The sequence below is a fragment of the Nocardia brasiliensis NBRC 14402 genome (assembly GCF_000308475.2).
Classification (GTDB): Bacteria; Actinomycetota; Actinomycetes; order Mycobacteriales; family Mycobacteriaceae; genus Nocardia; species Nocardia brasiliensis.
Window position 1 is genome coordinate 1 of sequence record NZ_BAFT02000027.1, and the last position, 57,671, is coordinate 57,671.

A 57,671-nucleotide genomic window follows, 5' to 3' on the forward strand; every position below is an offset into this window, starting at 1 on the left:
TCCCTCACTCTCCTGCTTCCGACATTCTGGCAACAGACGCCGCAGTGTGCTGTGTAACAACCGTGGGCGTCAGCCTGCCATGAAGCCCGGGGGTCGTGGCCCCCGACTCCACTCTAGTTGCCGGGGGGTACTGCCGCCGCCAGTCCACCCTATTGGCGACCGGCGTCAGCACGGTCATTCACTCATAACGTGAGCGTTGCATGATTCGTTTCCGACAAGGTTTTGCCCTCAGCGAACAGATGAAAACATGGCAACCCGAGCGGCCGTGCACAGATCTCGGCCCACCACGGTCACCGCACCGCTGCTCGCCCTCGCTTGGCGGCTCGTGGCGGCACGACTGTTCGGCGCGGGGTCGACCTGGCGGATCGGCGAGCGGATGGGTCACCGGCGGGTCTGGCGCTCCCTTCCACCCTACGGGAACCGACCCGTCGACGGTGGGGCGCAGGCGTCCGGCAGCGCGCGGTCGCCGGCCCGCCGCGCGCGGTCCCGGCCGCGGGCAGGCCGTGACCGTCAGCGCTTGCCCACCACGTCGAGCGGTGCGGCCGCCGTGTCGTGCCTGCCCTCGCGCCATGGCAAACCGAACGCGACCAGCAGCGCACCGGCTCCGGTCGCGATCGCCGCCGTCATCGACGTCCAGAAGATCGCGCCGGAGAACGCCTCGCGCACCGCGTCGTATGCCTGCTCCCGCAGCGCGGGGATCGGGATCCGCCGGGCCACCTCCAAGCCACCGACCACCGAGGACACCGCGGCCTCGGCCGCTTCCTGCGGCAGGCCGGAGCCCTCCACCCGCGGCCGGATCGCCGACGAATAGTTCGAGGCCAGCACCGACCCGATGACCGCGACGCCGAGCGCGCCGCCGATCTCGCGGGTCGTGTCGTTGATCGCGGCGCCGACGCCCATGTCCGCCTCGGCGAGGTTGGACATCAGCAATTCGGTGGCAGGGCCCTGCACCAGGCCGAGTCCCGCGCCCATCACCAGCGTCACCGGCAGGATCACGCCGACGTAAGAGGTGTACTCGTCCGAGTAGGCGGCCACGATGAACCCGCCGCAGAAAATGGCCAGACCGAGCACCACCGGGGCGGCGGTGCCGAAGCGGCGGCCTGCCCACATGCCCACCGGTGCGGTCAGTGCGACGCCGAGCGCGTACGGCAGCGCCCGCACACCGGTCTCCAGCGTCGAATATCCGCGTATCGCTTGGAAATACAGTGTGAAGAAGAACACGAAACCGAACAGCGCGAAGAACGCCACCGAGATCGCCGCGGCCGGGATGGCGAAGCGGCGGTGGGTGAACAGGCGCACGTCGAGCAGCGGATACGGCACCCGCAGCTGCCACCAGACGAAGGCGGCCAGCGCGAGCACCGCGCCCGCGCCACCGGCCAGCGTCACCGGAGCGGCCCAGCCGTGCCGCGGCGCCTCGATGATCGACCAGACGAGCAAACTCACGCCGAGCACCGAAAGCCCGAGTCCGAGCACATCGAGCCGAGACGGGTTGTCCGCCTTGGCTTCCGGAACCCACAGGACGGTGCCGGCGAAGGCCAGCACGGCCACCGGCACGTTGATCCAGAACACCGAATGCCAGCTGAAATGCGCCAGCAGCCAGCCGCTGACCAGCGGCCCGCACGCGATCGCGATGCCCGCCACCCCGGCCCACAGCCCCACCGCGATCGAACGTTCCCGCTTCTCCGTGAACAAGACGGTGACCAGCGCGAGCGTCGCAGGGAACACCGCCGCGGCGAAGACACCGAGCACCGCTCTGGCCGCGATGAGCGCCCCGAGCGAGTCCACCGAGGCCGCGATCGCCGAAACGACCCCGAAGCCGGCCATGCCGATGAACAGCACCAGCCTGCGTCCGTATCGATCTCCCAAATTTCCTGCGGCCAGCAGGAATCCGGCGAAGGTCAGGGTGTAGGCGTCGACCGACCATTGCAGCCCGCTCACGCCGGCGCCCAACTCCCGGCTCAGCGTCGGCAAGGCGATGTTGATGATCGTGTTGTCGATCACCACGAGCACCTCGGCCAGGCAGAGCACCGCCAGGCCGAGGTAGCGGGTCCTCACCTAGCGGCTGCCTTGACGAGCACCGTGTCGAGCACGCTGTCCGGCAGCAGGCGCGAGGCGAAAGTCGCTGCCCACGAGTCGATGCCGACCCGGTAGCGCACCTTGGGACGCTGCGCGGTCATCGCGTGCGCCACCGCGGCGGCGAACTGGTCCGGCTTGGTGCGGCTGGCTTTCGCGCGGCGCTCGTTCATCGCGACGAACGCGGTGAACGGCTTCCGGTAGACGGCCGCGATCTCGGGCGCGGACTCGCCCAGGATGCGTTCGGCGGTGTCGGAGACCTTGTCCCAGATCGGCGTGAGAATGGCGCCCGGCTCGATCACCGACACACTCACCGACTGCGCGGTGAGCTCCCGGCGCAGCGAATCGGACAGGCCCTCTTTGGCGAATTGCGAGGTGGCGTAGACGCCCAGGAACGGCGAGGCAACCCGCCCGACACCGGAGCTGACATTGACGATCCGGCCCACCGGGCCGCCCGCCGACCGGCCCGCGCGCAGCAGCGGCAAGAAAGCCTGCGCCATCGCCATCGCGCCCACCACGTTCACCTCGAGCTGATAGCGCAGATCGTCCGCGGAAACGCATTCCAGCGGGGCCGAGACGCACACGCCCGCATTGTTCACCAAGCCCAGCAGCCCTTGTTCACCACACGTTTCGGCGACTTTTTCCCGGGCCGCCGAAATCGCCGCCGCCGAGGTGACATCCAGTTCGAGCGGGATCAGGTGTTCGGATTCGTTTGCCAAATCTTTCGCAGCTTCTTTCGATCGCACACCGGCGAAAACTGTGAAACCGCTGCGTGCGAGATGAATTGCGGCGGCCCGCCCCAAACCGGACGACGCCCCGGTCAGTACGACGGCACCACGCGCTGTTCGATCACTGGGTTGCATATCCACCTCATCTACGTCAAACCATCTGCCGCCCAACGTGAAACAAGTCACGATCCCGAGTCTCGGGGCTTGCTACGCACGGGCACCACCCGCCAAGGTATGCATAACGGTGGGGTGCCGCAAACTGGGCAGCAAATGTGCGCAATGGGGCGTGGGGCGGGGACGGCGCTGCCCGAATTTCTCGTGGCAACACCGGCTTTCGTGCAGATGGGACGCATTTTCGCGGCCGGTTTGTGCAGTGCGCCAAATGCTAGAGAGGCTTCGATGATCGACCGTTCCCATTCGTCCCTCCCCCCGACGAAAAGCTGGCCGCTGACCGCTTATCAGCGCGACATCATGGCCATCGCCTCGCGGCACCCGGATCTCCCGATTGTCCAGGCGGCAGGCTACAGCCATATCGAGCAGCCGGTCGATATCGCGCGGATCACTCGCTGCATCGAACTCGCATATCTCCGCAACGACGCACTGCGACTGCGTATCACGACCGTCGACGGCGAACTCCGGCAACATCTCAGCGACGACCCGCCCGAGGTGGAGGTGCTGGACTTCAGCACCGCGCCCGATCCCGAGCAGGCCTGCCAGGAGTGGATGCTGGCCGCCAATCGCCGTGTCGTGTCGGCCGACAGCCAGATGCTCCGCTTCGCCGTCCTGGTCGACGGCCCCGACTCGTTCTACCTCTTCGGCCGGATGCATCACGCCGGCGGCGACGGCTGGGCGCTGAATATCGTTACCGGACAGATCATTACCGAGTACGAGAGCGAGGCACCGACCGATACGCTGCCGCTCTACCAGATGCCGTCGTACCTCACCTACGCCGAGCGGACGGCCGAGTATCAGGCCGCGCCGGGCTGGGCCGCCGATCGCGACTGGTACGTCGACTATCTGGCCGATGTACGGCCCGCACTGTTCCCCAGGACCGCGACACTGGACACCGTCGAGCGGGGCATGCACTCGCTGCGGCTCGACCGCGAACTGGTGAACGGGCTACGCGCAACGGGTATTTCGCTGTTCTCGGTGACCTCCGCGGCGATCGCCGCCTATCTGGCCATGACGCACCGGACCGACGAGGTGGTGCTGGGCGTGCCGATGCTGAACCGGAACACACCTGAGGAGATGCTCACTGTCGGCGATTTCACCAATGTGGCGCCGCTGCGGGTGCGGCTGACGGACGCGCCGACGCTGCTGCAGGTGGCCGCGCAGATCGCCGCCGATGTCCGAGAACTGAAGAAGCGCCAGGGTTTTCCGTACGGTGACATCGTGCGCGCGCTCGCCGAGCGGCACGCCATGGTGCCGACGCTGTTCGACGTGACGTACTCCTACAACCGGATGCCCTCCGCCGACCATATCGAGCGGCTGATGGAACGCTCCAAGTTCTTCTCTGCGGGTACCGTCGCCGAGGCGGTGAATATCGTTGCGGTGGAACACGAACGGGACGGCACCGTGGATCTGCACGTCTTCGACTCCTGGGACGTGTTCGACGAGAACTTCCCGATCACGGCCGCCATCCGGCAGGTCGGCGGGCTGCTCCGCGCGGCGCTGGCTGCGCCGGACGCGCCGATCGCCGAGTTGGACTGGCTGCCACGACCCGATCTCGCCGCGCTGGAAGCCTTCGAGCACGGGCCCGACGCCGAGTTTCCCGACACCACGCTGGATCAGCTGTTCGCCGCGCAGGCGGCACGTACCCCCGATGCCACCGCGGTGCTCTCCGACACCGGCACACTGACTTTCGGGCAATTGCGCGACAAGGCGGACCGGCTGGCCGCCGAACTGCTCCGACGCGGGGTACAGCGTGACGAGCGTATTCCGATCGTGCTGCCCCGCTCCCCCGAACTGCTGATCGCGATCCAGGGCGTGCTGCGCGCGGGCGCCGCCTACGTGCCGATCGATCCCGGCTACCCGGCCGACCGGATCGCCATGGTCATCGCGGAGAGCGGCGCGCGGTTCGTCATCACCACACCCGACCTGGACGAGACGGCGACACCGGAGCCGGTCCGCCGGATCCCGGTGGACCAGCAGCCCGCGGCTCTCACCGAATCGACCACCGCCCCAGCAGATCTCGCGTACGTGATCTTCACCTCCGGGTCCACCGGCAAGCCCAAGGGCGTCATGGTCGAGCACCGCTCGGTGGTGAACCGGCTGACCTGGATGCAGCGGCGGTATCCGCTGGACGCGACCGATGTGATCCTGCAGAAGACCCCGGCCACCTTCGACGTTTCGGTGTGGGAACTGCTGTGGTGGTCGATGACCGGCGCCAAGGTGGCGCTGCTCGGCCCGGACGGCGAACGCGATCCCCGCCGGATCATCGACGCCATCGCGGCACACGGCGTCACGGTGCTGCACTTCGTACCGTCCATGCTCGGTCCGTTCCTGGCCGAGCTGAGTGCCGATCCCGCTGCGCTCCAGCGTGTTTCGACCCTGCGCCGGGTGTTCTGCAGCGGTGAGGCGCTGCCGGCCGAGCTGGTGTCGCGCTTCGCGCAGGTGTTCGCCGGGACCACGCGGGCACCTCAGCTGGTCAATCTCTACGGCCCGACCGAAGCGACCATCGACGTCTCGTACTTCGATTGCCCGGCCGACCCGGCGGCGCTGACGGTCGTGCCGATCGGCCGCCCGATCGAGAACATCTCGCTTTCGATCCGCGACACCGCGGGCAACCGCGTCCCGGCGGGCGTGCCGGGCGAGCTGAACATCGCGGGTGTCGGGGTCGCCCGCGGGTACCTCGACCAACCGGAACTCACCGCGGCGGCGTTCGTCCCGGACCAGGCGGCGCCGGGCGGGCGGCGGTACCGGACCGGCGATATCGCCCGCTGGCGCGCCGACGGCACCATCGAATACCTGGGCCGCACCGATGATCAGGTGAAGATCCGCGGCAACCGGGTGACCCTCGGCGAGGTCGAGAACCAGCTGCTCGGCGCACCCGGTGTGCGAGCCGCCGCCGTGCTCGACCGCCCCTCGGACACGCACGGCGCGTACCTGGTCGGCTATTTCGTCGCGGCGCAGCCGGGTAGCGCGAGCGCGGACACCGTGGCCGCGCATCTGGCCGCCCGTCTGCCCGGTTACCTGGTGCCGAGCCGTTTCATCGAACTCGACGCCATTCCGCTCACCGCGAACGGTAAGGCGGATCGCCGCGCGCTGGTCGCTGCCGAGGCCGCCGCGCGCGGTGCGGGTGCCGGGCAGCCGCGCAACGCCACCGAGGCGGCGCTCGTCGAGATCTGCGCGCAGGTGCTCGGCACCCCGATCGGGGTGCACGACAACTTCTTCACCCACGGTGGTGACTCGATTCTGGCGCTCGCGCTGCGCACGGCCGCCGAACAGCGTGGCCTCTATCTGGACGTGGACCTGCTGTTCGCCACGCCGACCATCGCCGAACTCGCCGCGCAGGTGACCGCGGCGCCGCCGGCCGAAGCCGATCAGGTGACCGAGCCGTTCGCGCTGCTGCCCCTGGTCGATCGGGCGGCGCTGCACGCCGCGGCGGACGCGTTCCCGGCGACCTCGCTGCAGCTCGGCATGCTCTTCCACGCCGCGGAGCGCGCCGATTCCACGCTCTACAAGGATGTCTTCCGATACCGGCTCGTAATGCCGTGGCAGGAGGACCGGTTCCGCGCCGCCTTCGATCGGCTGGTCCACCGCCAGCCCGCGCTCCGCTCCGCGTTCGACCTGACCGGATACTCGGTCCCGCTGCAGATCGTGCGCCACCGCGTCGAGGACGCCCTGTCGGTGGCGTCGGCCGACGATGCGGCGCAGATCGACGAATACGTCGAGCAGCGCAGGCATTTCGCTTACGACATCCGCAGCGCGCCGCTGTTCCACCTGCGCGTCTACCACGCGGGCGAGCGGGTGGAGCTGGTGCTCAGCTTCCACCACGCCATCCTGGACGGCTGGAGCGTGGCCGGCCTGATGCGCAGCCTGCTGCAGGATTATCTGAGCCACATAGGTTTTGCGTTGCCGGACGTCGCGGCGGATCCGTTGCCGACCACGGTGCTCGCCGAGTACGCGCAGATCGAACAGCAGGCAGCCGACGATCCGGCACACCGGGCCTACTGGCACGAGTTCCTGGACCACGCGAACCCGACCGCGCTGCCGTCGCTGTGGCAGCACCTGCCGGACGACGGCCCCGCCGTCCGTCCGCAGACCACCCTGCTGTTGCCGCGCGGATTGCAAGCCGCCGCACAACGTTTCAGTACCGAGCACCAGGTCCCGCTGAAATCGCTGTTCCTGGCCGCGCACTGCCTCGCCCTGCGGGCGCTGACCGGGCAGGACGACGTCACCACCGGCGTGATCGGGCACGGCAGGCCCGGCCGGGCGGACGCGGAATCCATTGCGGGGCTGTTCCTCAACACGCTGCCGATGCGACTCGACGACACCGCGGCGACGTGGTTCGACGCCGTGGATCAGGTGGCGCGGCGCGAGCGCGAGAGCTACCCCCATCGGCGCTATCCGCTGCGGTCGATCCTCGCCGATCGCGGGGCCCCGGTGTTCGAGACGGCGTTCAACTTCGTCAACTACCACGTCTTCAGCGCGGTCACGGCGGTCGACGGCCTGGAGTTCCTCGGCTTCGACGCACGCGAGGAGACCAATTTCCCGGTGCTGCTCACCGTGGCCACCGATCCGCGCGACGGCCGGATGCTGGTCCGGGTGGACGGCGACACCTCGCTCACCGAGCAGCAGTGCACGGCGCTCGCTACCGCGTGCCTGCGGCTGCTCAGTTGCATTGTGGCCGAACCACATGCGGCGATCGATGTCGGCGCCGACCGTGCCAATGCCCGAGATCTGGCCCAGCTGATCGCGGATCAGGCTGCCCGGCAGCCGGATTCGATCGCCATCCGGGCACAGTCGCAGGCCTGGACCTACGACGAGCTCGCGTTCCGCGTCGAGGTGATCGCCGGCAAGCTGGCCGCGCTCGGCCTACCGCCGCAGGCTCGGATCGGCGTGCTGATGCAGCGCAGACCGGAACTGATCGCCACCGTGCTCGCGATCGCCAAGGTGGGCGCGGTCTGTGTGCCGCTGGACGTGAACTATCCGCAACAGCGGTTGCGCTCGATGATCGAGCGCAGCACGCCGGCCCGGATCGTCGCCGACGCCGAATACGTCGACCTGGTCCCGGATCCGGGATTGCTGCTCGCCGCCGCCACGCTCACCGACGGCACCGGCGAGCCCGCGGGCCCGCTCCCGGTGGTGGCGCCGGACGCCCCCGCCTACGTGCTGTTCACCTCCGGCTCCACCGGCGAGCCGAAGGGGGTGGTGATGCCGCACCGCGCGCTGGCCAACCTGGTCGAGTGGCAGAACAGCGCGGAGTCCGGCACCCGGGCGATGAGCACCATGCAGTACGCGCCGCTGAGCTTCGACGTCTCGTTCCAGGAGATCTTCGCGACGCTCACCGCGGGCGGTCTACTGCGCCTCGCCGACGCCGCGCATCGCTCCGATCTGACGGCGCTGCTCGACACCGTGATCACCGAGCGGGTGCAACGGCTGTTCCTGCCGTTCGTGGCGTTGCAGGCGTTCGCGGAGGCCGCGATCGCGACCGGCCGCTACCCGACCGACCTGGCGGTGATCGTCTCCTCCGGTGAGCAGTTGCGGATCACCCCCGAGATCCAGAAGTTGCTGGCCGCGATCCCCGGAGTGCTGCTGGAGAATCAGTACGGCCCCACCGAAACCCACGTCGCACTCAGCTATTCGATGCAGGGCGCACCGGACCGGTTCCCCGCGTTGCCGCCGATCGGACGTCCCATCGCCGGGGCCGAGGCCCACCTGCTCGATCATCGGCTGCGGCCGGTGCCGACCGGTATCGAGGGCGAGATCTATCTGGGCGGTGCGGCCCTCGCCTCCGGGTACGAGCGGCGTGGCGATCTGACCGCGCTGCGCTTCGTGCCCGCCGGGCCGAACGGCGAGATCCTCTACCGCACCGGCGATCTCGGGGTACGCCTGGCCTCCGGCGATGTGGTGTGCCGGGGCCGGGCGGACAGCCAGGTGAAGATTCGTGGTTTCCGGGTGGAACCGGCCGAGGTGGAGTTGCAGATCGCCGCGCTGGCGGCGGAATTCCCGGGCATCGCCGAAACCGCGGTGGTGGCACGGGAGTTCGGCGGTATCGACGCGGTCCTGACCGCCTTCCTCGTCGGAGACGAACTCGGCACGGAAGTCGCGGCGCTGACCGACCGGCTGCGTACCGTGCTCCCGGCGCATCTGGTGCCGGCCCAATTCGCCTGGCTCGACGAACTGCCGAAGACGCCGAGCGGCAAACGCGACGACAGGGCGTTGCGGGAAATGCGGCTCGACTTCGCCGCGGACACCCCCGAGTACCTCGCACCGCGCGACGAGGTGGAGGCCGCCGTCGCGGCGATCATGGCCGAATTCGCCGGTATCCCCGCCATCGGCGCCGATCAGAACTTCTTCGCCGCGGGCGGCACCTCGGTCGGCGCCATGCGCGTGGTACTGAGCCTGAATCGGCGGTGGGACACCGAGATTCCGCTGGACACGTTCGTGAGCACGCCGACCGCGGCGGCGCTCGCCGCGATCGTGCGCAATGACGGACGCCGGGCCTTCGATCCGTTGGTCACCCTGCGGGCCGACGGCGCGGGCGCACCGCTTTTCCTGGTGCACCCGATCGGCGGAAACGTCCTGTGCTACTTGGCTTTGACGAAGCACCTCCCCGCGGATCGCCCGGTGTACGCGTTGCAGGCGGCGGGTGCGGACATCGGTAGCGAGCCGATCCGGTCGATGGAGGAGATGGCCGCCTCGTATCTCGCGGCGATCCGGCGCGTCCGTCCCGACGGGCCGTATCACGTCGCCGGATGGTCGTTCGGCGGCTATGTCGCGCTCGAAATCGCCAGGCAGCTACCGAAATCCGAGGTCGCCAGCGTCACGCTGCTCGACACCATCGCGTTGCGGCCGGGTGAGCGCGCGCCGATCAAGAAGCAGGCGCAGATGAAGTGGTTCTTCCTGGAACTGCTCTGGTACGCCCGCGGGGCGGCGGCCGCGGAGTTCGAGTTCGACGAGGACATCGAGGACACCGACGAGCTGTTCGATCGAATGCTGACCGAGGCGATCGCCGTCGGCATCCTGCCGCCGGGCAGCTCCGCCCGCTCGATCCGCCGACTCTACGACGTCTTCGAGGCCAATTCCGCTGCGGCGCGGGACTACCGGCTCGAACCGCTCGACCGGGACGTCACGCTCCTGCGCGCGGAACAGGGCTTGCCGCCCGGTGTGGACATCGCGCACCAGATCGTCGGCACCATGTTCGACAGCGATTCCAACGGCTGGGCGGACTACATCGAGGGCGCGCTCGAGGTCGTATCGATCCCCGGCGATCACCTGAACATGATGATCGACCCGCATGTGCGGACGCTGGCCGAGAAGCTCTCGGCCAGCCTCGACACGGCGGAATCTGCTACGAGTACGGCAAGGCGGTAGGACGAATGGGAACAACGAAAGCGATTGTGCTCGGGGCGGGTATCGGCGGACTGACCGCCGCTGTCGCGCTACGCCGGGTCGGCGTCGAGGTCGAGCTCTACGAGGCGGCGACCGAGCAGCGCAAGACCGGCACCGGGCTCGGGCTCGCACCGAACGCGACGGCCGTGCTCGCCGCGCTCGACCTCGACATCACCACCGTCGGGCAACCCCTGCGGACCTTCGAACTGCGGACCGCGGCCGGAAAACCGCTGCGCGAGTTGCCGATCGCGGCGATCACCGCCGAACTCGGCCATCCGGTGGTCAGCATCCACCGCAACGAGCTGATCGAGACGCTGCAGGCCGCGGGTGGGCCGCATCCGATCACTTACGGCGCCAAGGCAACCGGGTACACGGTGCGTGCGGACGGCGGTGTCGAGGTGGCGTTCGCCGACGGGCGGGTGGCCACCGGTGACCTGCTGATCGGCGCGGACGGCATCCGGTCGACTGTGCGGGCCCAGTTGCAGGGCGAGCAGCCGGTGAGCGAGTACGGCTACCTGTGCTGGCTGGCGATCATCCCGTTCCGGCATCCGCGGATGACCGAGGGGTACGCGGGCCACTACTGGGGACCGGGCCAGCGCTTCGGGCTCATCGACATCGGCGGTGGCCGCGCGTACTGGTGGGGCACCAAGAACATGCCCGCCGCACAAGCTCGCGAGTGGCAGGGCGGCAAGGACGAGATCGTGGCCGCGTTCGCGGGCTGGGCGCCGGAGGTGCGCCAGGCCATCGCGGAGACCGATCCGGCGGCGATCGTGGCGGTACCCGCCCAGGACCGGCCGTTCTCGGACCGGTGGGGCGAGGGACCGGTGACGCTGCTCGGCGATGCCGCGCACCCGATGCTCACCAGTCTCAGCCAGGGCGCGGGTTCCGCCATCGAGGACGGCTACGTGCTTGCCCAGTCCCTGGCGGGTGCCACCGATATCGTTGCGGCGCTGCGTGATTACGAGACCAAGCGTGTTCCCCGGACGAAACAGCTGGTCGCCGATTCGCGGCGGCTGAGCATGACCGAGCAGCTGGCCAACCCGGTGGCGGTGGGTGCCCGGGATCTGGTGCTGCGCTACGCCCCCGCCTCGGTCGTCAAACGCGTGAACATGGAACCGATGCGCTTCACCGTCGACCCATTGCCCGCGCGCGTGCAAGGCAGCGTGGACTGATGCCCGGCCCACTGTCGCGCCCGCTGAGCCCGATCGAACGCTGGTACTGGATTCTCGACCAGGTCTCGCCGCTGAACGTGATCTCCCGGGTCCGGGTGCACGGCGCGCTCGACGCCACGCTGCTGCGCGCCGCGGCCGACGCGCTGGCCGCCAGGCACCCGTTCCTGCGCGTCGCCATCGCGGCCGACGCCGACGGCACCGACCCGAGATTCGTCCCGACCGCCGCGCGGATCGAGGTGCGCACGATCGCCGGTGACGACGCGACCTGGACCCACGAGGTCGATCAGGTCGAACTCGCGACCGGCACGGACTGGGCGAGCGGCCCGCTGGCGCGCGTGCTGCACATCGATCTGGGTGCGGACCACGATGTGGTGCTGGTGGTGTCCCATGTCATCGCGGACGGCACGTCGGCACTGCGCCTGCTCCAGGACCTGGTGACCTATGCCGAAGCCGCACAGCGTGATCCGGCTCCCGTCACGAGCCTGGCCACGTTCGATCCGCCGGAAGCGCGGCTGCCCAAGAAGTTCCGGGGTGCGATCGGCGCGGCACGATCGATGCGGGTCGCGCTCGCCGAGGAACTGCGGATGACCGCGGCCCGGCCGAAGCGGCTGGAAGCGCAAGCGGCCGTGGAGCCTTCGCGGCGTCGCACCCGGTTCCTCCGACGGGAACTGAACGGCGACGAACTCGACCGGCTGGCCGGCACGTGCCGGGCCAAAGGCGTGTCAGTGCACGGTGCGCTGAGCGCCGCGTTGGCGGCCGCGATCGGGGAACAGATGACCCCGGGCCGAGCGGGCAAACTGGCCATCGGCTCACCGGTCGATTTCCGCGGCGAGTTACAGCCGCCCGTCGGGGCGGACGAAGCGGGCGCCTATGTGTGCACGCTGCCGACGGTGCTGCCCTACGGACCCGCCGTGGACTTCTGGGACGTCGCCGCGCAGACCAACCAGGACCTGCGCGAACGCTCCGCCGCGAGCCAGCATTTCGCGCTGGTCGCGATGCTCGGCGTGGTCACGCCGAAGTCGTTGGGGCACAGCAGCAAGACCATGAAGATGGCCGAACAGCGCGGGCCGGGCAATATCTGCCTGTCCAATATCGGCCGGTTCGACTTCCCCGGCCGCGTCGGCGGGTGGACCGTCTCCGGCGCCCAGTTCATCGCCGGTATCTCGATGAGCGGGTACTACGTGGGAACGGTGAATTCCAGTCACGGGCAGCTGTTCTGGAACTTCACCTATATCGAGGAAATCGTCTCCGAGCAGCGGGCGGTGCGCATCGCCGACGACGCGCTGGACCTGCTCCGCAAGGCGATCGCCTGACCGGTGCGCACGCTGCCCGCTCGAGTCGAGCGGGCAGCGGTACGCCCTATCCCGTGAACGGCGGGATGAATTCGCACGGCACCGGACCGGGGTGGGCCGGGTCCAGCGCGTTCAGCACGTATGCCGCCGCGCGGGGACTGCCCGCGACACCGGCGTGCTCGGAGTAGTCGTCCGAACACCCCTGCTGCACCACGATATTCGTAGCATTCGGCCCCGGTACCAGTCCGGCGGTGTACGGCACCACGATCTCGTCGTAGCGGGTCGCGATATTGGTGTAGGTGACGCTGGGGTGGTAGACGCCGTCTGCGTTCAGTGCCAGCAGGAAGTCCGAGTCACGCACCGCCTGACGGCAGGCCTGGCACAGGGATCCGACCATGACATCGAACGCGGGCCCGGCGCCCAGGCGCTTGCTGAAGGCCGCGATATCCCCGGTGGCGAGCACATTCGAACCGAGCCACGGCGGCGCGAGGGCGACCAGCTTGTCGACCTTGTCCGCACCGCCGAGCCGCTTGACGTAGTAGTTGCCGATGAGGTTGCCCTGCGAGTGCCCGATGATGTCGACCCGCTGCGCACCGGTGGCGGCGAGCACCCGGTCGACGAAGGCGGCGAACTGCGGTCCGCTCTGTTCGATCGGCAGCATCCCGCCGATGGCCGAGATCGGCCACGGCAGGTCGTAGGCGCCGAAGGTGAGTGAATACACGCAGTAGCCCTGATTGGCCAGCAGCGGGGCGTACACGCCCCAATTCGTCTGCGCGCCACCGCCGGTGCCGTGCGCCAGGACGACCGGGTTGGGGTGCGCGGCGCTCGGGCGGCAGGACCAGTCGTTGCTGCCGGGCAGCGAACCGCCGTGATGCAGCAGCTCGTTCGGGATACCCGCGAAGAAGTTGTAGTCGACCGGGTAGTCGGCTCGCGCGGGGCTCGCGGTGACCGTACACAGCGCGGCGAGCAGGACGACGAGCAGGGAAAAACCGGGAATGTGCCGCACGGAGGCCTCCAGATCTAGAACGTGTTACAGAAAGTACCGCAGGAGGTGTCTCAGTCGGGGCGAGTCGCGAAAGTTGGTGCGACCCGGTGCGGGCCGCCGAAACGTTGTGGTCGAGCCGGCGCGGCGACAACGGCGAGCTCGCCGAACGGCAGGCCGAGCCGGTCCGGCACGCAGAGCGGTTGCCGCCGAGGCGCTTCGCGGCACCCGACGACAACGTCCCCGCCGGACCTGAGGTCGAGCGGGGACGGGGGTCATCGAATCTGTTGCGGCGGTTGCCCTCAGCCCTGGCGGTAGGCCGCGACACCGGGCTGGCCGGGGAACTGTCCCTGCGCCGCCTGCGGTCCGGTCGCGGCGGGACCTGCCGCAGCGTTCGCCTTGCCGTGCTGACTGCCCGCGACGAACAGCGCGCCGCACAGCACCAGGAAGGCCAGCGTGTGCAGCACCGCGCGGACGATGTTCCAGCGGACCCAGACGGATTCGAAATCGGCCCGCACAGCGGCCAGATCGGCGATCTGGGAGACGTCGCCGGCGGCGGCGAGTTGATTGTTCAGCGGCACGTTCAGGCCGGAGGTGACCGCGAAGGCAATCACGTTGATCACCAGGCCGACACCGATCCAGAGCAATACGGTGCGCTGTTCCTTGCCCAGGTGCAGCAGCGCCGCGAGGATCGAGAAGCCGACGGTGCCGAGGAACCCGATCATGAAGACCGGATTGATGATGACCACGTTGATCTTCTGCATCACGTCGATCATCGTGCGGTCGTCGGTGCGGTGCAGCGCGGGCATCACCGAGTTCGCATACCCGTAGAACAGGCCTGCGATCAGGCCTGTGGCCAGCGTGGCCACCACCAGGGCGATGAGACGTGCGGCGGTCATTGTTCCTCCTGTGCGAAACCCGGCCGGAGCCCTCATCGCTCCGGTTGCCGGTTCTCAGTCAAGCCGGTTCGGACACGGCTATCCATGGCCGAGAAGCTCGGCCGGCTAAGCAATCGTCTACGGGAGTCTCACAGGTCGCGGTCGGAGATGAGGCCGCTTTGAATCGCCAGAAACGCCAGGCGGACCCGTTTCGCGTTCTGCGGCAGATCCTCCACCCCGAATTTGCCGAACAGCACCCGCAGATGGGTCTTGATCGCGTCGACGCTGAGGAACAGCTCCTCGGCGATCTGCTGGTTCGAGGCGGGGGTGGCGAAGGCCGCACCGTTCTTGTACGGGCGGCACAACGCGATCAGCACCGAACGCTGGGTATCGGTGAGCTGGCTGGTGGTGGGCGTGGAGCCGGTGGAGGTGCGGGTGATGTCGTCGGCCACGCCACCGAAATCGTGGAAGGACACCCGCGAGGTGCCGACCCGGATGACGTCCCCGGCCATCAGCCTGCGCCTGCCGACCAGTCGGTCGCCGTTGACGAAAGTGCCGTTGCGCGAAAGACCGTCGTCCACGATGGTCCACTGGGCGCCGAGATATTCGATCGCGGCGTGCAGGCGGGACACCTCGGCGTCCCAGGACAGAGCGAGGTCGGCCTGCGGGGAGCGGCCGATCGTGATGCGCTCCTGCTCGGGCGTCAGCATGAACTCCTGCTGCCGTCCCGTGTCATCTTGGAATCGCAAAAATGATCCGACGAATCCAGTCACTGCGCCGATACCTCGCCTCTCCATACCGCCAGTGACCGTTGCACGTTTCCATGGTGCCGTGTCCTGGAACTACGAGCAAGATCGAGCCGCGCGCCACGCCGGACCGCGTGTCCGCCGGCGCTGCGGCAATATCCGCTGCCTATGAACGACGACGGGACCGCAACCGTTAAATACAAGACCGCCGCCCCGACGTCGCACGATTCGCGGGGGCGGCGGTGTGAAAAATACGAAACTAACCCTTGGCGGCCTTGTTGTACGCGTCGGTGATGTCAGCGGAGATACGGCCTCGCGCGGACACCTTGTGCCCATTCCGACGTGCCCAATCACGAATTGCCGCGCTTTGTTCCCGGTCGATCGAGACCCGGCCCTTCGGGGCGCCCGTGGCGCCGGCTGCGGCCTTGACCCGGCGCCGGCCACTCACTCGGCGTGCGCTCGAAACCCACTCCTCCAGCCCGTCGCGCAGCTTCGCGGCATTTGCCGACGACAGGTCGATCTCGTACGACACACCGTCGATCGCGAACTCGATGGTCTCGTCCGCGATGGACTCACCATCGACATCGTCGATCAGGCTAACGGTGACCTTCTTTGCCATGAGATGAACGTCCTCTCGAAATCGTGCGACCCGCATACTAGGCCGATTACCCGAGGCAAGAATACCTCGAATTCCCAAATTTCCAAGACGAGGCCGAGATTTTGCAATCAGCTCGTCAGCGAGTGACCGGTCGCACAATTGGGAACAGTATTGTTTCCCGGATTCCGAGACCCGTCAACGCCATCAAGAGACGATCGATTCCCATACCGGTACCAGTGGTCGGCGGCATGCCGTGCTCCATCGCGGCGAGGAAGTCCTCGTCCAAGGCCATCGCCTCGTCGTCGCCCTGGGCGGCCAGCCGGGCTTGATCCACGAAGCGCTCGCGCTGGATCACCGGATCCACCAACTCCGAATAGCCAGTAGCCAACTCGAAGCCACGGACATACAGATCCCACTTCTCCGTGACGCCCGCGGTGGACCGATGTTGCCTGGTGAGCGGTGATGTCTCCACGGGGAAGTCACGCACGAAAGTCGGCGCGTACAGCTTGTCGCCGTACTGGTGTTCCCACAGTTCCTCGACAAGTTTGCCGTGCCCATAGCCCTTGTCCTCGGGAATTTCCAGACCGACCCGATCGGCAAGCGCGCGTAATTCGGCTATCGAAGTTTCCGGTGTCACGGAGACGCCGAGGGCGTCCGAGAGAGACGGGTACATCTCGACGGTCGCCCACTCACCGCGCAGGTCGTATTCGGTGCCGTCGGCGAGGGTCACCACCTGGGTGCCGAACACCTCCTGGGCGACTTCCTGCACCAATTCCCGGGTCATCCGCGCGGAGTCGTCGTAGGTTCCGTACGCCTGGTACGTTTCCAGCATCGCGAACTCGGGGGAATGCGTGGAGTCCGAACCCTCGTTGCGGAAGTTCCGGTTGATCTCGAAGACCTGCTCGAGTCCGCCGACCACACAGCGCTTCAGGAACAGTTCCGGCGCGATACGCAGGTAGAGATCGATATCCAAGGCATTGGAATGGGTGACGAACGGCCGGGCCGCCGCGCCGCCGTGCAGCGTCTGCAGCATCGGCGTCTCCACCTCGAGGAAACCGCGGCGCTCGAGCGCGTTACGCAGCGCACGCACCACCGCGATCCGGGTGCGCGCCATTTCCCGGGCCTCGGGTCGCACGATCAGATCGACATAGCGCTGCCGGACCCGCGACTCCTCGTTCATCTCCTTGTGCGCCACCGGCAACGGTCGCAGCGACTTGGCGGCCATGAACCAGGAATCGGCCATGACGCTCAATTCACCGGTTCGCGAAGAGATCACCTCGCCGTGCACGAAAACGAAGTCCCCGAGGTCCACATCGGCCTTCCAGGCCGCCAGCGCGTCCGCGCCGACACCGTTCAGGCTGATCATCGCCTGCAACTTGGTGCCGTCGCCCTCCTGCAGCGTCGCGAAACACAGTTTGCCGGTATTGCGCATGAATATGACGCGTCCGGCGACACCGGCCTGCAGGCCGGTCTGGGTGTCGGCGGCGAGATCGGGATATGCGGCGCGAATTTCGGCGAGGGTATGCGTCCGCGGCACCACCACGGGATACGCGTCACCGCCGGCCGCGAGCAACCGTTCCCGCTTCTCCTTGCGAATCCGGATCTGCTCGGGGGCGTCGTCGGCCTCGGGCGCCACGGCAGGCCGCGAATCCGATGCGGGATCGCCGGCTGGGGAAGTGTTGGCGGTGCTCACATCCAACAACCCTAGCGTGCATCGGAAATCGTTTTGCGGGCCGCCCGCCCCGGTACCGCGTCCGGCGAAGGTCCCGGCCACAGCACTAACGCGCGAGGTAACACCGGCGGCTTCGGAACAGGCCGGTGCGCCTGCCGGATTTGTGCGGTACCGCGCGGTCCGAAATAGCCGTCACGGTGCGGCGAGCTGCGAAAACTCGTGGCGGCCCGGATCTTTCGAGCTGGAAGCGATTACGCCGCAATTACAGCGAGGCGAGCGCGGCGACCTCACGGGCGAAGTGCGGCGCGCGCATTCCGATGTGCAGCAGACCCGCCGCCTTCAAGGCGTGGAAACCGCCGACCAAGTCGGTGGCCCGGCGCAATCCCAGTTGCTGCAGCGAGGCGGCGGCGAGACTGGACGTATAGCCCTCCGAGCACGCGATGATCCATTCGATCTCGTGATCGGTGGCCAGGGCCAGGCGCGCGGAACTCGACGGGTCGAGCCGCCATTCCAGCACATTCCGCTCGATCACCAGCGCGCCCGGCAGGGCGCCTTCGCGCACCCGCTGCGCCTGCGGCCGGATGTCGACCAGAATCGCGCCGCGGGCGAGGGCCTTCGGCAATTCGAAAGCGTAGATCCGGGTCAGTTGCGCCCGGGCGTTGTCGAGCATCTGATCGATAGTCAAATGTTCCATCACATATCACCTTCGGGCTGGTCGGTGAGAACGGTTCGGGAGCGCCGCAGGGTGCCGTGGCCGGTGACCTCGTAATAGGACATGGCGGTGAGCGGCGGCGAATACGCGTGCACGCTGAGCGTCGGTTCGAGCAGTGCCGGGTCCGCCGCTGCGGCGTCGGCGGTGCTGGTCACGGATTGGGCGGGGGCGCGCATCACATCGTGCACCCAGCCGATCGGAAACGACGCCTGATCGCCGGCGGTGAGGATGCGGCGGCGCAGTTCGGTGCCGTTCCAGCGAAATTCCGAAAGCGCGCCACTGAGCACGGTCAACGCACCCAGCGAGCCGGCGTGATCGTGCAATTCGGTGGATTTCCCCGGCGTCCAGCTGATCAGCCAGACATCCACCTCGTCGTCGGTGAGCAGCCGGGCCGCCCAGCGTTCATCGGCGGGCCAGACGCCATGCGCGGGAAGCAGATGGTCGTATCGACCGGACAGTACGTCTTCGGCGCCTTCGTCGGTCAACCGCAACAGGTCGGCGGGACGCAGCCGCGTCGGTAATGCGGAAGCCACGGCACGATCGAGCGGCGGGGTAGCCGAAAAGTCGTCACGTGCGGAGGAAAGGGAAAGAACAGAAGAACGCATGAGCGAATCTCCAGGAGTTGATGAACGGTCGAGGGCAGATGGTCAGCCTCGAACGGTCGAGGCCAGATCAGCCTCGACAACACTCCTGGGTGCGCACGCGGAAATACACAGCGGTGAGTGTATCAGTACCGGACGCGGACTCGGCAAGTCCGTTCCGGTGCGACGAATCCGACATCCCGGAACTCAGGCGGCACCCTTGCGGCGTTGGTTGCGCTCGTATACGAGACGCAAGCCGGTCAACGTCAGATAGGGGTCGTGATCTTCGATGGTTTCCGATTCCGGGACGATCAACGGCGCGCTCGGCCCGGTCGCCACCACCGCGACATCGTCGCCGGCGAAAGCCTCGAACTCGTCCCGAATCCGGTCCACCAGTCCGTCCACCATCCCGGCGAAACCGAAGACCGCCGCGGACTGCATGCATTCCATGCTGTTCTTGCCGACCACCGAACGCGGCCTGGTCAGCTCGACCCGGCGCATCGCGGTGCGTTCGACCACGGCCTCCATCGAAATCTCCACCCCGGGCGCGATGATGCCGCCGAGGAACTCGCCCTTACCCGACACGAGATCGACGCAGATGGCCGTGCCGAAATCGACGACGATCGTCGGCGACGAATAATGCTGATAGGCGGCCAGACAGTTCACGATCCGGTCCGCGCCCACCTCTTTCGGGTTGTCCACCAGCAGCGGAATGCCCGTGCGCACACCAGGTTCGACCAGCACGTGCGGCACATGCGCCCAATACTGGGTCAGCATGGTGCGCAGTTCCCGCAGCACCGGCGGCACCGTGGACAGCGCGGAAACTCCGATCACCTCGTCCAGCTGCGCGCCGATCAGGCCGCGCACCTGCATGGCGAATTCATCGGCGGTCAGTAACGGATTGGTATGGATCCGCCAGTGCCGCACCAGTTTCGAATGCGCGCCGCTGCCCGAGAAAAGCCCGAGAACGATATGGGTATTGCGGACGTCGATCGTCAGCAGCATCTCATGCCCGCCGGTTGCTCAGCCCGCGAAGGACAGGGATCGCGGCGAGGTCAATCCGGAACCCTCGGGCGCGTGCGCGGGGTCCGAACCGAGTTCTACCGGTCGATTGCGTTCGTCCACGAAAACTACCTTCGGGTCGTATTCCGCGATTTCCTGCTCATTCATCTGGCCGTAGGCGATCAGAATGACGAGATCGCCGGGGTGCACCAGATGAGCGGCGGCGCCGTTGATTCCGATCACGCCGGAACCGCGTTCACCCGCGATGACATAGGTCTCCAGGCGAGCGCCGTTGTCGATGTCGACGATGCAGACCTGCTCGCCCTCCAGCAGATCGGCGGCATCGAGCAGGTCCTGATCGACCGTGACCGAACCGACGTAGTGCAGGTCGGCGTGGGTCACCGTGGCGCGGTGGATCTTCGACTTCATCATGGTGCGCAGCATGGCGTCGCCCTTTCGTTGGTGCGGCTCAGGCGGGCTGGGAGGTCCGGGTGGCGGAAACGTTGGGATGGCCGTCGATCGGGGCGCCGAGGGTGACGGCGGTGTTGTCGATCAGCCGGGTCTGGCCGACTCTGGCGGCGACGAGCAATCGAGCATTGCCGGTCGTGGGCGCGGGTTCCAGGTTGGCCGAACGTAATTCGAGGTAGTCGACGTCGACACCGGACGCGGCGTCGAGCACTTGACGGGCCGCGGCGAGCACCGCCTCGGCGCCGAGACCGCCCGCGTGCTTGCCCGCTGCCAGCGCGGCCGACAACGCGAGCGCCGATTCCCGTTGCGCCGCATCGAGAAAACGGTTACGGGAGGACATCGCGAGTCCGTCCGGCTCGCGCACGGTCACCACGGGCTTGATCCGGACGTCGAAGTTCAGGTCGCGGACCAGCTGCCGGATCAGCGTCAGCTGCTGATAGTCCTTCTCGCCGAAATACACCTCGGTCGGCCGCGCGATCTGCAGCAGTTTCGCGACGACGGTCAGCATGCCCGCGAAATGGGTTGGCCTGCTTGCCCCTTCGAGCTCCGCACCGATCGGGCCCGGCTGCACGGTGGTGCGCGGGCCGTCCGGGTACATATCGGACACGCTCGGTGCGAACACCAGCTCGACGCCCTCCGCGCGCAACAGCGCCACATCGGCGTCCAGGGTGCGCGGGTACTTGTCCAGATCCTCGTTCGCGCCGAACTGCAGCGGATTGACGAAGATCGAGACGATCACGACCTGGTTGGTCTTCTTGGCCTGGCGCACGATCTCCAGATGGCCTTCGTGCAGCGCGCCCATCGTGGGGACCAGCGCGACGGTGCGGCCCACCCCGCGCAGCGCAGTGGACACCTGGGTGAGCACGGCCGGATCGTGGTGCACGGTCAGCTCGCCCGGCTGGAAGGCGCCACGTAATTTCGGATCGAACATCAGCGCCCTTTCAGCAGCTCGATGACAGCGGGATTGGTGCCTGCCCGTTCGGCGGTGCGCAGCGACAGCGCGCGGTAGCCCTCGGCCAGGCGGGGATCGACGGATTCGAGCGCGCGCAGATGCGCGGCCACCGCATCGGCGTCACCACGCGCGACCGGACCGGTCAACGCCGACTGACCACGCCGCAACGCGTTGTCCAGCGCGGCCGACGCCAGCGGAGCCAGCAGTCGCTCGGCCAGCCCGTTCGGCTGATCATCGACCACCTGCTGCCCGAGCAGACCGGGCCCCGACAGTGCGACACGCAACGCGGCCACCGCGTCCACGATCACCGTGACCAGGTGGTTGCTGCCGTGTGCGAGCGCGGCGTGATACAGCGCGCGATGCTCCTCCGGCACCCGCACCGGCTCGCCGCCCATCTCGATCACCAGCGCCTGCGCGATGGCATAACCGATCTCGTCGGCGGCGGTGATGCCGAAACACGCGTTGCCGAGCCGGGTGATGTCCTCATCGTGACCGGTGAAGGTCATCGCCGGATGAATTGCCAGCGGCAGTGCACCGACCTCGGCCAGCGGGGCGAGCACGCCGATACCGTTCGCGCCCGAGGTGTGCGCGACGATGGTGCCCGGCCGGACCGCCTTCGCCGCAGCCAAACCGCGAGCCAGACCCGCGAGCTCGGTATCGGGCACCGCGAGCAGCAGCAACTCGCTGCGCACGGCCACGTCCTCGACCGGCAGGATCTCCGAATCGGGCAGCCGGGTCCGCGCGCGGTGCACCGACGCATCGGAAATGGCCGCGGTACCGAACACCACATGTCCGGCTCGCTCGAGTGCGACACCCAGTGCCGAGCCCACCCGGCCCGCCGAGACGATGCCTACCGTGAGGCGTGCGGGAGCAGGGTCGTAACTCGAAGGCGCGTCGTCAGAATTAACGCTTCTAGAGGTCAACGTTGTCCTCTCGATGTCGTTCCAGTCCCGCCGTGCGGGTACCGGACGTTTCGCCATCGAGAATATCGGCCCGGCGTTTCCCGATGCCACGCCCCTGGGCAGTGATATTCACCGCAGTGCTTTTGGCCGCGCGGGCGCGGCGGGGTTCGCGGCCATCGGCTCAGCATCGCGGAGCGATTCTATGGGGGGCGGTGGTCGGGTGACGGGTGGGCCTCGCTCCGTTGTGGTGCTGTCGGGGAGGGGAGTTTCGCCTGAGGTCGACGTCGCAGGGTTGTTCAGGAGGGGTCGCGGCTCTGTTCTTCTGAGCTGCAGACATCGATTGCGGGCGCGTTGATTACCGGCGGTCGCGGCTTTGTTCCTCGGATTGGAGGTTGGCCATGATTTCGGCTACCGAGAGGCGGCGTTCGGGGGTGGCGGAGTCGGGGTCGGGTTCGGCGCGCCTGCGGCGGCGGGAGCTGGCGGTGCCGACGGTCGGGGACGTGGTGGTCGGCCAGGCGGAGGGGCGGGTCGACGGGGTGGACGCGATCGGCCATGGGGTGACCGCGGGCTTGGAGGCGGAGGGCGGCGTCGGCTCGGGGTCGGGGGTTTGCTCGACGACCGGGCCCTCCGTGAAAGCGTCGGCCCAGCCGTGGGACGCGGGGGCAGCATCCTCGTCGGCAGGTTCGGCGGGTTCGGCGGATGCGGCAGGCTCGGCGGCGATATCGATGTCGGTGATCTCGGCATCGGTTTCGTCGTCGAGGGAGACCACGGAGGTCTCGGCGGTGACCGGGTCGTCGAAGGGGCTGGCGAAGGCAGGCGGCTCGGGATGGTCGGGGGTGAAGACGGGGGTGACGCTGCTGCGTGGTTGCTGGTTGGGGCCGTAGGACCAGACTCCGGCATTCGTGGAGCTATTGTTCGCCGGGTCGCCGACGGTGCTCGTCAGCTCCTGGATCCGGGTCGCGTCGGCGCGCAGCGCGGGCCGCTCCATCAGCAGGTCACCGTCGAAAAGGCGCTGCAGACTCTGCCGGAGCACGGTGAGTTCGGCGCGCAACGCAGCCAGTTCGGCAGCGTCGGCGCCCACTTCCTCGCGCACCCGGGCCTCGAGCCCCAGTTCGAATTCGCGGCGCGCGGTGACCTCCCGCTCGAGCTGCAACTCATAGACCGTCTGCAGGTCGCGCACCTTGGCTTTGTCGATCGTCGCTTCTTTGCGGTACCTCGTCGCGGCCAATGCGCCGATGACGGCCGCCCAGAGCGCCGCCACCAGACCGATCCGGACATACTGCAGGCTGTTGCTGAAGATCAGGAAAACGCTGGCAACCAGCCCGAGCAAAATCAACACGCCGATGAAGAATTTTCCCGCGTCTTCCCGTCGGCGACGGGAAGTGCTGGTACGGGAGGGTGAAACCATGCACGCCAGGGTAGCTTGATCGTCTCGCCGCGCCCACAGTCTCGTCCGGTGATTCCGCCGATAGTATTTGCTAAGTAGTTGCGGGATCGTCGGTCGGGTCCTCCGGAGCCCGGCAGCAATACTCGAGCCACAGGGCCGCAGCAACCAAAGCCACCCCCGCCAGCATTCCGACGATCGCCCCGGGACTGTCCGCCGCGGCCGCGCCGAGCGTGCCGCGCTGCGGGAAGACCCAGCAGAGGAAGCCGAGCCAGACACCCGCGGCGATCGAACCGACCTGCAACGAGGCCTTGGCCAGCGCCACCGCACGGGCAGCGGTGATGGGATGCAGCTGATGCCTGCCGTTGCCGAGGTCGTTGTCGTTGACCCGGGACCGGATCACGAACGCCAGCACCGCCTCGATCGCGGCCACCGGATACAACGAGGCGCCCGCGAAGATCGAGATCGGCGGAAAACTGTTGTAGGCCATCCGCGTCGCGATCCAGGCCACGATCGCGGCGATCACCACGTTCGCGACCAGGTCCAGCACGCGCGTCGGCTTCAGTTTCATCCGACCGGTCCTTCGGTCAGCACGAGGTCGGTCCGGTGCACGCCCGCGCGGTCGGCCACGGGCAGCTCGGCCAGCAGGTCGGCGACCTGTCGCGCGCCGCCGTCGACCTCGAGCGTCGCGTCCGGTTCGAGATCCAGCCACGGAATGAGGACGAACGCCCGCCGGTGCGCCCGCGGGTGCGGCAGCGTGAGCACCGGGTCGGTGCTCGAACGCGCCACGAGTCCGTCCCCGGACCGTTCGGCACACCAGATCACGTCGACATCGAGCGTCCGTGGGCCCCAGCGCACTTCGCGGACCCGCTCGGCGGCCTGCTCGAGGGCCTGACCGCGGCGCAGCCAGTCCAGGCAGCCGAGCTCCGGATCCTCGGCCACGACAATGGCATTGAGATAGTCGTCCTGCTCGACTCCGCCCCAGGGCGCGGTCGAATAAACCGGTGAGACCGCGACGACCTGGTCGCCGAAGCCGTGCACCACGCTGCGCAGATGCGCGAGCCGGTCCCCCAGATTCGAACCGATGGACAGGACGACGCGACTCATTCCTGCTGCTCCTCGCGGTGCCGCGCGGCGACGACCCGGACGTCGGCAAAGGTGTGCGGGATGGGCGCGGACGGCTTGTGCAGCACCACCTCGACCGCGGTGATCCGCGGATCGGTCATCACGTCGTCGGCGATCTCGGACACCACGGTCTCGATGAGATTGCGGGGCGGGCCTTCGATGATTCGCACGGCATTGTCGGCCAGCTCGCCGTAGTGCACCGTGTCGACGATGTCGTCGGTGGTGACGGCGCGCGCGAAATCCACCCACACGGTCAGATCGACCACGAACTCCTGACCGTCGCGCCGCTCGTGCTCGAACACCCCGTGATAGCCGAACGCGCGCAGACCGCGCAGTTCGATCCGGGTCGCGCCGCGGCCGATCGGCGAATCCTGCTGCGCCACCGGGCGCGTGGCGTCGGTCCGGGTTCCACTCATCGATGCGCTCCTAGCGGGCTCGGCCGGCCGGCGCGTGCCGCGGCCGCGCGCTGCCAGGCGTCGGTAACGGTGATGGCGTCCAGCGAGGCGCGCACATCGTGCACGCGCACCCCCCACGCGCCGTGCATGGCGGCCAACGCCGAAATCGTCGCGGTGGCGGTCTCGCGCCCGTCCGGCGGGCGCGGACCCGAGTCGTCGGCGAGCAGCGCGCCGAGGAAGCGTTTGCGCGAGGCGCCGATGAGCACCGGCAGACCGGCCCCGACCAGTTCGGGGAGCGCGCCGAGCAGGTCCCAGTTGTGCTCGGCGTTCTTGGCGAAGCCGAGCCCCGGGTCGAGAATGAGCCGCGCCGGGTCGACTCCCGCGGCGACCGCGAGGTCGACCTGACCGGCGAGTTCGGCGCGCACCTCGGCGACCACGTCGTCGTAGTGATCGGCCGGGCCGGTGTGCCGGTAGTCGGCGCCCGCCCGCCAGTGCATCAGGATCCACGGGACCTCGGCCGCGGCAACGACTTTCACCATATCGGGATCGGCGCGACCGCCGGACACATCGTTCACCACCGACACTCCCGCCGCCAGCGCGGCCTCGGCCACCCGGGCCCGCATGGTATCGACGCTGGTGGGCACGCCCGCGGCGACCAGGCCGCGGATCACCGGCACCACCCGGCCCGCCTCGGTTTCCGGATCGACTCGCACCGCACCCGGCCGGGTGGATTCGCCGCCGACGTCGATGATGTCGGCGCCCGCCGCGTACAGCTCGACGCCGTGCGCGATCGCGACTTCCGGATCCAGATAGCGCCCGCCGTCGGAGAACGAGTCGCTGGTCACGTTGACGACGCCCATCACCACGCAGTGGCGGCCGTCGCGCGCGAAATTCATGATGCTGCCTCACACCGGACGCCCGCCGTCGCGTCGAGCCGGAAGCTCGCCGACCGGCCCGCACGCACGCTCATCCGGGATCCGCTCACTTGCGCAGAATGAGGTCGAGGGCCTCGGCACGCGAAGACGGACTCGACTGCAGCAGGCCGCGCACCGCCGAGGTGGTGGTGCTCGCGCCGGGCTTGCGGATACCGCGCATCGCCATGCAGAGATGCTCGGCCTCGACCACCACGATCGCGCCGCGCGGATCCAGCTTGCGCATGACGGCGTCGGCGATCTGACTGGTCAGCCGCTCCTGGACCTGCGGGCGCTTGGCGTAGAGATCGACCACGCGGGCCAGCTTGGACAGCCCGGTGACCCGGCCGTGCTTGCCGGGGATGTACCCGACGTGCGCGACACCGTGGAACGAGACCAGGTGATGTTCACAGGTGGAGTACAGCGGGATGTCGCGGACCAGCACGAGTTCCTGATGCCCCTCGTCGAACGTGGTGTTCAGCACCGCGTCCGGTTCGACGTAGAGCCCGGCGAACATCTCGCGATAGGCGCGGGCGACCCGCGCGGGGGTGTCGATCAGTCCCGGCCGGTCGGGATCCTCGCCGACCGCGAGCAGCAACTCCCGGACCGCGGCTTCGGCTCTGGCCTGGTCGAACGATTTACCGGTCGCCAGCGCGACCAGTTCCGGGCCGGTCACACCGTTGGCCGACCCGTTTTCCGCGGCACCGTCCGGATCGGCGAGCGCGTGACCGCCGAGGTGATTGTTGGCCGACAATCGAGGACACCTCCAAAATCTCGGGCGCCGGCAATCATTCGGCACCCCGGTGGTCGAGCCTAATCGGCGCTGCTCCTGACGAGCGCGATAGGCCCGGAGACGACCACTCGCCCGGCCGCGAGGCCGGGCGAGGCCGCCCGTGGGTCAGTGCCGACCGTTCGGTCCATCCCACTCATTGTTCTCGCCCTCGCCGTTCTGGTTCGGGCGGCCCTGCTCGTCGTAGCCGGGGCGATCGCCGTAGCTGCCGCGACGGTCGTAATTGCCGTCCTGCGGACCACCTTGCGGCGGAGCCCACTGCTGGTGGCCACCGCGCTGCGGCTGTTCGGTCCAGCCGCTGGGCTGGCCGGGCTGCTGCTCTTCGCGCGGCGGCCAGCCGGGCGCCGACCAACCGGCCGGAGCGCCATAGTCCGGACGCGAGCCGTGCGTGCCGCCGCGTTGCGGATAGCCGGGCGCGGGCGCCTGCGGCAGCGGGTAACCGGTCGCGGGCTGCGCCGGGTAGCCGTACTGCGGCTGGGCGTGATATCCGCCGTCGTCCGGGTAGCCGTTGGCGGGCTGGCCCTCCCTGGCCGCTCCCGCGGGCAGCGGTGCGGGCACCTGCTCCGGCGGCGGCCACGGCTCGCCGCGCTCGAGCGCCAGTTCGCCCGGGGTCTTGACCGGCGGTTTGCTGGACGGCACGCGGTCGCCGAAGTCGTTGAACGCGGTGATCCGGGGCCGCTTCTCCACGGTGGCGAGCAGTGTCTCGAGTTCCTTGCGGTGCAACGTCTCCCGCTCGAGTAGCGCCGTCGCCAGCACGTCGAGCACGTCGCGGTATTCGTTGAGGATGGCCCACGCCTCGGTGTGCGCGGCCTCGATCAGGTTGCGCACCTCCTCGTCGATGGCGCCCGCGACCTCGTGCGAGTAGTCCGAGCTCTGGCCCATCGAACGGCCGAGGAACGGATCGCCCGCCTCCTGGCCGTAGCGGACCGCGCCGAGGCGCGCGCTCATGCCGTATTCGGTGACCATCGCGCGGGCGATCTTGGTCGCCTGGTCGATATCGGAGGACGCGCCGGTGGTCGGCTCGTGGAACACCAGTTCCTCGGCCGCGCGGCCGCCCATCGCCATCACCAGGCGGGCGATCATCTCCGAGCGGGTCATCAGGCCCTTGTCGTCCTCGGGCACCGTCATGGCGTGGCCGCCGGTGCGGCCGCGGGCCAGGATGGTCACCTTGTAGACGGGCTCGATATCGGGCATCGCCCAGGCGGCCAGCGTGTGCCCGCCCTCGTGGTAGGCCGTGATCTTCTTCTCGTGCTCGCTGATGATCCGGCTCTTGCGGCGCGGACCGCCGACCACGCGATCCACCGACTCCTCGAGCGATTCGCCGGTGATGACTGCGCCGTTCTCCCGCGCGGTGAGCAGCGCGGCCTCGTTGATCACGTTGGCCAGGTCGGCGCCGGACATGCCGACCGTGCGCTTGGCCAGGCCATCCAGGTCGGCGTCGGGCGAGATCGGCTTGCCCTGCGAGTGCACCCGCAGGATCGCGCGACGGCCCGCCAGATCGGGGTTGCCGACCGGGATCTGACGGTCGAACCGGCCGGGGCGCAGCAGCGCCGGGTCGAGGATGTCGGGCCGGTTGGTGGCGGCGATCAGGATGACGCCGGTGCGGTCGCCGAAGCCGTCCATCTCGACGAGCAACTGGTTCAGCGTCTGCTCACGCTCGTCATGGCCGCCGCCGAGGCCCGCGCCACGCTGGCGGCCGACCGCGTCGATCTCGTCGACGAAGATGATGCATGGGCTGTTCTGCTTGGCCTGCTCGAACAGGTCGCGCACGCGGGACGCGCCGACACCGACGAACATCTCCACGAAGTCCGAACCGGAGATGGTGAAGAACGGCACGCCCGCCTCGCCGGCCACGGCGCGCGCGAGCAGCGTCTTACCGGTACCGGGCGGGCCGTACAGCAGCACGCCCTTCGGGATCTTCGCGCCGAGCGCCTGGTAGCGCACCGGATTCTGCAGGAAGTCCTTGATCTCGTAGAGCTCTTCGACTGCTTCGTCGGCGCCGGCCACATCCGCGAATGTGGTCTTGGGCATGTCCTTGGACAGCTGTTTGGCCTTCGATTTACCGAAGCCCATCATGCCGCCGCGGCCGCCGCCCTGCATGCGCGCCATCACGAAGATGAACAGGCCGAGCAGGATGATCATCGGCAACACGAACAGCAGGATCTGGGTGAGCCAGCTCTCCTGCTTGACCACGGTGTTGTAGGGCGCGCCCGAGTTCTTCACGGCGTCGAAGACCTGGCTGGAGGTCTCGCTGCCGCCGGGGTACTTCGCGATGATCTTGCTCTGACCGCCGGTCGCGTCGTTGCCGTTCTTCAGCTCGATGCGCAGCTGCTGCTCGCGGTCGTCGATCTGGACGTTCTTGACGTTGTTCTTGTCGGTCAGCTGGCTCAAAGCGACGGATGTGTCGACGTTCTTCCAGCCGCGCGTGTCATTGCCGAAGTAGCTGAACGCATAGATCACGAGCAGAATGCCCGAGACTATGGCCAGGGTGCGAAACACTGTCTTGCGGTTCATAGAGCGTCGGCCGGCCGGCCAGTCCTTTCCGGTGTCTCCGGTTCGTGCAAGCGATGCGTCGGGCGCGTCCGGCTCCGGGAGGGTTCGGATGCGGACATGCCACGTTACCGCGTACGGTCTAGTCGATACATCGCGCAGTTCGGCTGCAGGTGCAGTTAAAGAGGTAAACGGCGAAGGGACGTCGGTGGTTCCCGAAGTCCTCCGGCTGTGTTACTCCAAGTGGTCACAATCATGGCATGTTCGGCCTATCGTGAGCGACGACACAACACCGCGATGCGAGCGACGGGCGCGAAGGCGGTAGCTTGCGTAACCACGTAGTGCCCCGCGAGCACCGCAAATCCAACAGAGCGCAGGGGGTATGGACATAGTCGAACTACGGACACCCACAGCGATAGTGCGTCACGGTCGCGGGAGATTGATCGTCCTGCGGCCGGGATCCGATGGTGAGCGGGTGCTCGACGTACCGGTTTCGGACCTGTTGAAGGTCCGGCTGAATCGGCGCGCCGACGACGCCGTCGTCATCGAGATCTACCTGAGATATCCGACGCCCGTGCTGACCGGGGTGCCCGCAGACCGTACGCCGTTACCGGTGCTCATCGCCGAGCACGATGTCCCGGCCGCGAGCGAGATCGTGGACCGGATCAACAGTCAGATCCTGTCCACGCAGCGCATCGATGTCGCCGCGCCGGATCTCAACCCGCCCGCACCCAGCTGGGGCAAGTCCGGGCCGACCCGGGCCGACGTGGAGCGCGCGGTGCGCCGGATGGCGCCGCACCGCGAAGCCAAGGCGGCGATAGCCGCGCTGCATCGCTACGTCACCCCGGACGAGTACGTGCTGGAGACCGCGATCGCCGTGGCGCACCCGCCCGCGGGCAGCGGTCCCGGCCTGCTCGCCGCGACCACCGGTCGGCTGCTGTTCATTTCCATCGGCGCCGGCAACCGCTACGCGCACGAGTTGCCCATCCCTGCAGTGCTGTGGGCGCGCAATACCGACGGCACGCCGGTAGCGGCGGGCGAGATCGGCGCGCCCCGCGGCGAGGCGGGCATGGAAGTGCACGACGGCAACGTCACGCTACGTTTCACCGGCACGGATCGGGCCGACACCGAACGCGTCACGCTCGCGGTGAATTTCGCGGTCCGCCGCGATTCCGCCGACGGCGCCGCGGGCCCGGCCGATCCCGGTGTGGCACAGCTGTATTCGGAGTGGGAACTGCTGGTCGAACGGCACTCGCTCGGCATGGTCGACGACGCGCAGTTCCAGCGTTACGGCCGCGGCATCCTCCGGTCGCTACCCGACGGCGGGTAGCGACCCGGGGGCCGCCGATCAGGTTTGCGCGACGGGCGTCGGCGTGAGGCTGATGCGCCGCCAGGGGCTGGTCGGGCGCATCCACAGGCGCAGCAGTTCCATGCGCCGGTCCACCCCGCCGTTCTTCAGTTCCGCCAGGTCTTCGCAGGCCTGCCAGTAGGTCCAGCCGGTGAGGTAGGCGTCGCCGAATTGGCGCCAGTTGCGGTACTTGGCCTGGGCGATAGGCAGCGCCCGCGCGAGGTAGTCCCAGGCCAGGTCCGCGTCGAGGTAGCCGGCGGTGAAGGCCATCCGCGCGACCGCGACCACCCGGGCCAGGTCCCAGGCGTGGATATCGCTGGGCAGCGGGCGGGCCAGATGATCGGTGAAGCCGATCTTGATCGCCTGCGACCAGATGTCGTAGTCGCGCACCAGCGCCTCCGGGTTGTCCATCCCGCGGAACGACCCGACCTGGCGCAGGAAGGCGCGGTGCCGATCGGCCCGCTCGCCGAAGCGGTCCCGCTCGCTGGCGTTGATCGAGGCCATCACCAGCGGGTGCACCAGCGCGTAGAGCGGCGCGTGCATGCCGTCCAGCAGCTGCTCCATGGAGGCCTGCGCCTCGGTGCCGTCGGTGATGCCCCAGGCGCCGGTGAGGGTGTCGATGGCGAGCTCGCGGCGGTCACCGAGCGGATGCTCGCGCTCGGGGCCGAGCAACAGCGCGTCGTGGAAGGCGTCCCAGCGGGCCGAGTAGAACGCGCCGAGCGCGAGCGCGCGTAACTCGTCGTCCGCGACCGCCGCGCCGGACCAGTGGTCCTCTTCGCGCTGATCCAGCTCGTCGTACGGGAAAGTCGTCAACGTGGGTACACCGCGGGCAGGCATGAGCCCGAGTCTATTGGCCGTGCCTGCGGCGCGGTGTGGTTCGCCGCGGCGCGGTCGCCGGAGGTCCAATTTCGGCCGAGGAGTTTCTTGCCCTGCCGCATACCGGGCCAGAGAGCTACTGTGCTCGCATGAGTAGCAACATCACCCTCCTTCGTGGCCTGGAACCTGCCGCTACCGAGCAGGAAATCTATGCTGCCGCACTGCAGTACGTGCGCACGGTCGGTGGTGTGTCCGGCCTGAGCTCCACGACCAAGGCCGCCGTCGACAAGGCCGTCACGGCCATCGCCGCGGCAACCACGCAGCTGCTGGCAGACCTACCCGATCGCCCGGCCGTCGCGCCGACCGAATCGCCGCTGCGGCGGGTGGCCGCGGGCGAGGCGGCCGAGTGATCATCCGGTAAGCAGGGCGGCCGCGCCGTAGGCGGCCACGCAGGCCAGTGCCAGTTCCAGCGGCAAGCTGCGCTGTTCGATCGGATGGCCGAGCAGTTCCTCGATCCGCTGGATCCGGTATCGCACCGTGTTCTTGTGTACGCCGAGCAGTTTCGCCGTGGCCTCCGGGCTGCGATGACTCTTCAGGTAGGCGTGCAGTGTCGCGCGCAGTCGTGCCGCGTTCGCGTCCGAGCCGGACAACGCGCGCAACTCCCTGGCGATCAGGCCGCGCATCGCCGTTTCGTCGGCGCCCGCCAGGTAGGCGATCTCCACGTCGCGATAACCGATGACGCGGTCCGGCCGGGCCGGACCCCGATCGGCGACCTGCCTGGCGGCGACCGCCTCGCGATGACTTTGCCGGAATCCGGCAAGCTGGCCCGCCGGAACCCCGAACGCGACCCGGACCGGTGCGTCGACCAGTCCGGCGGCGATCCGCCCGAGCGCGCAGGCCTCCCCCGCGTCACCTCGGCTGCCCTGTGCCCCATCTGAATTCGGCCCCTCGTCGAGCCCGGCCCAGGCCCACATGCCGCTGGCGCCGGACGCGACGGTGAGCAGCCTGTTGCTGCCGAGGCCCGCGGCGACCCGCGTGGCGACCCTTTCCAGCAATCCGATGGCTTCGCCGTCCCCGCTGCCGGATTCGCCCTCGTCGGTCCACAGCACGAACGCGACATGGCGCTGGCCGAGCCGGTAGCCGAGCCGGGCCGAGGCCAGGTCGGCGTCCAGCTCGTCGCCGGCCAGCAGTGCGCGGATGGTCTCGGTGCGCCGGTTGAGCGCGGCCCGCATCACCCGCTCGCGCTCCTCCATGTAGGTCTCGGTGAGCAGTTCGACCGAGGTGCTCACCCATTTCGTCGAACGCTCGAACATCCGCAGCATCACCGCACGCTCGATCTCCGGCGGGGCCTGGCGCTGATCGATCGCGTCGGTCATGTAGTCGAGCACGCCCTCCATGCCGACGTGATAGGTCCGCAGCAGCACGCGCAGCTCGAATCCGCGCCGCGCGATCGTCCGCGCGAACGCGTGCGCCTCCTCCGGAATCGTGAATTCGTAGGTGTCGCTGGTGATTCCGCTCAACATCAGCCGGGCGTGCGCGCGGGTGCTCGCGGCGAGGTCGCGGCGCATATCACGATCGGCGAGTTCGGGCACGCGCGCGACGATCGTGCTGTCCAGGCGCGCCACGATCTGCTCGAGCGTCTCGGCCCGCATCGTCTCGTAGACGTATTCGGCGAGCCAGTCGCGGACCACCTCGAGATCCGCCCCGGTCCGGCCCGGTGATGCGCCCGTCACAGGTCCTCCCATTTGTACTTCGAGTACAAAATTGCCCGGTCCAGTTGACAAACTGAGCCAAGAAACTCCAGTTCGATTGTGTCAACATCATAGTCCAGTGGCGCCTTTCACATTCCGCCATCGGCTCACCGCACAACGTCAGTGGGAGAACAACCGTGACCGACACCGAACCCGCAAAAAAGGCGCAGGCGCGCAAGGCGACCGCGAAGAAGCCCGCCCCCACCGTCATCGAGGTGCGCAATCCCGGGACCGGTGAGCTGGTCGGCACGGTTCCCGCGGTGAGCGCCGACGAGGTCGCGGCGAAGGTCCGCGAGCTGCGCCTGTATCAGCCGGAGTGGGAGGCGATCGGCGCCGACGGCCGCAAGGAATGGCTGCTGAAACTGCAGGACTGGCTGATCGACAACACCGAGCAGATCGCCGACGTGGTGCAGTCGGAAACCGGTAAGCCACGGGTGGATTCGCTGATCGACCCGGCGTTCGCCACCGATCTGGTCGGCTACTACGCGCGCCGCGCGGCGAAGTTCCTCAGCGACGACCATCCCTCCCCGCACAGCCCGCTGGCCCGGGTCAAGAAGCTGACCACCGCGTACAAGCCGTACCCGGTCGTCGGGGTGATCACGCCGTGGAACTTCCCCTTGGCGATGCCCGCGCTGGACGTGTTCCCCGCGCTGGCCGCGGGCGCCGCGGTGATTTTGAAGCCGTCCGAGGTGACGCCGCTGTCCGCGCTCGAATTGGCAAGGGGCTGGGCCGAAATCGGCGCACCGCCGGTCTTCGCGGTGGTCACCGGCGCGGGTGCGACCGGCGCCGCCGTGGTCGAGCACGCCGACTACATCCAGTTCACCGGCTCGACCGCGACCGGCCGCCGGATCGCGGTGGCCTGTGCCGAGCGGATGGTGCCCTACAGCCTGGAACTGGGCGGCAAGGACCCGGCCATCGTGCTCGCCGACGCCGACCTCGACCGCGCCGCGCACGGCATCACCTTCGGCGGCATGTTCAACTCCGGCCAGGTGTGCATCTCGGTGGAGCGGGTGTACGTGGAGGCGCCGGTCTACGACGAGTTCGTGGCCAAGCTGACGGCGAATGTCAAAGCTTTGCGCCAAGGCGTGGACGATCGCGAGGCCGCGCACGACGTGGGCGCGCTGGCCAACGAGAATCAGGCGGCGATCGTGCAGCGCCACGTCGACGAGGCCGTCGCGGCCGGCGCGAAGGTGCTCACCGGCGGCAAGCGGGCCGGATTCGGCACCGCGTTCGAGCCGACCGTGCTGGTCGACGTCGACCACACGATGTCCTGTATCACCGAGGAGACCTTCGGCCCGACGCTGCCGGTCATGAAGGTGGCCGACGAGGCGGAAGCCATTCGGCTGGCGAATGATTCGATCTACGGCCTGTCCGCCTCGGTGTGGACCGGCGACAAGGAGCGGGGCGAGCGGATCGCCCGGCAGCTCAACGCGGGCGCGGTCAACATCAACGACGTCTTCAGCAACCTGTTCAGCTTCGCGCTGCCGATGGGCGGCTGGGGTCAGTCCGGTGTCGGCGCGCGCTGGGGCGGGGCCGAGGGCGTCCGCAAATACTGCCGCCGGCAAGCGATTACGACGCCGATCCTGCCGACTCAGCAGAAGGAGCTGTTCTGGTTCCCGTACCAGATGCCGAAGCTGCTGTTCGCGGTCGGCGCCATGCGCGCGGCCGGCGCCCGCGGTCTGCGCCGCATCGATATTCCGGCTGTTCTGAAACTCAAGGGAGGCAAGAAGTGAGCGACTCTTCGAAGATCCGCGGCAAGGTCGTTGCCATCACGGGTGGGGCCCGTGGCATCGGGCTGGCTACCGCCACCGCGCTGCGGGCGCTCGGCGCAAAAATCGCGATCGGCGATATCGACGAGAAGACGGTGAAAGAGTCGGGCACCGCGCAGGGTTTCGAGTACTACGGCAAGCTCGACGTGACCGATCCGGCCTCGTTCGAGAGCTTCCTCGACGAGGTCGAGCGCACCGTCGGCCCGATCGACGTGCTGATCAACAACGCGGGCATCATGCCGACCGGCCGGCTGGTGCACGAACCGGATCAGATCACCCGCCGGATCCTGGACATCAATGTCTACGGTGTCATCCTCGGCTCGAAGCTGGGGCTGACCCGGATGCTGGCCCGCAAGAGCGGGCACATCATCAACATCGCCTCGCTGGCGGGCGAGAGCCACATCCCCGGCTTGGCCACCTACAACGCCAGCAAACACGCGGTGCTCGGGTTCACCGACACGCTGCGCGAGGAGTACCGGGACTCCGGTGTGCGCTTCTCCTCGGTGCTGCCGACGCTGACCAACACCGAGCTCGGCTCGGGCGTCACGCCGCCCAAGCTGCTGCGCCCGGCGGAGCCGGAGGAGATCGCCGCCGCCATCGTCGGGCTGATCGCCGCGCCCAAGTCGAAGGTCAGGGTGACCGCGGTGGCGGGCCTGCTGGCGCAGCTGTTCGGCATCCTGCCGGACGCGGTCGGCGATACCGTGGCCCGCGCGCTGGGTTCGGGTCGCGCGTTCCTCGACGACGTCGACACCGATCAGCGCAAGGCGTACGAGGATCGCGCCCGCAGCGTCTGAATCGCTCCCGTAGCCGAGCGCTGCGGCCCCGGATTCGTCCGGGGCCGCAGCGCTTTTTTATGCACCGGCAAACCGGTCTGAGCGGTCGGTCAAACCACAATGTGACGAAAATCACCATAGAGGGTGCAAATGACTCCGTGGCGGCCAGAAGCAGGCCGTCAGCGGACGCTCAGCAATCGGTCGGTCGGTCTTTAGCCCAACTTGATGTTGCGCAAAATCGGCTATTCATGCTGGTCTAGTGACCGATTGATCTTTGCCGCCACCTGAGCGGCGGTATGCCGATCATTCGCGGAGGCGGTGGTGCGCCACACCATCACAGGCAATATGCTGTCTCTAACAAACCTGTCGAATGTTTTGGTACCCGTATCCGAACTTTCCGGCTTGATAAGGCTGGAAATTCAGGACTGATTCTGATAGCAAGGGGCTATGGACCCGCATTTGCGCGACCTGCGGTATTTCGTCGCCGTCGCTGAGGAACTGCACTTCACCAACGCCGCTCAGCGGCTGCACATCGCTCAACCCACCCTGTCGCGTCAGATCCGGCAGCTGGAACGCCAGCTCGACGTGGTCCTGTTCGACCGCAACCAGCGCAGCGTTGCCCTGACCGTCGCGGGCAAGGAACTGCTCGAGGGCGCGCGCAAGATTCTGGAGCTGTGGGAGATCACCAACGTCTCGCTGCAGGAGGCGGGTGAGGTGCTGCGCGTCGGCATCCAGTCCGCGCTCGGGCGCGGCCTCCTGAACGATCTGGAGAGCGCGAGCGGCCATCGGCTGGCCCTGCACGCGGCGTCCTGGACCGACCCGTCCAGCGGCCTGTCCGGCCGCCAGGCCGATCTGGCGCTGGTGTGGCTGCCGCTGCCCGACCCGAACCGCTACCGCTGGCAGGTGCTGCGCACCGAGCCGCGCTGGGTGCTGCTGCCGGAGAACCACCCGTTGGCCGATCAGGAGACGATCGAGTTCACCGATCTGCTCGACGAGCCGTTCGTCGCGCTGCCCACCGAGGCGGGCGCGGTCCGTGATTTCTGGCTCGGCAACGACGCGCGCAGCGGACGGCAGCCGAAGATCGGCGCCGAGGCGGCGACCCCCGAAGACAAGCTGGAGGCCGTGAGCCTCGGCCTCGGCGTCTGCCTGCTGGCCGAGAACAACGTGCCGATGTACCGCTGGCCCGGGCTCACCGCTCGCCCGGTGGCCGGCCTCGCGCCGTGCGAACTCGCCGTCGCGTGGCGGGCCGACGACACCCGGCCGACCATCCTCGAATTCGCCGGCCGCGCGGTCGACGGCGGGTTCTCGGTGCAGCAGCCGCAACCCGCCGTCAGCGCCTCCTGATCAGTTGATCGTGCGCCGCCACGGGTGCTGCGCTTCCAGCTGTGCGGACAACCGCAGCAGGGTGGATTCGCTGCCCGGCGGCCCGGCCAGCTGAGCGGCCAGCGGCGTTCCGACATCGGGGTGCATGCCCATCGGGAGCGAGGCGGCGGGCCAGCCGACCAGGTTCCACAGCGGGGTGAAGGGGGAATACCGCGCGCAGGCAAGGACATTGGCCAGCCAGCCGCGGCGGTGCCAGGCCCGCGCCTTGGGCGGCGGGCCGGCGAGCGTGGGCGTGATCACCACGTCGTAGCGTTCGAAGAATTCGAGCAGACGCGCCTCGACCCGATCGACCTGGCTCTGCCGGACCAGGCGTAGTCGGGTGACGGTGCGACCGAGTGCGAGATGCCGTCGGGTACGCGGTTGTAGTCGGTCGGGCTGGGGTAGCGCGGCGGCCTCGCGCGCGCCGACGGCCAACCAGCGCAAGAAGATCCAGAGCAGCGCGTCACCGTAGGGCAACGCCGTCGGTTCGACCAGGTGCCCCGCGGCCGCGGCCACCGAGGCGGCGGTGCGGGCGGCGTTGGTCCACTGGCGGTCGACCGGGAACAAGCGCAATGGTGGGGCCACGGCTAGACCGATGCGTAGTCGGCCCGGCGGCTCCACCTCGGCTAGGTCCGGGCGCGCGGCCAGCACCGACAACGCCAGCGCGGCATCACCGACTGTCGTTGCGAACACCCCGTTTTCGATCATGCCGGACCAGTCGTCGACACCGATCTGCGCGGGCACCGTGTGGTGCCCGGGCTTGAAACCGTAGACGCCGCAGCAGGCCGCGGGCGCCCGCACCGAGCCGAGCCCGTCGCTGCCGTGCGCGATCGGCACCAGCCCGGCGGCAACGGCGGCGGCCGCCCCGCCCGACGAACCGCCCGCGCTACGCGCGACATTCCACGGGTTGCCGGTGATCCGGTCCGGGGTGTCGGTGGTGCCCCACAGTGCGAGTTCCGGCACCGTGGTCAGCCCCACGATCACCGCGCCCGCCGCGCGCAGCCTGCGCACCACCGCGTGGTCGTCGGCGACCGGGCGGGCATCGGTGGCGGCCGACCCGGACCGCATCGTCTCCCCCGCCACCGCGATGTGGTGCTCGATCGAGATCGGCACCCCGGCCAGCGGCAGCACGTCCAGGTCGGCGCGCTGCTCCAGCGCGCTCGCCTCCGCCCTGGCCTTGTCGGTGCGAATAACGCTGAACGCATTGGTGTTCCGGTGCTCGGCGACGATCCGGGCGAGCGTGGCGTCGACCGTCTCGCGCGCGGTCAGCGAGCCGTCGCGCACGCCCGCCGCGAGCGCCGCGGCCGGCCCGCGGTTGCCGTCCGGGTGCTCCTCGACCGGCACGGCCGCGGATCTGACCGGCGGCGCCGGGGGGTGACCGACCCGCGGCCGTTCGACCGCCGGGCGCTGTGCCGATGTCTGTGCCGAACCGTCTGCCACCGCTGTGGCCTTCTCGAACATGTGCTGGTCGTCCCCCGTCGCATCGTCGTCGAATTCGGGTGATCGCTGTTCAGCCGCAAGTTATCATTCCGAATACTGCACGGGGGATGATGACATCGGGTGTGGCGGAAAAATTAAGGTCCGAGAATGAGTGCCGAGTCCGATAGAAGTACTTCCGGTTATGGCGATCCCGCGCTGGGCACCGAATTCAGCGCGGTGGAAGCCTTCTCCGCGGCCTGGGAGGATGCCGCGGGCACCGCGGGCAAACAGCCGCCGCAGATCGCCGAGTTCCTGCCCGACGCCCGGACGCTGCGCACAGCGGCACTACTCGAACTCATCCGGATCGACCTGCGGCATCGCTGGCTGTGCCGCACCGTGCTCGACCCGGACGCGCCCGAACGCACCGAACCGCGACCGCGCAAACGGCTCGCCGAATATTGCCGCGAATTTCCCGAACTGCAACCGAAAAGTATCCCGGCCGGACTGGTGTACGAAGAGTTCGTCATCCGCAGGCACAGCGGTGAACGCGTGGATCCACGCGATTGTCTGCGGGAATATCCGGACCAGGCGCCGGAACTACGCGACCTGCTCAACGCCGACGACGTCGAGCAGAGTACGCGGCGGGCGGTGCTGGAAGATTCCACCCTGGCCGTGCTGGACCGCACCCGAACCGCCCTCGCCCACAGCGAATTGAACCGAACCGTCGCGTCGACCCGTAGTCCAGAGGTGACGCGAGCGAGCACGGACCTGACCGGGACGGCGACCGCCGTGCCGACCACGCTCGGCACCGGTCCCGGCCGCTTCGACGCGCTCGACCGGATCGAAATCGGCCAGCGGATCGACGATTTCGACCTGCTGACCGGTCTGGGCAGCGGCGCGTTCGCGCGGGTCTTCCTGGCCCGGCAGCGCTCGCTGCAGCGGCTGGTCGCGGTGAAGATCTCCACCGATCACGGCACCGAACCGCAGACCCTGGCCCAGCTCGACCACGACTACATCGTACGGGTCTTCGATCAGCGGGTGCTCGGTTCCGGCAGCGGTGCCGCGCGCCGGCTGCGGCTGCTCTACATGCAGTTCCTGCCCGGTGGCACACTGCTCGGCGTGCTGCGCTGGGTGCGCGCCACCCCGCCCGCCGAGCGCAGCGGCCGGCTGCTGCTGGACGCGGTCGACGCGGCCATGGAGGAGAAAGGCGAGATCCGGCCGACGGATTCGAGCGTGCGGGCCGAGATCGCCACGCTCAGCTGGCCCGAGACGGTGGCCTGGCTCGGGCGCAGGCTGGCCGAGGCGCTGGACTACGCGTCCGCGCACGGAGTGCTGCACCGGGACGTGAAACCGGCGAACGTGCTGCTGACCGCGGAGGCGGTGCCGAAGCTCGCCGACTTCAACATCAGCTTCAGCCGCAATGTCGAAGGCACCAGTCCGGTGGCCTATTTCGGCGGCTCGCTGTCCTACATGTCGCCCGAGCAGCTGGAGGCCTGCCATCCCGGATTCGGCCGCAGCGCGGCCGATCTGGACACCCGCGCCGATATCTACTCCCTCGGCGTCGTGCTCTGGGAACTGCTCACCGGCGCGAAACCGTTCGACGACAGCACCGCGGGTGCGGACGCACACGGCGACGACACCACGCTCGAGGCGATGCTGGAGCGGCGCAGCGCAGGCGTCGAAGCCGCGGCGCTGGAACGGATTCCCGCCGACTGCCCGGCGGCGCTGCGCCGGGTACTGCTCACCTGCCTGGCGCCCGAGCGGACGATGCGCTGGGCCAACGGCGCGGTACTGGCCCGGCAGCTGGAGCTGTGCCTGGACGCGCGGGCCCGTGAACTCGTCGACCCGGCGCCCACCAGCTGGCGGCTGCGGCTGCGCCCGTGGCGGCTGCTCGTCGCGGCGCTGGCCGTCGGGCTGCCGAATGTGCTCGCCTCGCTGTACAACATCCAGCACAACCAGCACCTCATCATCAACCGGCTGAACGAGGACGCGCAGCACAGTTTCGGCATCATCACCGGCGTGGTGAACGCGGTGGTCTTTCCCGCGGGCATCGCGATCCTGCTGTACATGTCGCGGTTCCTACTCACGGTGCCGCACGGCCTGGCCAAGGGTCGCCGATACGATCCCGAGACGTTGCGCCGGACCAGGCGCGACGCGCTGCTGCTCGGGGATCGCGCGGTGGCCGTGGCGTTTTCGCTCTGGGTGGTGGCGGGGGTGACCTTCCCGATCGCATTGCAGCTGGTGACCGGGGACCTGCCCGCGCGGGCGATCGTGCACTTCCTCGCGTCGCTGGTGGTGTGCGGTGCGATCGCGGTGGCGTATCCGTTCTTCCTGCTGACCTTCTACATGGTGCGCTGCATCTACCCGTTGTTCCTGCGGCACGGCGACATCAGCCCCGAAGACGCGATCTGGCTGCGCGGGCTGGACCGCCGCTGCAACGGCTATCTGGCGGTCGCCGCCTCGGTGCCATTGCTCGCGGTAGCGGGGGTGACCTTCCTGCCGCCCGCCGACATCCCGATGGTGATCTTCGCGGTGCGTGTGCTGTGCGTGGGCGGCATCATCGCGTTCGTGGTGTCCTACCTGCTGTTCCGCGCGCTGGAGGCGGATCTGCGCGCACTGGAGCGGGTGGTCGCGCCCGGGTCCGCGGGGCCGGATTCCAGTGCGGAATCTGCTGCGGCAGTGCCGGATTCCACGATGGCGGTGGCCGACTCCACGAAAGCGGTGGCCGACCCCACGGAGGCACGGGGCGGCGCCACGGCAGCGGTGGCCGACCCCACGGAGGCACGGGCCGACTCCACGGCAGCGGTGGCCGACCCCACGGTCGCAGACGCCGACTCGACGGTCGCAGTGGCCGACTCCACGGTGGCAGTGGTTGATTCCGCTGCGCGGGAGCCGCGCACGTGACGGCTTCGCGGGCCGACGCGATCGCCCGGTTCGCCGCCGACTGGCAGCGCAGCCTGCGTGACGACCGGCTCGAGCCGCCGCGGATCGCGGACTACGTGCCGGACGGCGCCCAGACGCGGCTGGCCATCCTGACCGAGCTGTTGCGCATCGACCTGCGCGAACGCTGGGGACGCGCCGCCGATCTCGGCAAGCGGATCGCGGAGTACCGCAAGGAGTTTCCGGAGGTGGAGCACAGTCCCGACCTCGCCGATCTGGTCTGCGCGGAGTTCACGGCCCGCCGCCGCCACGCGCCGCTGCCGGTCGCGGAGTTCATCGCGGAATACCCCGAACTCGCCGACGAGCTCCGCGAGCGCCTCGCCGCGTTCGACATCGACGAGGGCACCGCGGATTTCGGTGCGGCGGAATCGGCCGCCGCCGTCGCCGCCTTGGCCGAACTCACCCCCGGCCGTCGCATCGACGACTTCGACCTGCTGACCGACCTCGGTACCGGAGTGCTCGGCCGAGTGTTCCTGGCCCGGCAGCGGTCCATGCAACGCCTTGTCGCGGTGCGCCTTTCGGCGGGCCGCGCGAGCGCACCCCAGACCATGGCACAGCTGGACCACCCCCACATCGTCCGTGTATTCGATCAACGATTGCTGCACACCGACGCCATCGCCGGGGTCTTCGAGGAAGGCTGGGCAACGGCCGATTTCGGCTTCCAGGTGGACGCAACCTCCCCTGATCCCGACGCGACCGGCACCGGGGCGGCGGTGCCAGGTAGTTCCGCTGTTCGCGCGCGTCCCGGGCCGGTGAACTCGATGCTCGGCGCGGCCGCACCGCGGCTGGTCTATATGCAGTACCTGCCCGGCGGCACGGCACTCGGGGTGCTCGCGCAGCGCCGCCGTGGCCTCGAGTCCGATGGCGGGGTACTGCTGCTGCGGGCGGTCGACGCGGCGATGGCGGCGAAAGGGGAAATCCGGCCGTCGGATTCGAGTGTGCGGGCCGAGATCGCGGCGCTGAGCTGGCCGGAGACAGTGGCGTGGGTGGGCAGGCGGTTGGCCGACGCACTGGATCACGCCGCGCATCTCGGCGTCCTGCACCACGACATCAAACCGGCGAACGTGCTGTTCACCGCCGAGGGCGTGCCGAAGCTGGCCGATTTCGCGTTGCGCGAATCCGGCTCGACCGCCGATGTGACGAATCATGCTGAGCTGGAAGCGGATTCGCTGCGCTACCGATCCCCGGAACAACTCGCCCGCCTGCTCGACCCGGCGGCCCCCGCGCCCGGAACGCGCAGCGACCTCTACTCGCTCGGCCTGCTGTTATGGGAAATGCTCACGGGCGCACACCCGTTCGACGACCGGCGGCAGGCGGCCGAGGCGCGGCCCGATGCTCTCGCGCGCATGCTCGAAGCCCGCAGGGCGGGCCTGCCCGGCTCCGCGTTGGCCCAGCTGCCCGCCGATACCCCGGCGGCGCTGCGCCGCGTCCTGCTCGACTGCCTACGCGCCGAGCCGAAACGCCGCTGGCGCAACGGCGCCGAGCTGGCCGGGCAGCTGGATCTGTGCCTGGACGCCCGCGCCCGCGATCTGGCCGACCCGCCGCCGGCCAGCCTGCGGTTCCGGGTCCGCGGCTGGCTCATCCCGGTGGCGGCACTGTGTGTCGGCGTGCCCAACGTGCTCGCCAGCTGGTACAACATCCAGCTCAATCAGTCGCTGATCATCGATCGGCTCGCGGCGGGCGATCAGCAGAAGTTCTTCGCCGTCGGCCTGATCAACAATCTGATCTCCTTTCCGCTCGCGGCCGTCCTGCTGATCGTGCTCAGCCGCAGGCCGCTGACCGTCTCGTTCCGATTGGCCCGTGGCCGTGAGTATTCCGCGCGCACGTTGGCCAAGGCGCGACGCGACACCCTGCTGCTCGGTGACTGGGCGGTGCTGGTGCCGTTCGCGATGTGGGTCATCGCGGGCGTGGCCTGGCCGCTGGCCCTGGCCGCCAGCGGCGTCTCGCTCCCGCCGGGGACCTTCTTGCATTTCTTTGCGGCACAGCTGGTTTGCGCCGCCATCGCACTGGCCTATCCGTTCTTTCCGGCCATGCTCTTCGCGGTACGGGTGGTGTATCCGCAACTGCTGGTGCGCGGCGGCGTCGGGCCTGGCGACGAGCGTCAGCTCCGAAATCTGGCCCGGCGCGGCAACTTCTACCTCGGCGTCGCGGCTTCCGTGCCGTTGCTCGGGGTGGCCGGCGCGACCTTTGTCGATGCCGCGGATCTGGGATTGGTTATAGTTCCGGTGCGCTGGCTCAGCGTCGGTGGCATTCTGGCATTCGTGGTTACCTACCGGTTGTTCCGTTGGCTGGAGGCCGATCTGCTCGCCTTGGCGCGGGCCATCCCGCAGCGGCGGCGATGACCTCGCCGCGGCCGCTCGGGCGGCTGGTGAGCCTGTCGCATGTGCATGATCCGGCCACGACGCCGCTGTATCCGGACGATCCGGAGTTCCGCACCGATATCGTGGCGACGGTCGCCAACGACGGCTACTACCTGCGCTACATCCAGCAGGGTGAACACACCGGAACCCATTGGGGCGCACCGATCCATTTCCATCCCGACGGTCTGGGCGCCGATCACTTGGAGCTGGACGACCTGCTGCTGCCCGCGGTGAAGATCGACGTGCGCGACCGCTGCGCCCGCGACCGCGACTACGCGATCTCGGTCGCGGACCTGAAGCAGTGGGAAGCGCGGCACGGCCGGATTCCGAACGGTGCCGCCGTCGTCGCGTGGACCGGCTGGGATGCCAAGTGGGGCACCCCGGAATTCCTCGGCACCGCCGAATCCGCCGAGCACCAACCGGGTTTCGCGCTGGAGACGATGGAATGGCTGCTGCGCACCGGGCGGCTGGGCCGGCGCGGCGCGCTCGGTATCGATACGTTCGGGCCCGACCTCGGCACCGACCACACCTACGCGGTCTCGAAACTGCTGTACCGCGAACACCGGATCAGCCTGGAATGCCTGGCCAACCTGGCCGTCCTACCGGTGACCGGGGCGTGGATCCTGGTCGGGGCGCCGCTCTATCGCGACGGCTCCGGCTCTCCCGCAACGATTTTCGGGATACTGCCGGGCACCTGACAGGCCTGCGTCAGGAGTAGACCTTGGGATCGAGGGTGCCGATGTAGGGCAGGTCGCGATAGCGCTCGGCGTAGTCGAGGCCGTAACCGACGACGAACTCGTTCGGGATATCGAAGCCGACATGCGCGACGTCCACGTGCGTGCGTAACGCGTCCGGCTTGCGCAACAGCGTGACCACCTCGAGCGAGGCCGGGTTGCGGGTGGAGAGGTTGCGCTTGAGCCAGGACAGCGTCAGGCCCGAGTCGATGATGTCCTCGACGATCAGCACATTGCGGCCCGCGATGTCCTTGTCCAGGTCCTTCATGATGCGCACGACACCGGAGGACGAGGTGGACGAGCCGTACGACGAGACGGCCATGAACTCCATCTGGGTCGGGATCGGCAGCGCCTTGGCGAGGTCGGTCATGAAGAAGATCGCGCCCTTGAGCACGCCCACCAGCAGCAGATCGCCCTCGGGCGCGCCGGGGGGATAGCGCTTGGCGATGAGCTCGGCCAGCTCCTTGGTCTTGGTGGCGATCTCTTCCTCGGTGATCAGCACCGACGCGATGTCGTCCCCGTACACGTCAGCTGTTCCCTTCTGGTTTTCGCTCCCGGACGGCCGACCCATTATGTGTCATCGGCCGCTGCGCAGACGCAGTGTCAGCCTGCCATGTTCGCGCGCCGCGACCAACCTGCTACCCCCGGTTCCGCCGCCGACCGCCACCCCGCCCTGGCCGCGCCAGTCCGTGATCAGCTCGTCCACCGCGCGTAAATGCTTGCCCGTCAGGGCTTTCGCGCCACCTTCGAGCAACCAGGCCCGGATCGCCCGGCGGCGCAGCGCGGCCGGCGCAGTGGCGAGGGTCTCGATGACGAGGGCGCCGCCATCACTCGCGGTGTGCAGCAGCTCCCCGGCAAGCGCGTCCAGTACGGCGCCGTCCGCGCGCAGCTGGGCGGCGGTGCGGGCGAGCGCCTCGGCCGCGCCGCCACCGAGCACGTCCTCGAGCAGCGGCAGCACCTCGGTGCGCAATCGCACCCGGGTGAATTCGGGCGCGTGGTTGTGCGGATCTTCGTGCGGGGTCAGCCCCGCCTCGGCGCACAGCCGCCGCGTCGTCTCCCGTCGCACCTCGAGCAAGGGCCGCCCCCATGGCTCGGCCCACTCGGTCATCCCCTGGATGGACCGCCCGCCCGACCCGCGCGCCAAGCCGAGCAACACGGTTTCGGCCTGGTCGTCGAGCGTGTGCCCGAGCAAGACCGGCAGTCCGGCCCGAGCCGCGGCCAACGCCGCGTACCGGGCCTGCCGGGCCGCCGCCTCGAGCCCGCCCGCGCTGCCGACCACCACGGGCAGGATTCGGGCCGTGCGGCAGCCGAGGGACAGCGCGGCCGCGGCCGCGGCCGCGGCGACGGCGTCGGACCCGGGCTGCAATTGATGGTCGATGACGAGGGCGTCCACCGCGTCCAGCTCAACGACCGCCGCCGCGGTCAACGCCAGCGAATCCGCCCCGCCGGACAGCGCGACAGCAACCTCGGCCCCACCGTACGCGGCACGCCACGCGCGCACCGCGCGCCGCACCGCCAGCACCGCCGCCGTCTCCGGCAGACGGCGCGGCTCCGCCGGTTCACGCATACGCGCACCCTACGGGTTCGCGCACCCGTTCCGTCTTCCCGCACCCGCTGTGCCATGCCAGAACGGGTGCGGGAAGACGGAACGGGTGCGGGACTCAGCCCAGGACGCGCGCCACCCAGCGTTCGGGGGTCTCGATTTCGTCTGTGCGCGGGAGGGTTTCGGCGTCGGTCCAGATGGTGTTGAACTCGGTCATGCCGACCCGGCCGACGACGTCGTCCACGAACTTCTTGCCGCGGACGTACTGGGCGACCTTGGCGTCCACGCCCAACAGCGCGCGCATGATGCGCTGGATCGGGTTGGTGGGACGTTTGCGGCGCTGATCGAAGGCCGAGCGGATCTGCTCGACCGAGGGCACCACGGCGGGCCCGACCGCGTCCATGACGTGATCGGCGTGGCCCTCCAGCAGCGTGCCCAGCATGAGCAGCCGGTCGAGCGCCGCGCGTTGCGGCGGGGCCTGGGTGGCGCGCAGCAGGCCGACCACGCCGCGGGTGGCAGGGTCGTCGGGCACGGTCCCGCGGCGGCGGTCGCGGACCTCCTCGAGCAGCCGCGACAGCATCTCGTTGAGCGGCTCGTCCCCGACCTCGCCAAGCACCTCGACATTGGTGCGCATGTACTCGGCCAGCCAGGGCGCCGAGGAGAACTGCACCCGGTGGGTCACCTCGTGCAGGCAGACCCAGAGCCGGAAGTCACTGGGCGAGACGCCCAGCGCCCGCTCCACCGCCATGATGTTCGGCGCGACGAGCAGCAAGGTGCCGTCGGGGCCGGTGAACGGGTCGTACTGGCCGAGGATCGCGGTGGACAGGAAGGCGAGCATCGCGCCCGCCTGCACGCCCGCCGGTTTGCCCTGCAACAGCCCGCGCTCGGCGCCCGTGCCGTCGCTGCCGGTGAGCTGGGCCATGGAATCGGCGGCGGCCGCGATCCAGCCGGGCCGGTCCACGATCCGGGCGGCGGGCACCGGCTGATCGTCGAGCAGCCGGCTCACTTCGCGGACCGGGCCCTCGGCCCGCACCGAGGCCGCGGCCAGTTCGGCAACGACCTGCTCGGCCGAGTAGCGGGAGGTCCGTGGGCCGGCGGGCACCAGGGCGGCGCCGGTCTTCGCCGCGAGGCGCCAGTCGACCGCGCCGGAGAATCCGGACCGTCGCTTCGCCTGCTCGACCGCGGTTCCGGTCGGCATCACCGCGTCCGCCGCGCCGGTACCGGCCGGGTCGGAACTGTCTCCGTGCATGTCAACCACCCGTCACGAGCATCCACAGTTGCGTAGCGTGCCCGCGATCGCGTCGAGCGCGGGCCTGCTCACCTCCGGCGGTCGATCGTTCGACATCAGCGCGAAAGTCAGCACCCGACCGTCGGCGTCGAGCACATACCCGACCAACGCGCTGGACACCGACAGAGTTCCGGTCTTGGCCCGGACGAACCCGGCGGCCTGCCGGTTGTGGTCGACGTAGCGGCTGGTCAGCGAGCCGGTGGCGCCCGCGATCGGCAGGGCGTCCAGCAGCGGCGCCAAAGTGGCGGCGAGCCGGTCGTTCTCGGGCCGGGCCATGGTGCCCGCGGGCTGCACCGCGCTACTCGCGTTGGGTTTGGCCGCGGTCGCCACGACCCGGTCCAGCAGCCGCGCCGGAATCCGGTCGTCGACCGAGAGTCCGCTGTTGTCGTGCATGTCCAGGCCGGTCAGATCGAAGCCCGCCTTGCCGAGGGCGGTGTTCACCGCGGCGACCGCACCGCTGAACGAGGCCTCGCCACCGGTAGCGACGGAGATCTCGCGCCCGACCGCCTCGGCGAGGATGTTGTCGGAGTAGACCATCATGTCGCGCAACCGGTCCCGCAGCGGGGCCGAGCGCACGCTCGCGACCTCGGCCGCGCCCGGCGCGGCGGTGCCGGTACGCACCCGGGCCGGATCGAGGCCGAGTTCGGTGGCCAGCCTGCGCCCGGCGTCCAGCGCGGGCGTCGGCGTGCGCGGGGAGTACTCCACGAGCGGCTGCAACCGGCCGCCGTCGATCATCACCGACTCCATCGGCGCGATCGAGCCGTCCCCGATATCGATCGGATCCCAGCCCTTCGCCATGGTCGGCCCGGTGTAGGCCGAGGTGTCCACCACGATGGTGTCGACCGCGCGGCCGGAGTTCTTGATCTGCGACACCAGGTCGGCGAGCTTGGCGCCGTTCGGGTAGTACCCCTTGCCTTCCGGCTCGGCCGTCAGCGTCGGATCGCCGCCGCCGACGAGCACCAGTTCGTTCGGCGCGGTACCCGCGACCACCTTGGTGATCAGCCGATGGTCGGCCGGCAGGGTGAGCAGCGCCGCGGCCGTGGTCAGGATCTTCGCGGTGGACGACGGGATCATCGGCTTGCCCGGGTCGCCGCTCCACAGCACTGTCGCGCTGTCGGCGTCGGTCACCTGTCCGGCGAAGGCGCCGAGATCCGGATTGCCGATCACCGGTGCGAGCGCGGCGGCGATACCGGCCGGGCTCGGCGCGGGCGCGTTGGACGGGGCGGGGGCGACCTGCGGGAAGGGCCGGACCGGCGTGGGCGGGGCCGCGACGGTGCGCCCGCCGTGCCGGAATTCGTCGGTCCACGGCTTGACCGTGAGCAGCACGCCCGTGCCCGCCGCGAGCAAGACGGCGAGTGTGACGCCGAACGCGATCCAGAGATTGCGGCGCCGCCGGTTGGCCAAGCCACCTTTGTTCTTACCCACCACTGACCGCAGCTCTCCTCGACCGATTTCCGCAGCAGCCGCCTGCCGCACCCATGTCCCCGCCGACCACACTATCCTCGTTGCGCAACCGTTCCCTTGAACAACCTGGCGAGTCGGCAGTCGCGACTGCTCATGCTCATAGATGCACCGAAGGAGATGGCGTGGAGTTCGACGTCACCATCGAGATCCCCAAGGGCTCTCGGAACAAGTACGAGGTCGATCACGAGACCGGACGGGTCCGGCTCGACCGGCACCTCTACACCTCCATGGTCTACCCCGCCGACTACGGCTACATCGAGAACACCCTGGGCGAGGACGGCGACCCGCTGGACGCGCTGGTCCTGCTGCCCGAATCGGTGTTCCCCGGCTGCCTCATCGAGGTGCGCCCGGTCGCGATGTACAAGATGGTCGACGAGGCAGGCGGCGACGACAAGGTGCTGTGCGTGCCCGCCGGCGACCCGCGCTGGGAGCACATCCAGGACCTGAAGGATGTGCCCGAGTTCGAGCTGGCCGCGATCAAGCACTTCTTCGAGCGGTACAAGGACCTGGAGCCGGGCAAGTACGTCAAGGGCTCGGAGTGGGTCGGCCGGGCCGAGGCCGAGGCCGAGGTCGAGGCCTCGGTGCAGCGGTTGAAGGACCAGGGCGGCCACTGAGCCGGAGCGCAAGCGGGAAGCCGGGTCGCCCGGCTTCCCGCTTTCGCGTTGTGCCCCAGGCCGGTTGCGCCGGCCTCACGCCCCCATGGCGCGAGTACGCCGCTCGGCCCGTTCGGCCATCACCTCGTCCAGGTGTTCGCGCAGCAGCGACAGGATCGGCGCCTCCACTTCGCCGTCGAGCCGCTCGTGGGTGAAGTGCGCGTCCTCGATCGAGGCGAAAGTCTCCGCCGCCGAGCGGTATACGCAGTACGCCTGATGGGTCCGCCCCAGCGCCTGCAGGATCAGCCCGTGCATCACCAGCACCCGCGCCCGGCTCAGCGGCCCGATGGCGCGATTGAGCGTGCGCACGGCCGCTTCCGCGATCGGTTCGGCCTTGGCCAGCTCGCCCGCCATCATGTGCACGTGCGCGAGCCGCGCCAACGCCCAGCCCTCGCGCAGTTCGACGCCGCTGAGCTGGGCCAGCCGCACCGCCTCGGTGCACAGCTCGATGGCCTGTGCGTGGTCGCCCTGAAAACTGCGGCACACGCCGAGTTCGTGGGTCGCCATCGCCTCCAGTGCCGCGTTGCCGATCTTCGCGGCGAGCGTCTTCGCGGCGCCGGCCCGCTCCTGTGCCTCGGCGAATTCGCCTGCGTCCGAGAGGGTTTTGGCGATGTGCACCAGGCTGGCGCATTCCACCGCGGGATCGCCGACCCGCTGCGCCAGCCGGATCGCACGCTCGCCGTGCGCGATCGACGCCGCGGTCTCGGTGCCCATCCGGGTCGAGGAGGCCAGCAGCTGCGCCGCGAACGCGACCAAGCGCACGTCGCCCGGCGTGGCCCCGCCCAGCGACAGCGCGATGCGCTGGTGGTCGCGCCCCTGCCGCAGCGTGCCGAGCGAGTAGCTGAAGATCGAGCCCAGCGTCACTCGGATCCGGCATTCGACGCGCCGGTCCCCAACCCGCAGCGCGGCGTCGAGCAGCTTGTTCAAGGCCCGCGACAGCTCTTGGCCGTGCGGGCCGCCGTCGATCAATTCCGCGGTGGCCCAGGCGATATCGGCGGCGGCGGGCAGCGCGGCACCGCCCACCCGCGCGGCCTGCTCGTACAGCGAGATCAGGTTCGGGCGCTCCGCATCGAGCCAGTACTGCGCGGCGATGGTGTCCACGAACGAAATCCCCTGCGCCACAGTTTCACCGAGATGCTCCGACAGCGTCGTACCCGGGTTGCACACCACCATCAGGTTTTTCATGCTGGCCAGGTAGAAGTCCAGCAGGCGGATCAACGCATCCGTGGCCGGCTCGTCGGCGGCCTGATGCAATTCGCGGGCGAACAGGCGTGGCAGGTCGTGATAGGTGTAGCGGCCCGGTGCGCTGGTCTCCATCAGATTCAGGTCGACCAGCGACTCGCACAGCTCCTCGACGAGCATCCGGTCCGAGCCGAGGACCGCCGCCGCGCCGTCCAGTGAGATCTGTGCGACCTCGGGCACCGCGAGCATCCGGAACGCCCTGGCCTGCGCGCAATCGAGCTGGTCGTAGCTGAGCCGGAACGCGGCCTCGACCGCGAGGTCACCGCTGCGCAGCGTGCCGAGCCGCTGCTGCTCGTCGACCAGCCGCTCGGCCAGGCTGCTGATCGTCCACTGCGGCCGGGCCGCGAGCCGCGCGCCGACGATCCGGACCGCCAGCGGCAGCCCGCCGCACGCGTCCAGCACGCTGTCCACCGCGGCCGGCTCGGCGGCGACCCGCCGCAGCCCGGCGATCCCGGCCAGCAGCGTGCGGGCTTCGGCGCGTGCGAGCACGTCCAGCCGCACCCCGAGAATACCTACGACACAGGGTAATTCGGGCATGGACGAGCGGCTCGTGATCAATACCGCCGACCCCGGAGTGCCGGGAATCAGCGGTGTGACCTGATCGACGTCGTGCGCGTTGTCCAGCACGACGAGCACCCGCTTGCCGTCGAGGAAGCTGCGGAACTGACCGGACCGCTCCGCCAGCGTCGGCGCGATCTCGCCCTCCGGTACGCCGAGCGCACGCAGGAAGTCGCCGAGCGCATCGGCGGCCGGGGTGGCCCGCCCGGCCGGGTGGCCGCCGCGCGCCTGCGCGAAGCCGTGCAGATCGACGTGCAGCTGCCCGTCCGGAAACCGGTCCCGCACCAGGTGCCCCACGTGCACCGCGAGCGCGCTCTTGCCGATGCCGCCCATGCCGCCGATCACGCACACCGGCACCGCGGAACTGTTTGCGCGGGTGAGCCATTCGCTGATCGCGCGCACCGTATCGGCCCGGCCGGTGAAGTCCACGACATCGGCGGGCAGCTGCGCGACCCGGGTGACCGCGCGCCGCTGCGGACGCACCGTCGCCGAGTTGCGCGCCGTAGCGAGGTGTGGCGCGGTCAGGTCCGCACGCAGAATGCGCTGGTGCAGCTCGGTCAGCTGCCGGCCGGGTTCGATGCCGAGCCGGTCGATCAGCGCCTTGCGGGTCTCGGCGTACACCGCGAGCGCCTCGGCCTGGCGGCCCGCGTGATAGAGCGCGGTCATCAGCAGGCCGCGGGTCTGCTCGCGCATCGGATGCTCGGCGCAGAGCGGGGTGAGTTCGGCGATCACCTCGGTGTAGCGGCCGAGCCGCAGGTCCAGCTCGATCCGCTGCTCCAGCAACGCGACTCGGCGCTCGATCAGCTGGGTGCGCTGGCGATCGGCGTAGGGGCCGGGCAGTCCGGCCAGTGGCGTGCCGGACCACAGGCGCAGCGCGGCATCGAGCCGCTCGCGGACCTGTTCGACCGAATGCGGCTGCGCTGCGCCGGTCCGCTCCTGCTGCACCTCCAGCAGCAGATCCTCGACCATCTCCACGTCCACCGCGCCGGGATCGAGCCGCAACGCGTAGCCGCCGCCGAACCCGACGAGCACCGTCGCGGGCGCGCCGGCCGGGCGGTCCGGCTCGAGCGCGCGGCGCAGATGCAGGATGTGGTTGCGCAGCGCGCCGATCGCGCTCGGCGTCGGATGCTCGCCCCAGACGCCGTCGATGAGTTCGGGTACCGTGGCCGACCGTCCACTGCGCAGCAGCAGCGCTGCCAGCAAGGCTCTGCGTTGCTTCGACCCGAGATCGAGCTCCAGGTCATCGCGCCACGCACGCACCTCACCCAGCACAGCGAACTTCAGCATGCGGCCCTCTCTCTCCGACCGTCGAACGTTCGGCCTCGAAGGTAACCAATCGTCCGACGTTTGCGGCAACCTCGCCCTGATACCGGACGATGAGCCACCAATGATCCATCGCCACAGATACCGCATCAAACCGAGGATTCCGTGAGTTTTCGGTGACGAACAGCTGATCGGATGCTGATGTACCGACGAAAGACGGGCGATGGTGGTGCTGGCACCACCATCGCGGACCCGTAGGCGTTACCCGATATTCGGGTGTGCGCGGCATGGGCGCGACCTCCTGGAATTCCTAGGCTCGAAACCGTCGCGGAGCACCGATGCCTCCCGACTCGAACAGGAGGACAGCACTGCTCATGAACCCATTTCGGCGCAATGGCACAAGGGCGGCCCGGTCGGCGCTCGTGATGGGCGCGGTACTCGCCGCGGCCGCGTGCGGCGGGGAGACGTCGGTGAGTGCGCCGACTCCCGGCCACGCGGCGCCGCCCGCACTCGCCGCCGCGTTGGATCGCGTGGTGCAGAGCGGGATTCCCGGGGTGCAGGTCGTCCTCGACGGCCCCGGCGGGCATCGGGTCTACACCGCGGGCGTCGGCGACATCGGCACGGGTGCGCCGTTCCAAGACGACGCACTCGTCCGGATCGGCAGCAACACAAAGACTTTCGTCGCGACGGTGGTGCTCCAGCTGGTCGCCGAGGGCAAGGTGGACCTGGCCGCGCCGATCGAGCGCTACCTGCCCGGGGTGGTGCAGGGCAACGGCAACGACGGCAACCGGGTCACGGTGCGCCAGCTCTTGCAGCACACCAGCGGCCTGCCCGACTACCTCGGCCGCGGCAACGGCACCAGCATCGACCGGGACGGCCCGGCGCAGCTCGACCCGGACGAAGACGCCATCCGGACACAGCATTTCGAGGCCGCGGAGCTGGTTCGCAACGCGATGACCATGCCGCCGAACTTCGAGCCCGGCGCGAAATCGGTGTACACCAACACCAATTACCTGCTGCTCGGCATGCTCATCGAACGCGTCACCGGACGGCCCTACATCGACGAGATCACCAACCGGATCATCACCCCGCTCGGACTGAAGTCCACCTACTCCCCCGCCGCCGGCGAGCGCACGCTGCGCGATCCGCATCCGCGTGGCTACCACGTCCGAGAGGGCAAGCAGATCGATTTCACCGAGCTGGACCCGTCCTGGGGCGGCGCGGCGGGCGCGATGGTCGCCAGCAACGCGGACCTCAACACGTTCACGGTCGCGCTGCTGTCCGGAAAGCTGCTGCCGCCTGCGCAATTGGCGCAAATGCAGCAGACGGTGCCGTTCGACCGGATGCCCGGCGCCGGTTACGGCCTCGGCCTGATCCATCGGACGACCTCGTGCGGCAAGGAGGTCTGGGGCCACGGTGGCAGCATCCCCGGCTTCGGTACCCGCAACAGCGCCACGGCCGACGGGAAAGCGGTCGCCGTGGCGGTGAACCAGCTGCCGAACTCGGACGAGTCGTCCGAGCTGATCGAGGCCGTGCTCGATACCGCCCTGTGCGCTCAGTGACCACACAGCTACCCGCTCCGCACCCGATTCCGGTGCGGCCGAACGACATCGGAGGATCGACCGTGAATCGCACCCGCAGGCGCAGCGCCGTCGCGAGCGTCGCCGCCGGGTTGGCGCTCTGCGCCGGCCTGGCCGGCTGCACCGGCACCGACGCCAACGCCGAACCCCCTGCGCTGGAACGCTTCTACAGCCAGCAGCTCGACTGGAAGGCCTGCGACGACCCGAAACTCGCCCAAGCGGGCGCGCAGTGCACCGATGTCACGGTGCCACTGAATTACGCTGCCCCCCAGGGGACCACCACCACCGTCGCCATCTCCCGGCTCGCGTCTCCGGAACCCGCGAAACGACGCGGCGTCATGCTGTCCAACCCCGGCGGCCCCGGCGGCCCCGGGCTCGACTTCATGCTCGGGGTCCGCGAGGCGATGACGCCCGACGTGCGCGCACAGTACGACCTCATCGGCATGGACCCGCGCGGCATCGGGCGCTCCGCGGCGATCAACTGCCACTGGCCGCGCGGCTTCGCGCTGGAGTCGGCCGGTGTCGACGCCGCGAGTTACGCCGAATCCGTGGCCACCAACGCGGATTTCGCGGCGCGCTGCGCGGCGACCGAAGCGGCCAGGCTGCCGTACATCAGCACCCGCAACACCGCGCGCGACATGGACGTGATCCGCGGCGCGCTCGGCGTCGACAAGGTCAGCTACTTCGGCACCTCGTACGGCACCTATCTGGGTGCCGTGTTCACCCAGATGTTCCCGCAGCGCAGCGACCGGATCGTGCTGGACAGTGCGGCGAATCCGGAGACCTACGGCCCGGTCGGCATGATGCAGGCCATGGGCCCGGCGAACGAGGCCGCACTCGATCTCTGGGCCGACTGGGCCGCCGCGCACGACGGCGACTACCACTTCGGCGACTCCCGCGCCGCGGTGCGGGCCACCATCATGGATCTGATCCAGCGATCGGCACGGCAGCCGATTCGGCTGGGGGAGTTCGAGGTCGACGATCACATCGCGCCGATGCTGCTGTTCGTCGGGCTGGACGACGTGCGCAACTACGAACTGCTGGCAGGTCAGGTCCGCCAGCTCCGCGATGCGGCGAACGGTATACCCGTGCAACCCGACGACACGCTGCGGGAAAGCCTCGAGCACATTTTCAAGCCGGTCGAACAGGACGGTTCACCGCAGATGGCGGTGCTGTGCGGTGACGTCGCCGCACCCCGCGATCCGGCGTTCTACTTGCGCAATATCGAGGCGGCCCGGGCGAGCCAGCCGGTGTTCGGCGCGTTCGCCAACAACATCACCTCGTGCGCGTTCTGGGCGCCGCCGCTGGAACCGCCTACGGTGGTGGACAATTCGGTGCCGAGCTTGATCCTGAACTCCACCGGCGACACCCGCACCGCGTACGAGGGCGCGCGCGTGCTGCACCAGAAGATGACCGGCTCGGCCTTCGTCACCCTGCAGGATGTGCCGATCCACTACATCTTCGGCCGCTACCCCAACACCTGCGCGTACGGCGCGGTGAACGCGTACCTGCGCGACGGCACGCTGCCCGCCGGGGAACTCACCTGTAAGGCGGACTAGTCCGGACGCGTGCAGGCCTGAATTCCACACGGGTTCAGGCCTTCACGCGTTCAGGTAGGCCAATACCGCGAGCACCCGGCGGTGCCCGACCTCCTCGGTGGACAGCCCCAACTTCGCGAAAATGCTCCGAATGTGTTTGTGCACAGCGCCTTCGCTGACCACCAGCCGCTCGGCGATGGTGCCGTTGTTGTGCCCCTCGGCCATCAAGGCGAGCACCTCCCGCTCCCGCGCGGTCAGCGCGGCAAGCGGGTCGTCGGCTTTGCGTCGCACCAGCAGTTGCGAGATCACTTCGGGATCCATCGCGGTGCCGCCCGCCGCCACCCGGCGCAGCGAGTCGAGGAACCGGTCCACCTTCCCGACCCGTTCCTTGAGCAGATAGCCCACCCCGCCCAGGCCGTCGCCGAGCAGTTCGGCGGCGTAACTGTCCTCCACCCACGAGGAAAGAACCAGCACCGGCAGACCGGGATGCAGTTCGCGGGCGCGCACCGCGGCGCGCAGCCCGTCGTCGGTGAAGGTCGGCGGCATCCGGATGTCGACCACCACCGCGTCCGGCCGGTCCGCGGCCACGGCGGCGAGGAAGTCGTCGGCATTGCCGACCGCGGCGACCACCTCGATGCCCGCGGTGCTGAGCAAGAGCACCAGACCCTCCCGTAGCAGGGCGTCGTCCTCGGCGATCATGACCCGCACGGCAACTCCACCCGCAACACAGTAGGGCCACCCGCCGGGCTCGTCAGCACCATCCGTCCGTCGAGCGCCTCGGCGCGGCGGCGGATGCCGGCCAGTCCGCCGCCGTAGGTCTCGACCGCGCCGCCGACGCCGTCGTCGCGGACCTCGATGGTCAACAGCTCCGGCCGGCCGCCGAGCGCCACGGTGATGCCCGCGGCCCCGGAATGTTTGGTCGCGTTGGTGAGCGCTTCGGTGATCACGAAGTAGGCGGCCGCCTCCACCGCGGCAGGCTGCCTGCCCACCTCGGCCAACTCGAGCACGCACGGGATCGGGCTGCGCGCCGCGATCGCCGACACGGCGCTGACCAGGCCGCGATCGGACAGCACCGGCGGATAGACGTTGCGCACCACATCGCGCAGTTCGGCGAGCGCGGCCGTCGCGGTGTCCTGGGCTTTGCGCACCAGCTCGTGCGCCGCCGCCGGATTCTGTTCGCGCAGTTGATCGGCCAGCCCGAGCTGCATGATCACCGCCGCGATCCGGGCCTGCGCGCCGTCGTGCAGGTCGCGTTCGATCCGGCGCAGTTCCGCACCGTGCGCGTCCAGCGCGGCCGCCCTGGTCGCGGTCAACGCGGCGACCCGATCGGCGAGCACGACCCCTTCGGCGGGGCCGAGCAGGGCGCGGGCCAGCTGCGCCTGCCACCGCGCCACCACCGGGACCAGCAGCGTCAAGCTGAGGAGCGGCAGGGTGAGCAGAGCGCTGAGCCATGCCGAGGGCCACGAGTTCACCGCGTAGCCGAAGGTCATGAACTCCCCCGGCGGCAGGTGCTGCCACAGCGCCGGGGTCGCCAGCTGAACGAGCACCGACACCGGCAGCGCGACGGCGAAAACGCCCAGATAGATGCCGGTCAGACCGTGCGCGATCAGCCAGGCCACGTCGCGGCGGTTCGCCGGATCGGTGACCGCCGTGCGCACCCGCGAGCGCAACCCGCCGACGAGGGGCTGATAGCTCTCCTCGATCGGTGTGCCGAGTCGCTGTGCCGCCCTGCGCCGTTCGAACGAGACCAGCGGCCGGACCACCCGGAGCGCCTCCGGTACCGCCGGGATGCCGACCCCGATCAGGCAGAACGCGAGCACCAGGAGCAGGCCGATCACCGCGAACATCGCGGCCAGCGAG

Annotated in this window: 44 protein-coding genes (1 of these 44 running past the window's edge); 14 read left to right on the forward strand and 30 right to left on the reverse strand. The window is 69.1% G+C overall.

Features of this window, described 5'->3' with window-relative positions; translation table 11 throughout:
• Positions 1–510 precede the first annotated feature (510 nt).
• Positions 511–2,055, reverse strand: a complete 1,545-nt coding sequence (locus TY25_RS06525) for an MFS transporter (RefSeq protein WP_042254896.1) — start codon at positions 2,053–2,055, stop codon at positions 511–513.
• On the reverse strand, positions 2,052–2,936 hold the full coding sequence (locus TY25_RS06530; RefSeq protein WP_042254897.1) for an SDR family NAD(P)-dependent oxidoreductase: 885 nt from the start codon (positions 2,934–2,936) through the stop codon (positions 2,052–2,054). Before TY25_RS06530 ends, TY25_RS06525 begins: the two co-directional genes overlap by 4 nt.
• Before the next feature lie 264 nt (positions 2,937–3,200).
• Between TY25_RS06530 and TY25_RS06535 the strand changes: the two genes are divergently transcribed.
• From TY25_RS06535 to TY25_RS06545, 3 genes are read left to right on the forward strand one after another with little or no spacing between them, the layout of a single operon-like run.
• Complete coding sequence (locus TY25_RS06535; protein WP_052382846.1) at positions 3,201–10,340, forward strand: non-ribosomal peptide synthetase; 7,140 nt, start codon at positions 3,201–3,203, stop codon at positions 10,338–10,340.
• A 5-nt stretch (positions 10,341–10,345) separates the two neighbouring features.
• Entirely contained in the window at positions 10,346–11,530 is a 1,185-nt protein-coding gene (locus tag TY25_RS06540) for an FAD-dependent monooxygenase (protein WP_042254899.1), read from the forward strand.
• A complete protein-coding gene (locus tag TY25_RS06545) occupies positions 11,530–12,843 on the forward strand; it encodes a phthiocerol/phthiodiolone dimycocerosyl transferase family protein (protein ID WP_042254900.1) in 1,314 nt (437 codons plus the stop codon). Before TY25_RS06540 ends, TY25_RS06545 begins: the two co-directional genes overlap by 1 nt.
• A 46-nt stretch (positions 12,844–12,889) precedes the next feature.
• Here TY25_RS06545 and TY25_RS06550 read toward each other — a convergent pair whose 3' ends face one another.
• The 18 genes from TY25_RS06550 to ftsH form a co-directional block, all read right to left on the reverse strand.
• Positions 12,890–13,828, reverse strand: coding sequence for an esterase/lipase family protein (locus tag TY25_RS06550; RefSeq protein WP_081868716.1), 939 nt, complete (start codon positions 13,826–13,828; stop codon positions 12,890–12,892).
• 278 nt (positions 13,829–14,106) lie between these two features.
• Positions 14,107–14,703 carry an anthrone oxygenase family protein gene (locus TY25_RS06555; protein ID WP_042254903.1) on the reverse strand — a complete coding sequence of 199 codons (597 nt, stop codon included), beginning with the start codon at positions 14,701–14,703 and terminating at the stop codon, positions 14,107–14,109.
• 128 nt (positions 14,704–14,831) lie between these two features.
• A complete protein-coding gene (locus tag TY25_RS06560) occupies positions 14,832–15,392 on the reverse strand; it encodes an FHA domain-containing protein (RefSeq protein ID WP_014981283.1) in 561 nt (186 codons plus the stop codon).
• A gap of 295 nt (positions 15,393–15,687) precedes the next feature.
• Positions 15,688–16,047, reverse strand: a complete 360-nt coding sequence (locus tag TY25_RS06565; RefSeq protein WP_042254909.1) for a histone-like nucleoid-structuring protein Lsr2 — start codon at positions 16,045–16,047, stop codon at positions 15,688–15,690.
• Positions 16,048–16,162: 115 nt separating this feature from the next.
• Complete coding sequence (lysS, locus tag TY25_RS06570; protein WP_042254912.1) at positions 16,163–17,662, reverse strand: lysine--tRNA ligase; 1,500 nt, start codon at positions 17,660–17,662, stop codon at positions 16,163–16,165.
• A 298-nt stretch (positions 17,663–17,960) separates the two neighbouring features.
• Entirely contained in the window at positions 17,961–18,383 is a 423-nt protein-coding gene (locus TY25_RS06575; protein WP_029900679.1) for a rhodanese-like domain-containing protein, read from the reverse strand.
• A gap of 8 nt (positions 18,384–18,391) precedes the next feature.
• Positions 18,392–19,015 (reverse strand): cysteine dioxygenase, encoded by a 624-nt coding sequence (locus TY25_RS06580; protein ID WP_088607060.1) that lies wholly within the window; start codon positions 19,013–19,015, stop codon positions 18,392–18,394.
• Positions 19,016–19,198: 183 nt separating this feature from the next.
• Positions 19,199–19,996, reverse strand: coding sequence for a type III pantothenate kinase (locus tag TY25_RS06585; RefSeq protein ID WP_029900681.1), 798 nt, complete (start codon positions 19,994–19,996; stop codon positions 19,199–19,201).
• A gap of 18 nt (positions 19,997–20,014) precedes the next feature.
• On the reverse strand, positions 20,015–20,437 hold the full coding sequence (gene panD, locus TY25_RS06590) for an aspartate 1-decarboxylase (protein ID WP_014981277.1): 423 nt from the start codon (positions 20,435–20,437) through the stop codon (positions 20,015–20,017).
• Between the two features lie 25 nt (positions 20,438–20,462).
• Positions 20,463–21,392: a pantoate--beta-alanine ligase gene (gene panC, locus TY25_RS06595; RefSeq protein WP_042254916.1), complete on the reverse strand. Its 930-nt coding sequence runs from the start codon at positions 21,390–21,392 to the stop codon at positions 20,463–20,465.
• Positions 21,392–22,393 carry a Rossmann-like and DUF2520 domain-containing protein gene (locus TY25_RS06600; protein ID WP_193125438.1) on the reverse strand — a complete coding sequence of 334 codons (1,002 nt, stop codon included), beginning with the start codon at positions 22,391–22,393 and terminating at the stop codon, positions 21,392–21,394. Before TY25_RS06600 ends, panC begins: the two co-directional genes overlap by 1 nt.
• 277 nt (positions 22,394–22,670) lie before the next feature.
• Positions 22,671–23,723: a DUF6779 domain-containing protein gene (locus TY25_RS06605; protein WP_042254920.1), complete on the reverse strand. Its 1,053-nt coding sequence runs from the start codon at positions 23,721–23,723 to the stop codon at positions 22,671–22,673.
• Positions 23,724–23,793: 70 nt separating this feature from the next.
• Positions 23,794–24,270 carry a DUF3180 domain-containing protein gene (locus tag TY25_RS06610; RefSeq protein ID WP_014981273.1) on the reverse strand — a complete coding sequence of 159 codons (477 nt, stop codon included), beginning with the start codon at positions 24,268–24,270 and terminating at the stop codon, positions 23,794–23,796.
• Positions 24,267–24,806, reverse strand: coding sequence for a 2-amino-4-hydroxy-6-hydroxymethyldihydropteridine diphosphokinase (folK, locus tag TY25_RS06615; protein ID WP_042254922.1), 540 nt, complete (start codon positions 24,804–24,806; stop codon positions 24,267–24,269). Before folK ends, TY25_RS06610 begins: the two co-directional genes overlap by 4 nt.
• Entirely contained in the window at positions 24,803–25,240 is a 438-nt protein-coding gene (gene folB / locus TY25_RS06620; RefSeq protein WP_226887084.1) for a dihydroneopterin aldolase, read from the reverse strand. The genes folK and folB overlap by 4 nt, the downstream gene beginning before the upstream one ends.
• Positions 25,237–26,115 (reverse strand): dihydropteroate synthase, encoded by an 879-nt coding sequence (folP, locus tag TY25_RS06625; protein WP_172595736.1) that lies wholly within the window; start codon positions 26,113–26,115, stop codon positions 25,237–25,239. The genes folB and folP overlap by 4 nt, the downstream gene beginning before the upstream one ends.
• Positions 26,116–26,200: 85 nt before the next feature.
• Positions 26,201–26,806, reverse strand: coding sequence for a GTP cyclohydrolase I FolE (folE, locus tag TY25_RS06630; protein ID WP_172595757.1), 606 nt, complete (start codon positions 26,804–26,806; stop codon positions 26,201–26,203).
• A gap of 222 nt (positions 26,807–27,028) precedes the next feature.
• Entirely contained in the window at positions 27,029–29,434 is a 2,406-nt protein-coding gene (ftsH, locus tag TY25_RS06635) for an ATP-dependent zinc metalloprotease FtsH (RefSeq protein ID WP_042254926.1), read from the reverse strand.
• Between the two features lie 451 nt (positions 29,435–29,885).
• Here ftsH and TY25_RS06640 point away from each other — a divergent pair, with 451 nt between their 5' ends.
• Positions 29,886–30,740, forward strand: coding sequence for a hypothetical protein (locus tag TY25_RS06640; RefSeq protein ID WP_226887085.1), 855 nt, complete (start codon positions 29,886–29,888; stop codon positions 30,738–30,740).
• 18 nt (positions 30,741–30,758) lie between these two features.
• On the opposite strand, the gene TY25_RS06645 is transcribed toward TY25_RS06640, so the two are convergent.
• On the reverse strand, positions 30,759–31,595 hold the full coding sequence (locus tag TY25_RS06645; RefSeq protein ID WP_042254930.1) for a DUF1266 domain-containing protein: 837 nt from the start codon (positions 31,593–31,595) through the stop codon (positions 30,759–30,761).
• A 128-nt stretch (positions 31,596–31,723) separates the two neighbouring features.
• On the opposite strand from TY25_RS06645, the gene TY25_RS06650 reads away from it, so the two are divergent.
• Positions 31,724–31,984, forward strand: coding sequence for a DUF2277 domain-containing protein (locus TY25_RS06650; protein ID WP_042254931.1), 261 nt, complete (start codon positions 31,724–31,726; stop codon positions 31,982–31,984).
• Here TY25_RS06650 and TY25_RS06655 read toward each other — a convergent pair whose 3' ends face one another.
• Positions 31,985–33,307: a PucR family transcriptional regulator gene (locus tag TY25_RS06655; RefSeq protein WP_081868717.1), complete on the reverse strand. Its 1,323-nt coding sequence runs from the start codon at positions 33,305–33,307 to the stop codon at positions 31,985–31,987.
• 155 nt (positions 33,308–33,462) lie between these two features.
• On the opposite strand from TY25_RS06655, the gene TY25_RS06660 reads away from it, so the two are divergent.
• The 3 genes from TY25_RS06660 to TY25_RS06670 all read left to right on the forward strand — a co-directional run bounded on the left by TY25_RS06660 (position 33,463) and on the right by TY25_RS06670 (position 37,211).
• A complete protein-coding gene (locus TY25_RS06660) occupies positions 33,463–35,058 on the forward strand; it encodes an aldehyde dehydrogenase family protein (RefSeq protein WP_042254935.1) in 1,596 nt (531 codons plus the stop codon).
• The gene (locus TY25_RS06665; RefSeq protein WP_029900695.1) at positions 35,055–35,888 is read left to right on the forward strand and encodes an SDR family oxidoreductase; all 834 of its coding nucleotides are present in this window, start codon (positions 35,055–35,057) and stop codon (positions 35,886–35,888) included. Before TY25_RS06660 ends, TY25_RS06665 begins: the two co-directional genes overlap by 4 nt.
• Before the next feature lie 426 nt (positions 35,889–36,314).
• A complete protein-coding gene (locus TY25_RS06670; protein WP_029900696.1) occupies positions 36,315–37,211 on the forward strand; it encodes a LysR family transcriptional regulator in 897 nt (298 codons plus the stop codon).
• Here TY25_RS06670 and TY25_RS06675 read toward each other — a convergent pair whose 3' ends face one another.
• Positions 37,212–38,690: an amidase gene (locus TY25_RS06675; RefSeq protein ID WP_081868718.1), complete on the reverse strand. Its 1,479-nt coding sequence runs from the start codon at positions 38,688–38,690 to the stop codon at positions 37,212–37,214.
• 126 nt (positions 38,691–38,816) lie between these two features.
• On the opposite strand from TY25_RS06675, the gene TY25_RS06680 reads away from it, so the two are divergent.
• The 3 genes from TY25_RS06680 to TY25_RS06690 are packed head-to-tail and all read left to right on the forward strand — an operon-like array spanning position 38,817 to position 44,646.
• Entirely contained in the window at positions 38,817–41,552 is a 2,736-nt protein-coding gene (locus tag TY25_RS06680; protein WP_042254937.1) for a serine/threonine-protein kinase, read from the forward strand.
• Positions 41,549–43,930, forward strand: a complete 2,382-nt coding sequence (locus tag TY25_RS06685; RefSeq protein ID WP_042254938.1) for a protein kinase domain-containing protein — start codon at positions 41,549–41,551, stop codon at positions 43,928–43,930. Before TY25_RS06680 ends, TY25_RS06685 begins: the two co-directional genes overlap by 4 nt.
• A complete protein-coding gene (locus TY25_RS06690; RefSeq protein ID WP_081868719.1) occupies positions 43,927–44,646 on the forward strand; it encodes a cyclase family protein in 720 nt (239 codons plus the stop codon). Before TY25_RS06685 ends, TY25_RS06690 begins: the two co-directional genes overlap by 4 nt.
• A 10-nt stretch (positions 44,647–44,656) precedes the next feature.
• Here the strand turns inward: TY25_RS06690 and hpt are convergent, their stop codons facing one another.
• The 4 genes from hpt to dacB all read right to left on the reverse strand — a co-directional run bounded on the left by hpt (position 44,657) and on the right by dacB (position 48,938).
• Positions 44,657–45,208 (reverse strand): hypoxanthine phosphoribosyltransferase, encoded by a 552-nt coding sequence (gene hpt, locus TY25_RS06695; protein ID WP_042254939.1) that lies wholly within the window; start codon positions 45,206–45,208, stop codon positions 44,657–44,659.
• Between the two features lie 51 nt (positions 45,209–45,259).
• Positions 45,260–46,249 carry a tRNA lysidine(34) synthetase TilS gene (gene tilS / locus TY25_RS06700; protein WP_042254940.1) on the reverse strand — a complete coding sequence of 330 codons (990 nt, stop codon included), beginning with the start codon at positions 46,247–46,249 and terminating at the stop codon, positions 45,260–45,262.
• 94 nt (positions 46,250–46,343) lie between these two features.
• Positions 46,344–47,423 carry a zinc-dependent metalloprotease gene (locus tag TY25_RS06705; RefSeq protein WP_042255208.1) on the reverse strand — a complete coding sequence of 360 codons (1,080 nt, stop codon included), beginning with the start codon at positions 47,421–47,423 and terminating at the stop codon, positions 46,344–46,346.
• Between the two features lie 63 nt (positions 47,424–47,486).
• Complete coding sequence (dacB, locus tag TY25_RS06710; RefSeq protein WP_226887086.1) at positions 47,487–48,938, reverse strand: D-alanyl-D-alanine carboxypeptidase/D-alanyl-D-alanine endopeptidase; 1,452 nt, start codon at positions 48,936–48,938, stop codon at positions 47,487–47,489.
• Between the two features lie 161 nt (positions 48,939–49,099).
• Between dacB and TY25_RS06715 the strand changes: the two genes are divergently transcribed.
• Positions 49,100–49,591, forward strand: coding sequence for an inorganic diphosphatase (locus tag TY25_RS06715; protein ID WP_042254942.1), 492 nt, complete (start codon positions 49,100–49,102; stop codon positions 49,589–49,591).
• A 75-nt stretch (positions 49,592–49,666) separates the two neighbouring features.
• Here TY25_RS06715 and TY25_RS06720 read toward each other — a convergent pair whose 3' ends face one another.
• Positions 49,667–52,717, reverse strand: coding sequence for an AfsR/SARP family transcriptional regulator (locus TY25_RS06720; RefSeq protein ID WP_042254944.1), 3,051 nt, complete (start codon positions 52,715–52,717; stop codon positions 49,667–49,669).
• Positions 52,718–53,067: 350 nt separating this feature from the next.
• Here TY25_RS06720 and TY25_RS06725 point away from each other — a divergent pair, with 350 nt between their 5' ends.
• Together TY25_RS06725 and TY25_RS06730 are read left to right on the forward strand one after the other, a co-directional pair.
• Positions 53,068–54,255 (forward strand): serine hydrolase domain-containing protein, encoded by a 1,188-nt coding sequence (locus TY25_RS06725; protein WP_042254945.1) that lies wholly within the window; start codon positions 53,068–53,070, stop codon positions 54,253–54,255.
• Between the two features lie 62 nt (positions 54,256–54,317).
• Positions 54,318–55,832, forward strand: a complete 1,515-nt coding sequence (locus tag TY25_RS06730; protein WP_052382868.1) for an alpha/beta fold hydrolase — start codon at positions 54,318–54,320, stop codon at positions 55,830–55,832.
• Positions 55,833–55,874: 42 nt separating this feature from the next.
• Here TY25_RS06730 and TY25_RS06735 read toward each other — a convergent pair whose 3' ends face one another.
• On the reverse strand, positions 55,875–56,519 hold the full coding sequence (locus TY25_RS06735) for a response regulator transcription factor (protein ID WP_029896826.1): 645 nt from the start codon (positions 56,517–56,519) through the stop codon (positions 55,875–55,877).
• Positions 56,507–57,671: the 3' portion of a sensor histidine kinase gene (locus tag TY25_RS06740; RefSeq protein ID WP_042254948.1), read on the reverse strand. 92 nt of this gene lie beyond the right edge of the window; only the last 1,165 of its 1,257 coding nucleotides appear in the window; its start codon lies beyond the right edge, outside the window; the stop codon is at positions 56,507–56,509. The genes TY25_RS06735 and TY25_RS06740 overlap by 13 nt, the downstream gene beginning before the upstream one ends.

Bases quoted from the DNA above. Each gene is read 5' to 3' on its own strand.
- TY25_RS06530 (WP_042254897.1), bottom strand. From the start codon at position 2,936: ATGCAACCCAGTGATCGAACAGCGCGTGGTGCCGTCGTACTGACCGGG.
- TY25_RS06535 (WP_052382846.1), top strand. From the start codon at position 3,201: ATGATCGACCGTTCCCATTCGTCCCTCCCCCCGACGAAAAGCTGGCCG.
- TY25_RS06540 (WP_042254899.1), top strand. From the start codon at position 10,346: ATGGGAACAACGAAAGCGATTGTGCTCGGGGCGGGTATCGGCGGACTG.
- TY25_RS06545 (WP_042254900.1), top strand. From the start codon at position 11,530: ATGCCCGGCCCACTGTCGCGCCCGCTGAGCCCGATCGAACGCTGGTAC.
- TY25_RS06555 (WP_042254903.1), bottom strand. From the start codon at position 14,703: ATGACCGCCGCACGTCTCATCGCCCTGGTGGTGGCCACGCTGGCCACA.
- TY25_RS06560 (WP_014981283.1), bottom strand. From the start codon at position 15,392: ATGCTGACGCCCGAGCAGGAGCGCATCACGATCGGCCGCTCCCCGCAG.
- TY25_RS06565 (WP_042254909.1), bottom strand. From the start codon at position 16,047: ATGGCAAAGAAGGTCACCGTTAGCCTGATCGACGATGTCGATGGTGAG.
- TY25_RS06580 (WP_088607060.1), bottom strand. From the start codon at position 19,015: ATGCGTTCTTCTGTTCTTTCCCTTTCCTCCGCACGTGACGACTTTTCG.
- TY25_RS06585 (WP_029900681.1), bottom strand. From the start codon at position 19,996: ATGCTGCTGACGATCGACGTCCGCAATACCCATATCGTTCTCGGGCTT.
- panD (WP_014981277.1), bottom strand. From the start codon at position 20,437: ATGCTGCGCACCATGATGAAGTCGAAGATCCACCGCGCCACGGTGACC.
- panC (WP_042254916.1), bottom strand. From the start codon at position 21,392: ATGTTCGATCCGAAATTACGTGGCGCCTTCCAGCCGGGCGAGCTGACC.
- TY25_RS06600 (WP_193125438.1), bottom strand. From the start codon at position 22,393: ATGGCGAAACGTCCGGTACCCGCACGGCGGGACTGGAACGACATCGAG.
- TY25_RS06605 (WP_042254920.1), bottom strand. From the start codon at position 23,723: ATGGTTTCACCCTCCCGTACCAGCACTTCCCGTCGCCGACGGGAAGAC.
- TY25_RS06610 (WP_014981273.1), bottom strand. From the start codon at position 24,270: ATGAAACTGAAGCCGACGCGCGTGCTGGACCTGGTCGCGAACGTGGTG.
- folK (WP_042254922.1), bottom strand. From the start codon at position 24,806: ATGAGTCGCGTCGTCCTGTCCATCGGTTCGAATCTGGGGGACCGGCTC.
- folB (WP_226887084.1), bottom strand. From the start codon at position 25,240: ATGAGTGGAACCCGGACCGACGCCACGCGCCCGGTGGCGCAGCAGGAT.
- folP (WP_172595736.1), bottom strand. From the start codon at position 26,115: ATGAATTTCGCGCGCGACGGCCGCCACTGCGTGGTGATGGGCGTCGTC.
- ftsH (WP_042254926.1), bottom strand. From the start codon at position 29,434: ATGAACCGCAAGACAGTGTTTCGCACCCTGGCCATAGTCTCGGGCATT.
- TY25_RS06645 (WP_042254930.1), bottom strand. From the start codon at position 31,595: ATGCCTGCCCGCGGTGTACCCACGTTGACGACTTTCCCGTACGACGAG.
- TY25_RS06650 (WP_042254931.1), top strand. From the start codon at position 31,724: ATGAGTAGCAACATCACCCTCCTTCGTGGCCTGGAACCTGCCGCTACC.
- TY25_RS06670 (WP_029900696.1), top strand. From the start codon at position 36,315: ATGGACCCGCATTTGCGCGACCTGCGGTATTTCGTCGCCGTCGCTGAG.
- TY25_RS06675 (WP_081868718.1), bottom strand. From the start codon at position 38,690: ATGTTCGAGAAGGCCACAGCGGTGGCAGACGGTTCGGCACAGACATCG.
- TY25_RS06680 (WP_042254937.1), top strand. From the start codon at position 38,817: ATGAGTGCCGAGTCCGATAGAAGTACTTCCGGTTATGGCGATCCCGCG.
- TY25_RS06690 (WP_081868719.1), top strand. From the start codon at position 43,927: ATGACCTCGCCGCGGCCGCTCGGGCGGCTGGTGAGCCTGTCGCATGTG.
- tilS (WP_042254940.1), bottom strand. From the start codon at position 46,249: ATGCGTGAACCGGCGGAGCCGCGCCGTCTGCCGGAGACGGCGGCGGTG.
- TY25_RS06705 (WP_042255208.1), bottom strand. From the start codon at position 47,423: ATGCCGACCGGAACCGCGGTCGAGCAGGCGAAGCGACGGTCCGGATTC.
- TY25_RS06720 (WP_042254944.1), bottom strand. From the start codon at position 52,717: ATGCTGAAGTTCGCTGTGCTGGGTGAGGTGCGTGCGTGGCGCGATGAC.
- TY25_RS06725 (WP_042254945.1), top strand. From the start codon at position 53,068: ATGAACCCATTTCGGCGCAATGGCACAAGGGCGGCCCGGTCGGCGCTC.